Annotated in this window: 46 protein-coding genes (1 of these 46 only partly in view); 33 read left to right on the forward strand and 13 right to left on the reverse strand. The window is 55.2% G+C overall.

What is annotated here, in order from left to right; all coding sequences use genetic code 11:
• Positions 1-149: 149 nt before the first annotated feature.
• Complete coding sequence (aqpZ, locus tag ACOTXL_RS18120; protein WP_026080729.1) at positions 150-845, reverse strand: aquaporin Z; 696 nt, start codon at positions 843-845, stop codon at positions 150-152.
• 291 nt (positions 846-1,136) lie between these two features.
• Here aqpZ and ACOTXL_RS18125 point away from each other — a divergent pair, with 291 nt between their 5' ends.
• Entirely contained in the window at positions 1,137-2,795 is a 1,659-nt protein-coding gene (locus tag ACOTXL_RS18125) for an ATP-dependent endonuclease (RefSeq protein WP_023324396.1), read from the forward strand.
• Here ACOTXL_RS18125 and ACOTXL_RS18130 read toward each other — a convergent pair.
• On the reverse strand, positions 2,792-3,748 hold the full coding sequence (locus ACOTXL_RS18130) for a VirK/YbjX family protein (RefSeq protein ID WP_022650714.1): 957 nt from the start codon (positions 3,746-3,748) through the stop codon (positions 2,792-2,794). The two genes, ACOTXL_RS18125 and ACOTXL_RS18130, sit on opposite strands and share 4 nt — an antisense overlap.
• A gap of 159 nt (positions 3,749-3,907) precedes the next feature.
• Between ACOTXL_RS18130 and macA the strand changes: the two genes are divergently transcribed.
• Both macA and macB read left to right on the forward strand, forming a co-directional pair.
• A complete protein-coding gene (gene macA, locus ACOTXL_RS18135; RefSeq protein WP_017384842.1) occupies positions 3,908-5,023 on the forward strand; it encodes a macrolide transporter subunit MacA in 1,116 nt (371 codons plus the stop codon).
• The gene (macB, locus tag ACOTXL_RS18140; RefSeq protein WP_045350872.1) at positions 5,020-6,960 is read left to right on the forward strand and encodes a macrolide ABC transporter ATP-binding protein/permease MacB; all 1,941 of its coding nucleotides are present in this window, start codon (positions 5,020-5,022) and stop codon (positions 6,958-6,960) included. Before macA ends, macB begins: the two co-directional genes overlap by 4 nt.
• Positions 6,961-7,030: 70 nt before the next feature.
• Here macB and cspD read toward each other — a convergent pair whose 3' ends face one another.
• Positions 7,031-7,252: a cold shock-like protein CspD gene (gene cspD / locus ACOTXL_RS18145; protein ID WP_045350873.1), complete on the reverse strand. Its 222-nt coding sequence runs from the start codon at positions 7,250-7,252 to the stop codon at positions 7,031-7,033.
• 267 nt (positions 7,253-7,519) lie between these two features.
• On the opposite strand from cspD, the gene clpS reads away from it, so the two are divergent.
• The 3 genes from clpS to ACOTXL_RS18160 all read left to right on the forward strand — a co-directional run bounded on the left by clpS (position 7,520) and on the right by ACOTXL_RS18160 (position 11,075).
• Entirely contained in the window at positions 7,520-7,840 is a 321-nt protein-coding gene (clpS, locus tag ACOTXL_RS18150; protein WP_006174393.1) for an ATP-dependent Clp protease adapter ClpS, read from the forward strand.
• A gap of 27 nt (positions 7,841-7,867) precedes the next feature.
• Positions 7,868-10,147 carry an ATP-dependent Clp protease ATP-binding subunit ClpA gene (gene clpA / locus ACOTXL_RS18155; protein WP_006809407.1) on the forward strand — a complete coding sequence of 760 codons (2,280 nt, stop codon included), beginning with the start codon at positions 7,868-7,870 and terminating at the stop codon, positions 10,145-10,147.
• Positions 10,148-10,613: 466 nt separating this feature from the next.
• Positions 10,614-11,075, forward strand: a complete 462-nt coding sequence (locus ACOTXL_RS18160; protein WP_080338193.1) for a hypothetical protein — start codon at positions 10,614-10,616, stop codon at positions 11,073-11,075.
• A 71-nt stretch (positions 11,076-11,146) separates the two neighbouring features.
• Here ACOTXL_RS18160 and infA read toward each other — a convergent pair whose 3' ends face one another.
• The 5 genes from infA to trxB all read right to left on the reverse strand — a co-directional run bounded on the left by infA (position 11,147) and on the right by trxB (position 16,970).
• Entirely contained in the window at positions 11,147-11,365 is a 219-nt protein-coding gene (gene infA, locus ACOTXL_RS18165; protein WP_002211347.1) for a translation initiation factor IF-1, read from the reverse strand.
• A gap of 284 nt (positions 11,366-11,649) precedes the next feature.
• Entirely contained in the window at positions 11,650-12,354 is a 705-nt protein-coding gene (gene aat / locus ACOTXL_RS18170; protein WP_032608953.1) for a leucyl/phenylalanyl-tRNA--protein transferase, read from the reverse strand.
• A gap of 45 nt (positions 12,355-12,399) precedes the next feature.
• Complete coding sequence (cydC, locus tag ACOTXL_RS18175; protein ID WP_023315743.1) at positions 12,400-14,121, reverse strand: heme ABC transporter ATP-binding protein/permease CydC; 1,722 nt, start codon at positions 14,119-14,121, stop codon at positions 12,400-12,402.
• The gene (cydD, locus tag ACOTXL_RS18180) at positions 14,121-15,887 is read right to left on the reverse strand and encodes a heme ABC transporter permease/ATP-binding protein CydD (protein WP_045347134.1); all 1,767 of its coding nucleotides are present in this window, start codon (positions 15,885-15,887) and stop codon (positions 14,121-14,123) included. The genes cydC and cydD overlap by 1 nt, the downstream gene beginning before the upstream one ends.
• Before the next feature lie 114 nt (positions 15,888-16,001).
• Positions 16,002-16,970: a thioredoxin-disulfide reductase gene (gene trxB / locus ACOTXL_RS18185; protein ID WP_003858303.1), complete on the reverse strand. Its 969-nt coding sequence runs from the start codon at positions 16,968-16,970 to the stop codon at positions 16,002-16,004.
• A gap of 543 nt (positions 16,971-17,513) precedes the next feature.
• Here trxB and lrp point away from each other — a divergent pair.
• The 10 genes from lrp to ACOTXL_RS18235 all read left to right on the forward strand — a co-directional run bounded on the left by lrp (position 17,514) and on the right by ACOTXL_RS18235 (position 31,509).
• On the forward strand, positions 17,514-18,008 hold the full coding sequence (gene lrp, locus ACOTXL_RS18190; RefSeq protein ID WP_000228469.1) for a leucine-responsive transcriptional regulator Lrp: 495 nt from the start codon (positions 17,514-17,516) through the stop codon (positions 18,006-18,008).
• A gap of 135 nt (positions 18,009-18,143) precedes the next feature.
• The gene (locus ACOTXL_RS18195) at positions 18,144-21,812 is read left to right on the forward strand and encodes a DNA translocase FtsK 4TM domain-containing protein (RefSeq protein WP_045350874.1); all 3,669 of its coding nucleotides are present in this window, start codon (positions 18,144-18,146) and stop codon (positions 21,810-21,812) included.
• 127 nt (positions 21,813-21,939) lie between these two features.
• The gene (lolA, locus tag ACOTXL_RS18200; RefSeq protein WP_003858270.1) at positions 21,940-22,554 is read left to right on the forward strand and encodes an outer membrane lipoprotein chaperone LolA; all 615 of its coding nucleotides are present in this window, start codon (positions 21,940-21,942) and stop codon (positions 22,552-22,554) included.
• A gap of 9 nt (positions 22,555-22,563) precedes the next feature.
• Positions 22,564-23,907, forward strand: a complete 1,344-nt coding sequence (gene rarA / locus ACOTXL_RS18205) for a replication-associated recombination protein RarA (protein ID WP_045332347.1) — start codon at positions 22,564-22,566, stop codon at positions 23,905-23,907.
• A gap of 92 nt (positions 23,908-23,999) precedes the next feature.
• Positions 24,000-25,292 carry a serine--tRNA ligase gene (serS, locus tag ACOTXL_RS18210; protein ID WP_003858266.1) on the forward strand — a complete coding sequence of 431 codons (1,293 nt, stop codon included), beginning with the start codon at positions 24,000-24,002 and terminating at the stop codon, positions 25,290-25,292.
• A gap of 211 nt (positions 25,293-25,503) precedes the next feature.
• Positions 25,504-27,948: a dimethylsulfoxide reductase subunit A gene (gene dmsA / locus ACOTXL_RS18215; RefSeq protein ID WP_022650720.1), complete on the forward strand. Its 2,445-nt coding sequence runs from the start codon at positions 25,504-25,506 to the stop codon at positions 27,946-27,948.
• A gap of 10 nt (positions 27,949-27,958) precedes the next feature.
• Positions 27,959-28,576, forward strand: a complete 618-nt coding sequence (locus tag ACOTXL_RS18220) for a DMSO/selenate family reductase complex B subunit (protein WP_003858259.1) — start codon at positions 27,959-27,961, stop codon at positions 28,574-28,576.
• 1 nt (position 28,577) lies between these two features.
• Positions 28,578-29,441, forward strand: coding sequence for a dimethyl sulfoxide reductase anchor subunit family protein (locus ACOTXL_RS18225; protein WP_003858256.1), 864 nt, complete (start codon positions 28,578-28,580; stop codon positions 29,439-29,441).
• A 274-nt stretch (positions 29,442-29,715) separates the two neighbouring features.
• Positions 29,716-30,864: an MFS transporter gene (locus tag ACOTXL_RS18230; protein ID WP_003858254.1), complete on the forward strand. Its 1,149-nt coding sequence runs from the start codon at positions 29,716-29,718 to the stop codon at positions 30,862-30,864.
• Between the two features lie 123 nt (positions 30,865-30,987).
• The gene (locus tag ACOTXL_RS18235) at positions 30,988-31,509 is read left to right on the forward strand and encodes an anti-virulence regulator CigR family protein (RefSeq protein ID WP_022650721.1); all 522 of its coding nucleotides are present in this window, start codon (positions 30,988-30,990) and stop codon (positions 31,507-31,509) included.
• Between the two features lie 36 nt (positions 31,510-31,545).
• Here ACOTXL_RS18235 and pflA read toward each other — a convergent pair whose 3' ends face one another.
• The 4 genes from pflA to ycaO form a co-directional block, all read right to left on the reverse strand.
• Positions 31,546-32,286 carry a pyruvate formate lyase 1-activating protein gene (pflA, locus tag ACOTXL_RS18240; protein WP_003858250.1) on the reverse strand — a complete coding sequence of 247 codons (741 nt, stop codon included), beginning with the start codon at positions 32,284-32,286 and terminating at the stop codon, positions 31,546-31,548.
• A 203-nt stretch (positions 32,287-32,489) separates the two neighbouring features.
• The gene (pflB, locus tag ACOTXL_RS18245; protein WP_023315750.1) at positions 32,490-34,772 is read right to left on the reverse strand and encodes a formate C-acetyltransferase; all 2,283 of its coding nucleotides are present in this window, start codon (positions 34,770-34,772) and stop codon (positions 32,490-32,492) included.
• Positions 34,773-34,823: 51 nt separating this feature from the next.
• Positions 34,824-35,681: a formate transporter FocA gene (focA, locus tag ACOTXL_RS18250; protein WP_017384832.1), complete on the reverse strand. Its 858-nt coding sequence runs from the start codon at positions 35,679-35,681 to the stop codon at positions 34,824-34,826.
• A gap of 405 nt (positions 35,682-36,086) precedes the next feature.
• Positions 36,087-37,847 (reverse strand): 30S ribosomal protein S12 methylthiotransferase accessory factor YcaO, encoded by a 1,761-nt coding sequence (gene ycaO, locus ACOTXL_RS18255; RefSeq protein WP_045350195.1) that lies wholly within the window; start codon positions 37,845-37,847, stop codon positions 36,087-36,089.
• A 127-nt stretch (positions 37,848-37,974) separates the two neighbouring features.
• Between ycaO and ACOTXL_RS18260 the strand changes: the two genes are divergently transcribed.
• The 13 genes from ACOTXL_RS18260 to ACOTXL_RS18320 all read left to right on the forward strand — a co-directional run bounded on the left by ACOTXL_RS18260 (position 37,975) and on the right by ACOTXL_RS18320 (position 52,898).
• Positions 37,975-38,667 carry a DUF421 domain-containing protein gene (locus ACOTXL_RS18260; RefSeq protein WP_045350180.1) on the forward strand — a complete coding sequence of 231 codons (693 nt, stop codon included), beginning with the start codon at positions 37,975-37,977 and terminating at the stop codon, positions 38,665-38,667.
• Between the two features lie 162 nt (positions 38,668-38,829).
• Positions 38,830-39,918: a 3-phosphoserine/phosphohydroxythreonine transaminase gene (gene serC, locus ACOTXL_RS18265; protein WP_045350178.1), complete on the forward strand. Its 1,089-nt coding sequence runs from the start codon at positions 38,830-38,832 to the stop codon at positions 39,916-39,918.
• Between the two features lie 68 nt (positions 39,919-39,986).
• Positions 39,987-41,270, forward strand: coding sequence for a 3-phosphoshikimate 1-carboxyvinyltransferase (gene aroA / locus ACOTXL_RS18270; RefSeq protein WP_003858238.1), 1,284 nt, complete (start codon positions 39,987-39,989; stop codon positions 41,268-41,270).
• Positions 41,271-41,455: 185 nt separating this feature from the next.
• Positions 41,456-42,139: a (d)CMP kinase gene (cmk, locus tag ACOTXL_RS18275; protein WP_003858236.1), complete on the forward strand. Its 684-nt coding sequence runs from the start codon at positions 41,456-41,458 to the stop codon at positions 42,137-42,139.
• Positions 42,140-42,250: 111 nt separating this feature from the next.
• Positions 42,251-43,924 (forward strand): 30S ribosomal protein S1, encoded by a 1,674-nt coding sequence (gene rpsA, locus ACOTXL_RS18280; RefSeq protein WP_003858235.1) that lies wholly within the window; start codon positions 42,251-42,253, stop codon positions 43,922-43,924.
• Between the two features lie 170 nt (positions 43,925-44,094).
• The gene (gene ihfB / locus ACOTXL_RS18285) at positions 44,095-44,382 is read left to right on the forward strand and encodes an integration host factor subunit beta (protein WP_003858233.1); all 288 of its coding nucleotides are present in this window, start codon (positions 44,095-44,097) and stop codon (positions 44,380-44,382) included.
• A gap of 212 nt (positions 44,383-44,594) precedes the next feature.
• Positions 44,595-46,859, forward strand: coding sequence for a ComEC family protein (locus ACOTXL_RS18290; protein WP_045350176.1), 2,265 nt, complete (start codon positions 44,595-44,597; stop codon positions 46,857-46,859).
• A gap of 36 nt (positions 46,860-46,895) precedes the next feature.
• Entirely contained in the window at positions 46,896-48,644 is a 1,749-nt protein-coding gene (msbA, locus tag ACOTXL_RS18295; RefSeq protein ID WP_003858227.1) for a lipid A ABC transporter ATP-binding protein/permease MsbA, read from the forward strand.
• On the forward strand, positions 48,641-49,618 hold the full coding sequence (gene lpxK, locus ACOTXL_RS18300) for a tetraacyldisaccharide 4'-kinase (RefSeq protein WP_032657937.1): 978 nt from the start codon (positions 48,641-48,643) through the stop codon (positions 49,616-49,618). The genes msbA and lpxK overlap by 4 nt, the downstream gene beginning before the upstream one ends.
• A 43-nt stretch (positions 49,619-49,661) precedes the next feature.
• Positions 49,662-50,891 carry a winged helix-turn-helix domain-containing protein gene (locus ACOTXL_RS18305; RefSeq protein ID WP_045350174.1) on the forward strand — a complete coding sequence of 410 codons (1,230 nt, stop codon included), beginning with the start codon at positions 49,662-49,664 and terminating at the stop codon, positions 50,889-50,891.
• 45 nt (positions 50,892-50,936) lie between these two features.
• On the forward strand, positions 50,937-51,119 hold the full coding sequence (gene ycaR, locus ACOTXL_RS18310; protein ID WP_003858220.1) for a protein YcaR: 183 nt from the start codon (positions 50,937-50,939) through the stop codon (positions 51,117-51,119).
• Complete coding sequence (gene kdsB / locus ACOTXL_RS18315) at positions 51,116-51,862, forward strand: 3-deoxy-manno-octulosonate cytidylyltransferase (protein WP_003858218.1); 747 nt, start codon at positions 51,116-51,118, stop codon at positions 51,860-51,862. Before ycaR ends, kdsB begins: the two co-directional genes overlap by 4 nt.
• 142 nt (positions 51,863-52,004) lie before the next feature.
• Positions 52,005-52,898, forward strand: coding sequence for a YcbJ family phosphotransferase (locus tag ACOTXL_RS18320; RefSeq protein ID WP_045350173.1), 894 nt, complete (start codon positions 52,005-52,007; stop codon positions 52,896-52,898).
• Here ACOTXL_RS18320 and elyC read toward each other — a convergent pair.
• Positions 52,875-53,654, reverse strand: a complete 780-nt coding sequence (gene elyC, locus ACOTXL_RS18325; protein ID WP_032608961.1) for an envelope biogenesis factor ElyC — start codon at positions 53,652-53,654, stop codon at positions 52,875-52,877. The two genes, ACOTXL_RS18320 and elyC, sit on opposite strands and share 24 nt — an antisense overlap.
• 120 nt (positions 53,655-53,774) lie before the next feature.
• On the opposite strand from elyC, the gene cmoM reads away from it, so the two are divergent.
• The 4 genes in view from cmoM to mukB are tightly spaced (at most 3 nt apart) and all read left to right on the forward strand, a layout consistent with a single transcriptional unit that may run on beyond the window.
• Positions 53,775-54,554 carry a tRNA uridine 5-oxyacetic acid(34) methyltransferase CmoM gene (cmoM, locus tag ACOTXL_RS18330; RefSeq protein ID WP_003858212.1) on the forward strand — a complete coding sequence of 260 codons (780 nt, stop codon included), beginning with the start codon at positions 53,775-53,777 and terminating at the stop codon, positions 54,552-54,554.
• Positions 54,555-54,557: 3 nt separating this feature from the next.
• Positions 54,558-55,880: a chromosome partition protein MukF gene (gene mukF / locus ACOTXL_RS18335; RefSeq protein ID WP_015570962.1), complete on the forward strand. Its 1,323-nt coding sequence runs from the start codon at positions 54,558-54,560 to the stop codon at positions 55,878-55,880.
• Positions 55,861-56,565, forward strand: a complete 705-nt coding sequence (gene mukE / locus ACOTXL_RS18340; protein WP_003858208.1) for a chromosome partition protein MukE — start codon at positions 55,861-55,863, stop codon at positions 56,563-56,565. Before mukF ends, mukE begins: the two co-directional genes overlap by 20 nt.
• Positions 56,565-57,671, forward strand: the 5' end (the start) of a protein-coding gene (gene mukB / locus ACOTXL_RS18345; protein WP_032657945.1) for a chromosome partition protein MukB. 3,342 nt of this gene lie beyond the right edge of the window; the window shows 1,107 of its 4,449 coding nt (coding positions 1-1,107); the start codon lies at positions 56,565-56,567; its stop codon lies beyond the right edge, outside the window. Before mukE ends, mukB begins: the two co-directional genes overlap by 1 nt.

The following is a 57,671-nucleotide window of genomic DNA, read 5'->3' on the forward strand; positions in this document are numbered from 1 at the left end:
CGCCAGAGACACTACCCAATAAAGGCTGTGAGGTAAAGCTACAAAAAAAGCCGGGTGGCGGCTACGCCTTACCCGGCTTGTCTATTTGGGGTGGTGCGGCCTGATGCCCTCACCCCGGCCCTCTCCCACAGGGAGAGGGGGGAAAACCATTAATCGCGTTTTTCCAGCAGGGTGCGATACAGCACGCCGCCCAGAATACCGCCGATAATTGGCATCACCCAGAATAGCCACAGCTGTTCAAGCGCCCAGCCGCCCTGGAAAATAGCCACCGCGGTGCTGCGCGCCGGGTTAACGGAGGTGTTGGTCACCGGGATGGAGATGAGGTGGATCAGCGTCAGCGCCAGACCAATAGCGATGGGGGCAAAGCCCGCAGGCGCGTATTTGTCCGTTGCGCCGTGGATCACCAACAGGAAACCTGCGGTGAGCACAATTTCAATCACGATAGCAGACAGCATTGAGTAGCCGCCTGGCGAGTGTTCGCCGAAGCCGTTCGACGCAAATCCGCTGGCCGCGGCGTCAAACCCGGCTTTTCCGCTGGCAATTACGTACAGCACCGCCGCGGCAATAATACCGCCAATAACCTGGGCAATAATATAGCCAATAATATCTTTCGCCGGGAAACGTCCGCCCGCCCATAAACCTAATGTGACGGCCGGGTTGAAATGACCGCCGGAAATATGCCCCACGGCGAATGCCATGGTTAATACGGTTAAACCGAATGCCAGCGCGACGCCGACAAATCCAATACCTAATTCCGGAAATGCGGCTGCCAGTACTGCGCTACCGCAGCCACCAAACACCAGCCAGAATGTGCCAAAGCATTCTGCCGCTAATTTTCTGAACATAACCACCTCAATAATAAACGTCCGCGCCCATTCCTGCGCGCGGGTTATATCGCCATAAAGGGATGACGACTCAAAGAGCCAGTATTTTGAAACCATCAACATCCCTTCGCCACTCAAATAAATTCACTAAATTTGATTTAAGGCAATGTGATGTTAATCCTTGTTCAGAACGGAGGTAATTAGAGCATAGCCCAATAATTAAGGGGGCGTATATTCTGCTGTCGTGACCCACAGCCTGCCGCTATACTGCTGATAACTTGAAGGAAAAAGTGGCCGAATTGCGGGGGATGTATGCTACTCGAACGTGTGGAGATTGTCGGGTTTCGCGGGATTAACCGCCTGTCGCTGCAACTGGAACAGAACAACGTCCTGATAGGCGAAAACGCCTGGGGTAAATCCAGCCTGCTGGATGCCCTGACGCTGCTGCTTTCGCCCGAAGAGAACTTGTACCACTTCGTTCATGATGACTTCTGGTTTCCGCCGGGGGATGTCAACGGGCGCGAGAAACACCTGCATATCATTCTGACCTTCCGCGAATCCGAGCCCGGCCGCCATCGCGTGCGTCGTTTTCGCCCTATGTCGGCCTGCTGGGTTCCCTGTGAAGATGGGTTCCAGCGTATTTTCTATCGCCTTGAGGGCGAAATGGCGCAAAACGACGGGGTATTAACCCTGCGTGAATTTCTTGATGAGAAGGGGAATCCGATCCCGCTCGATAATATTGACGAGCTTGCCCGACATCTTATCCGCCTCTCCCCCGTATTGCGCTTACGCGACGCGCGTTTTATGCGGCGGATCCGTAACGGCACCGTGCCGAATATGCCCGAGGTGGAAGTAACCGCCCGCGAACTGGATTTCCTCGCCCGTGAACTGGTCTCACGGCCGCAGAACCTCACCGACGGCCAGATCCGTCAGGGACTGTCTGCCATGGTACAACTGCTGGAGCACTACTTCTCCGAGCAGGGAACGGGGCAGGCGCGCCACCGTCTGATGCGTCGCCGCTCGCACGATGAACAACGAAGCTGGCGCTATCTCGATATTATCAACCGCATGATCGACCGCCCCGGCGGGCGTACGCATCGGGTGATCCTGCTGGGTTTATTCTCCACGCTTTTACAGGCGAAAGGGACGGTGCGCCTGGATCGGGACGCGCGCCCGCTGCTGCTGGTGGAAGATCCGGAAACGCGGCTCCACCCGATTATGCTTTCCGTGGCGTGGCATCTTCTTAATCTGCTGCCGTTGCAGCGAGTCACCACCACGAATTCCGGAGAGCTGCTCTCTCTGACGCCGGTAGAGTATGTCTGCCGCCTGGTGCGTGAATCGTCGCGGGTCACCGCCTACCGGCTCGGGCCCGGCGGGTTAAATGCCGAAGATGGCCGACGGATTGCGTTTCATATCCGTTTTAACCGTGCCTCTTCCCTGTTTGCCCGCTGCTGGTTGCTGGTGGAAGGGGAAACGGAAACCTGGGTGATAAACGAGCTGGCTCGCCAGTGCGGGCACCACTTTGATGCCGAAGGGATCAAAGTGATCGAATTTGCTCAGTCTGGCTTAAAACCGCTGATCAAATTTGCGCGCCGGATGGGGATAGAGTGGCACGTGCTGGTGGATGGCGATGAGGCGGGTAAAAAATATGCGGCGACCGTGCGCAGCCTGCTCAATAACGATCGTGAAGAGGAGCGGGAACATCTGACCGCGCTGCCTGCGATGGACATGGAGCACTTTATGTACCGTCAGGGATTTGACGACGTCTTTCACCGCGTGGCGATGATCCCGGTGGATGTACCCATGAACATGCGTCGGGTGATTGCCAAAGCTATCCATCGGTCGTCAAAACCGGATTTGGCCATTGAAGTCGCGACGGAAGCCGGCAGGCGAGGCGTGGAGTCGGTGCCCACGCTGCTGCGTAAAATGTTCTCCCGCGTCCTCTGGCTGGCTCGCGGGAGGGCCGATTAGCGGTCAGTCGCCTGCGAAACCTGTTGGATCAGGCTATCAAGCAGGGTATAGCGGCGGCGGTATTCGGACCGTTTTTTACTCGCAATCTCTTCCATCGGTTTGCGTGGCATGGTCAGTGGCAGGGCAAAGTTGCCGTTATCCTGCTGCTGTCCGCCAAGGGAGCGCCAGAAGCTGTCATAGTCAGCCAGCAATTTTCCCTCTTTTTTCTTGCGATAGCGCCAGCTGCGGTAGATGTGGGTGGCGTTACTCACCGCGAGGATCTGCTCGACCGGGAAGGCGCCTGCCAGCGTCATGACCGCTTCAACCAGCAGACGTTTTGGGAACAGTCCGTGACAGGCTTTGGTCGCCAGCTGAATGTGCTCGTGCGGGACATGCGCTTTCGCCCCCTGCATTCCGCCGATGAAGAGCGTTGTCTTGCCCTGGTATTTGCACAGCGTAAAGGTCAGCTCGGCCAGCACCGTGTTCTGGTGGTCGCAAAAAGTGAGGGTCGCTTCCCCTTCTTTGTCCAGAAACGCATCCGCGCTCAGGCGAACGCTAAACTGCTGTTCCTCTTTACCCGTTAACGTCACCAGCGTGATGCCCTGGCTGGAGAGGTAGCCGTTCAGCAGCGACGCCGGAAGATGGCGGCTCATCATCTGATAGTGATCGTTCAATGCGTCCAGCGTATTCTGACGACCCATATTTACGGTCAGCCACGGCCGGTGCAGGCGGCACGGCAGGCCGGGCTGCACGCGCAGGATCTGCATCAGACGGGGCTGTTTTGCAAGGTTTCCGAGCAGGCGCGCAGTGGTGAACGGCGTTGCCAGCGAGCGCAACATAAACTTACGTCGATATGCCGGATTTTGCCACGCCAGCCCCGGCGTGAGGGAACCCGATGTCAGGCTTTTAAACAGTTGCCAGCCCGATTTAGGCTGGGGCAGCGTTGAATAAGGTGTATCGACGATGGAAGACATGTTAGATCCTGCTTCTGGTGGAATATCGCTATTTCAGCAGGCGCTTTATCAACATCGGGTAAACAATTCCCGACGATTACGGGGATCGGGGGTTTCGTTGAGGAGTGGTTTAGATAAAATCAACGGTGATGATAGCCAGAACAACTATTTGGAATATTTATGAACCTGAAGGGAAAACGCAGAAAGCTGTTTCTGCTGCTGGCGGTAGTGGTGTTAGCGGGCGGATTCTGGTTATGGAAGGTACTGAACGCGCCGGTACCACAGTATCAAACGCTGATTGTTCGTCCGGGCGAGCTGCAACAAAACGTGCTGGCGACGGGGAAACTGGATGCCCTGCGTAAGGTTGACGTGGGCGCGCAGGTCAGCGGTCAGCTTAAAACCCTGTCAGTTGAGATTGGCGATAAGGTTAAAAAAGGCCAGCTGCTGGGCGTGATCGATCCTGAGCAGGCGCAAAACCAGATCCGCGAAGTGGAAGCGACGCTGATGGAGCTGCGCGCGCAGCGCGCGCAGGCTCAGGCCGAGCGTAATCTCGCTCAGGTCACCCTGACGCGCCAGCAGGCGTTGGCGAAAACGCAGGCCATCTCGAAACAGGATCTGGACACAGCCGCCACGGAACTGGCGGTGAAGCAGGCGCAGATTGGCACCATCGATGCGCAAATCAAACGGAATCAGGCCTCGCTGGATACGGCGAAAACCAACCTCGATTACACGCAAATCGTTGCGCCAATGGCCGGGGAAGTGACGCAGATAACCACCCTGCAAGGCCAGACGGTCATCGCCGCGCAGCAGGCGCCAAACATCCTGACCCTGGCGGATATGAGCACCATGCTGGTGAAAGCCCAGGTATCCGAAGCGGACGTCATTCACCTTAAGCCGGGGCAGAAAGCCTGGTTTACGGTGCTGGGCGATCCGCAAACCCGCTATGAAGGGGTGCTGAAAGATATCCTGCCGACGCCGGAGAAAGTTAACGACGCCATCTTCTACTATGCGCGTTTTGAGGTGCCAAACCCGCAGGGCGTGCTGCGTCTGGACATGACCGCCCAGGTGCATATCCAGCTGACCGGCGTGAAAAACGTGCTGACGGTTCCGCTCTCCGCGCTGGGCGAATCCGCCGGGGACAATCGCTACAAGGTGAAAGTGCTGCGCAACGGCGAAACCCGCGAGCGGGAAGTAGTGATTGGCGCGCGTAACGACACCGACGTGGTGGTGGTAAAAGGGCTGGAAGAGGGTGAAGAAGTGGTCACCAGCGAAACCCTGCCTGGAGCCGCGCAATGACGGCGCTGCTTGAGCTGAATGACATTCGTCGCAGCTATCCGTCCGGCGACGGGCCGGTGGAGGTGCTGAAGGGCATCTCCCTGCGCGTTGAAGCCGGTGAAATGGTGGCGATTGTCGGGGCGTCGGGCTCGGGTAAATCAACGCTGATGAACATTCTTGGCTGTCTGGATAAGCCCAGCAGCGGCACCTATCGCGTGGCCGGGACGGATGTTTCCACCCTGGACGGCGACGCGCTGGCGAAGCTGCGTCGCGAGCATTTTGGCTTTATCTTTCAGCGTTACCATCTGCTTTCACACCTGAGCGCGGCGCAGAATGTGGAAGTGCCGGCGGTGTATGCGGGCGTCGAGCGCAAAAAACGCCTTGAACGCGCGAAGGCGCTGTTAACGCGTCTTGGGCTGGCGGAGCGTGTTGATTATCAGCCTTCGCAGCTTTCCGGCGGTCAGCAGCAGCGCGTGAGTATTGCCCGCGCGCTGATGAACGGCGGACAGGTGATCCTCGCCGATGAGCCAACCGGTGCGCTCGACAGCCATTCCGGTGAAGAGGTGATGGCGATCCTGCATCAGCTTCGCGATCAGGGGCATACGGTGATTATCGTCACCCACGATCCACAGGTCGCGGCGCAGGCGGAACGCATCATCGAGATCCACGACGGCGAGCTGGTCAGCAACCCGCCGCCGCGTCAGTCCAGAGCGGCGGCGGCGAAAGAAGCTTTGCCTGCGTCCACCGGCTGGGGCCAGTTTTCCAGCGGTTTCCGCGAGGCGCTGAACATGGCCTGGCTGGCGATGGCGGCCAACAAAATGCGCACTCTGCTGACCATGCTCGGCATCATTATCGGTATTGCCTCGGTGGTGTCGATTGTGGTGGTGGGCGATGCGGCGAAACAGCTGGTGCTGGCGGATATTCGGGCCATCGGGACTAACACCATCGACGTTTACCCCGGCAAAGATTTTGGCGACGACGAGCCGCAGTATCAGCAGGCGCTGAAATACGACGATCTGGCGGCTATTCAGAAGCAGCCGTGGGTGAACTCCGCCACGCCTGCCGTGTCGCAAAACCTGCGTCTGCGCTACGGCAACATCGACGTGGCGGCCAGTGCTAACGGCGTCAGCGGAGATTACTTCAACGTCTACGGCATGACCTTTAGCGAAGGGGCGACCTTCAACGCGGAGCAGCTGGCGGGCAGGGCGCAGGTGGTGGTGCTGGACGCGAACTCGCGCAGACAGCTTTTCCCCAATAAAACCCGTGTAGTGGGGGAAGTGATCCTGGTGGGTAACATGCCCGCCACGGTGATTGGTGTGGCGGAAGAGAAACAGTCCATGTTTGGCAGCAGCAAGATCCTGCGCGTCTGGCTGCCATACAGCACCATTTCCGGGCGCATTATGGGGCAGTCCTGGCTTAACTCCATTACCGTGCGAGTGAAGGAGGGCTACGACAGCGCGCTGGCGGAACAGCAGCTTGAGCGGCTGTTAACCCTGCGCCACGGGAAGAAAGATTTCTTCACCTGGAACATGGACGGCCTCTTGAAAACGGCGGAAAAGACCACACGTACTCTTCAGCTGTTCCTGACGCTGGTGGCGGTGATTTCGCTGGTCGTCGGCGGGATTGGGGTGATGAACATTATGCTGGTGTCGGTGACCGAACGTACGCGGGAGATAGGCATCCGCATGGCGGTCGGGGCCAGAGCCAGCGACGTGCTCCAGCAGTTTTTGATTGAAGCGGTGCTGGTGTGTCTGGTGGGAGGCGCGATGGGGATTGCGCTTTCGATGATGATCGCCTTCGCGCTCCAGCTCTTCTTACCGGGCTGGGAAATTGGCTTCTCGCCGATGGCGATCCTGACGGCGTTTTTATGTTCCACCTTCACCGGTATTCTTTTCGGCTGGCTGCCGGCGCGAAACGCGGCGCGGCTCGATCCGGTGGATGCGCTGGCGCGGGAATAGCCCGAAAATAAAAATGCCAGCCGATCGGGCTGGCATTTTGCCTGCGGGGTGTACACAATGAATCAGAGAGCTATGCAACCGTTTCTGCTTCAACGGGCACGATAAGACTGGCGTGATTGCCTTTTGGCCCCTGGTGTGCATCGAACCGGACGGACTGCCCGGCTTTGAGCGTCCTGTAACCATCCATCTGAATGGTGGAATAGTGAGCGAAGATATCCTCGCCGCCGCCTTCGGGGCAAATGAAGCCAAACCCCTTGGCGTTGTTGAACCACTTAACAGTACCCATTTCCATGCTTCGACATCCTTCGTAAATCTTATAAATTAAGATGGAATGAACCGGTGGTGGAGTGGGGGCTGTTCAAAACCTCGCCAACTCACGCTTGTACAATTTAGAGAAACGGAAGAAGCCGTCAAGCGTTTGGCGCTGGAGTTGGGACAATAATCAACCAAATTTTGAGGCAGTTAACGCTATTGCAACAGTTTGTGACAGACATCGCGGATGACAGTAATAGATGATTGTTATCTAACATCTGAGGTAGATTCAAAGTGGTTATGCATAATGGGTAAGACCAACGATTGGCTGGATTTCGACCAGCTGGCGGAAGATAAAGTGCGCGACGCGCTAAAACCGCCATCTATGTATAAAGTTATGTTAATGAACGATGATTACACGCCGATGGAATTTGTTATTGACGTGCTACAAAAGTTCTTTTCTTATGATGTTGAACGTGCAACGCAACTGATGCTTACCGTTCATTATCGTGGCAAAGCGATCTGCGGCATCTTTACTGCCGAAGTTGCGGAAACCAAAGTAGCGATGGTGAACGACTATGCAAGGGAGAACGAGCATCCGTTGCTGTGTACGCTGGAAAAGGCCTGATAAGGCATAAAATTGGGGGAGGTGCCTATGCTCAATCAAGAACTGGAACTCAGTTTAAACATGGCTTTCGCCAGAGCGCGTGAGCACCGACATGAGTTTATGACCGTCGAGCACCTGCTGCTCGCACTGCTTAGCAACCCATCTGCCCGCGAAGCGCTGGAAGCCTGCTCCGTGGATCTGGTGGCGCTACGTCAGGAACTCGAAGCCTTCATCGAACAAACCACACCGGTGCTGCCAGCCAGTGAAGAAGAGCGCGACACGCAGCCGACGCTCAGCTTCCAGCGCGTGTTGCAGCGCGCGGTTTTCCACGTCCAGTCTTCCGGACGTAGCGAAGTGACTGGCGCCAATGTCCTGGTCGCCATCTTCAGCGAGCAGGAGTCCCAGGCGGCCTACCTGCTGCGCAAACACGAAGTCAGCCGGCTCGACGTGGTCAACTTCATCTCTCACGGAACGCGAAAAGACGAGCCTAACCAGGCATCGGATCCCAGCGGACAGATCAACAGCAATGAAGAGCAAGCAGGCGGGGAGGATCGTATGGAAAACTTCACCACCAACCTTAACCAGCTTGCTCGCGTTGGCGGTATCGACCCGCTGATTGGTCGCGACAAAGAGCTGGAGCGTGCCATCCAGGTGCTGTGCCGTCGACGCAAGAACAACCCGCTGCTGGTGGGGGAATCTGGCGTGGGTAAAACCGCGATTGCCGAGGGCCTTGCCTGGCGCATTGTGCAGGGCGACGTGCCGGAAGTGATTGCCGACTGCACCATCTACTCGCTCGACATCGGATCGCTGCTGGCGGGCACCAAATACCGTGGTGATTTTGAAAAACGCTTCAAGGCGCTGTTAAAACAGCTGGAGCAGGACACCAACAGCATCCTGTTTATCGATGAGATCCACACCATTATCGGCGCAGGTGCGGCCTCCGGTGGCCAGGTGGATGCGGCTAACCTGATCAAACCGCTACTCTCCAGCGGCAAGATCCGCGTGATGGGCTCCACGACATACCAGGAGTTCAGCAACATCTTTGAGAAGGATCGTGCGCTGGCGCGTCGTTTCCAGAAAATCGACGTTACCGAGCCGTCGGTTGACGAAACGGTGCAGATCATCAACGGCCTGAAAACCAAGTATGAAGCGCACCACGACGTGCGTTACACCGCGAAAGCGGTCCGTGCGGCGGTGGAGCTGGCGGTGAAATACATTAACGACCGTCATCTGCCGGATAAGGCGATTGACGTGATTGATGAGGCGGGTGCGCGTGCGCGCCTGATGCCAGCCAGCAAGCGTAAGAAAACCGTGAACGTGGCGGATATCGAGTCCGTGGTGGCCCGCATCGCGCGTATTCCTGAGAAGAGCGTTTCTCAGAGCGACCGTGATACGCTGCGCACGCTCGGCAATCGCCTGAAAATGCTGGTCTTTGGTCAGGATAAAGCCATTGAGGCTTTAACCGAAGCGATCAAGATGGCTCGTGCTGGCCTGGGGCATGACCACAAGCCGGTTGGTTCCTTCCTGTTCGCCGGTCCGACCGGTGTGGGTAAAACCGAGGTAACGGTTCAGCTCTCCAAAGCGCTGGGCATTGAGCTGCTGCGCTTTGATATGTCCGAGTATATGGAGCGTCATACCGTCAGCCGTTTGATTGGTGCGCCTCCGGGATACGTGGGCTTTGACCAGGGCGGCCTGCTCACTGACGCGGTGATCAAGCATCCGCACGCGGTCCTGCTGCTCGATGAAATCGAGAAAGCGCACCCGGACGTGTTCAACATCCTGTTGCAGGTGATGGACAACGGGACGCTGACCGATAACAACGGGCGCAAGGCCGATTTCCGCAACGTGGTGTTGGTGATGACCACCAACGCGGGCGTGCGGGAAACCGAGCGTAAATCCATCGGCCTGATCCACCAGGATAACAGCACCGATGCGATGGAAGAGATCAAGAAGATCTTCACGCCGGAGTTCCGTAACCGTCTGGACAACATTATCTGGTTCGATCACCTGTCTACCGAGGTGATCCATCAGGTGGTGGACAAGTTCATCGTCGAGTTGCAGGTTCAGCTGGATCAGAAAGGCGTGTCGCTGGAAGTGAGCCAGGAGGCCCGCAACTGGCTGGCTGAGAAAGGCTACGACCGTGCGATGGGTGCCCGTCCGATGGCGCGCGTGATTCAGGACAACCTGAAGAAGCCGCTGGCGAACGAGCTGCTGTTTGGCTCGCTGGTGGACGGCGGCCAGGTCACGGTAGGGCTGGATCAGGCGAAGAACGAACTGACGTACGATTTCCAGAGTGCGGCGAAGCACAAGCCGGAAGCGGCTCACTGATTTCTTACGTAGGTCTAAAAACCGGGCAAAAGCCCGGTTTTTTTATGCGTGCCAGGGTAAAAGCAAAACGACAACAGTGTTGTCGTTTTTAGTGTTTTCTCCCTTTCCCCGTGGGAGAGGGTTGGGGTGAGGGCAACAGACCGCAGAGGAATTTTGCGAGGCGCTTTCCAGATTCTTTCGAAGTCAGTTGCTGGATAAATTCACAGTAATAAAATGGCGGCGCACCTGCAAAATCAGGTGTCGGGATTGGCGTCCTGATTACACACATATGGAAAGATGTTGCTAACGCAACATCATTGGTTTCGTTCACTCTTTTTTTAGCTGCGGTATAATCCGTATCTTCTATTATGGTGGACTGAACCGGGGCTTCTTTTGAAGCGCCGATTTTCCATATGGTCGGTACGCCAAACCGGTTCAGTCTGCCACCCGAAGTTGGCGTTTCTGGTGGTAGTTTTCAGCTTTTAATATGGAAATTATGAATATGGAAAACCAGTCTATCTCCCAGCTCTATAGCGAACTCTCCCTCAACCCCGATCTCCCAACCCTTGCCGAGCGCTGCAAACTGCTCACCGAAATCCTCCTCGACTGCAAATCACTTCCGCAAACGCAGCCCGTTTGCCGTTGCCTCGGAGCCTACCTGGAAGAGGTGAAATCCGGCCTCACAGAGTCAATGCGTGATTTTCAGGTGGTTGAATTTGAGGACGACGCGGAGCAACCGCGACAAAAAGAGTGGTTGCTGGAAGATACCGAAACGAAATGCGACTACTGCCGGGCGTTAAACCATGTGCTGCTGGTATCGCATGTTGACCGCGATATGCTGCCGCACCTGACGGGACTGCTGCATGACATCACCCACGCGATGGCTGAAGATTTAATCGTACCCATGAACCCGTGCATGACTATACATCTGCCGACACAGCCACACTAAGACCATAAATAAAAAAGGCCGGGAATATCCCGACCTTTTAAATATTCATCTGCCATTACAGGCGAAAACAATTAGCGACTACGGAAGACAATGCGGCCTTTGCTCAGGTCGTACGGGGTCAGTTCAACAGTCACTTTGTCGCCCGTCAAAATGCGGATATAGTTTTTGCGCATTTTACCGGAGATGTGCGCAGTTACCACGTGACCGTTTTCCAGTTCTACGCGAAACATGGTATTAGGCAACGTATCAAGTACGGTACCCTGCATTTCAATATTGTCTTCTTTGGCCATCTAATCCTCTGGGGTATCACTACCAAGTTTTGAACCGGCAAGATAATGCCGAAATTCCTCAATTAAGTAAAGAATTGCGCGTTTAAAACGCAGCAAAACAGTCTCAGCGTATTGCCCAAGCGTCACGGTACAACCGAACGGAAAGCGCATTCGTAAAGGGGAGACGACAGGATAAACGTCAGGACGTTATCTGAAGCGAGGGTCCCAAACGGCGGCGGGGCAACAGGCAGAAGCTACTCTGCGGCATAATTATAACACCCTCATAAAAAATATGCGGAAAACATTTAGGCATTGGGCATAAAGAGCGCTCTGGGAACCCAAAAATCGCGTGGAAGGGTCTCTTTTCGGCATTGTTCAAGGTGTTCGATATAGTGTCGGCGGGAGATTTCAACGGCGCCGAGCGAGGCGGTGTGCTCATTCAGCACCTGACAATCCATCAGCCGTCCGCCACGTCGGGCAAATTCCTCGCTAAACACCAGCAGCGCGGTTTTTGACGCATTCGTGGCACGGGAGAACATCGACTCGCCGCAGAACAGCGTGCCCTGCGCCACGCCGTACATTCCGCCGACGAGGTTATCCTCTTTCCATACTTCAATAGAGTGCGCGTAGCCCAGCTCATGAAGCTGGTGGTAGGCGATAATGATATCGCGGGTTATCCAGGTGCCTTCATGACGATCTTCAGCGCAGCCTTCGATAACCTGGCCGAAGGCGTGATTGAGCGTGACGCGAAAGGGTGATTTTGCATGAAACCGCTTCATGCTGCGGCTCAGGTGAAACTGCCCAGGCCACAGCACGGCTCGCGGGTCGGGAGACCACCATAAGATCGGGTCGCCAGGCGAAAACCAAGGGAAGATGCCGCGCTGGTAAGCCATTAAGAGCCGTGCCGGGCTGAGATCGCCGCCCAGAGCCAGCAAGCCGTTAGGTTCACGCAGCGCCCCCTCCGGTGAAGGGAACGCAATATTATGGCGAGAAAGCTGCACCAGGCGCATGACAACAGAACTCCAGTACGCGAGAGAGGACGCTACAAATATAGTCTACAGGCGCTGTTTAAACTGGTAGTAGCGACCTTGTTTTGCCAGCAGCTCTGCGTGACTACCTTGCTCAATTATGTGTCCGTTGTCCATCACAATTATCTGATCGAAATTCACCAGCCCGCGCAGACGGTGCGTGACCATCAGTACGGTTTTACCTTTCATCACATTCGCCAGTAAATCAAGGATTTGACTCTCAGTCGTGGCATCCAGTCCTTCTGTCGGTTCATCCAGCAACATCAGCGGCGCATCGTGCAGCAGCGCACGCGCAATGGCCAGACGACGCAGTTCGCCGCCGGAAAGCTGTCGACCCCCTTCACCCAGCCAGCTGTTCAAGCCATCGTCTTCAAGCAGTTTGTGCAGCCCAACCTGCTCCAGCATTGCCCGCAGCGTATCGTCGGAGGCGTCTGGTGCCGCCAGAAGAAGATTATCGCGCAGCGTAGCGCTGAACAGATGCACCCGCTGGGGCACGACGCTGACCGTTTTACGCAAGGCCGCTTCGCTAAAACCAGACAGCGGAACGTCGTTAAACCGAATCTCGCCCTGCTGTGGGTCCCACGCGCGCGTGAGAAGTTGCAGAAGTGTCGATTTTCCACATCCCGTACGGCCAAGGATCGCAATGCGCTGCCCGGCATCAACAGAAAGGGTGATGTCTTCCAGCGCGTTTTGCGCCGGCTTGTCGTAGGCGAAAGTGACATTGCTGAGCGTCAGCGCGACCTGCTCCGGCACAGCGGTTTGACCCGCGCTGAACTTCACTTCCGGCTCCTGCTCGGCAATATCCGTAATGCGCAGCGCAGAGGCAATCACCTGGCCGAGATGCTGAAAGGCGCCCGTAACCGGGGCTAAGGCTTCAAAGGCTGCCAGGGCACAGAAAACAAACAGCGCAATTAGCGGGCCAGGCTGCGCGTTATCGCCCACGCCACCGGAGGCCATCCAGAGCATGGCGATTACGGCAATCCCACCAATTAACATCATCAGCGCCTGGGAGAAAGCGGTCAGTTCAGACTGGCGACGCTGGGCTTCATGCCAGTTCAGCTCCGTATTTTCCATGCGGGCGCGGTAGCGCTTGCTGGCGCCAAAAAGGGTGAGCTCGGCCTGTCCCTGCAACCAGGCGGTGAGCTGCTGGCGGTATTCCCCGCGCAGGCGCGTCAGGTTTTCCCCGGTGGTTTTACCTGCACGATAAAACAGGGGTGGCAGAATAATCAGCGTCATCAGCATGATGCCGCCGAGCGTCAGTGCGATGGGAACATCCAGGAAACTCAACCCCAGCGTGACCACGACAATCACCACAAACGCGCCCACCATGGGTGAAATGACGCGCAAATAGAGGTGATCCAGCGTATCCACATCCGCGACCACGCGGTTGAGTAATTCGCCCTGTCGAAAACGTGCCAGCCCGGCAGGGGAGAGGGGCAGCAGTTTGCTGAACGTATAAATACGCAGGTGTTGCAGCACGCGGAAGGTCGCGTCGTGGCTGACCAGACGCTCGAAGTAGCGCCCGGCAGTTCGCGTAATCGCCGTGCCGCGCACCCCGGCGGCAGGCAGCATGTAGTTAAAGCTGTACAGTCCGGCAAAGCCTGCGGCCGCAGACGCGGAGAGGAACCAGCCGGAAAGCGTAAGCAGGCCGATGCTGGCGAGCAGCGTGACGATCGCCAGCACGATCCCGAGCGTCAGCATCCATTTGTGGCGTTTATACAGTGCAAGATACGGAAGCAGGGCGCGCATCAGATATCCTCCTGACGGTTCGCCAGCAGGGTCGCAAACGGCCCCTGCGCGGCAACAAGCGCGGCGTAGTCGCCTTGCTCAACAATGTGTCCGTTTTCCATCACCCAGATCTGATCCCAGTCGGCAATACCTTCCAGCTGGTGAGTCACCATCAGGGTGGTTTGCTGGCGTGAGGCTGCGTTAAGCGCATCCATCACGCGCTGCTCGCTATGAGCGTCCAGGCTGGCGGCGGGTTCGTCCAGCAGCATTAGCGAAGAGGGGTTCAGCAGCGCACGGGCAACCGCGACGCGCTGTGCCTGGCCTACTGACAGCCCGGCAGACTGATCGCCAATGACGGTATCGATACCCTGCGCAAGCAGCGGCAGAAACTCGCTGACCCAGGCGCGGTCGAGGACCGATTGCAGCTCATCGTCACGCGCATCCGGGCGTGCCAGCAGCACATTCTCGCGAAGCGTCGGAGCTGGCAGCTGCGGGTTTTGCCCCACCCAGCTTAGCTGTTTACGCCAGGCATCAGGATCGAGCTCGCGCAGCTCCGTTTTGTTGATACGCAGCGATCCGGTGTACGCCATAAAACCTGAAAGCGCATTCAACAATGAGCTTTTACCTGAGCCGCTGGTACCCACCAGCACCACACGTTGCCCGGCAGGCAGGGTAAAGTTCAGCGGACCGGCCAGTACTTTGCCTTCAGGCGACAGAACAGAAAAATTCTGTGCTTCAATGGTCACCGGATCGTTCGTATTCAGCGTTACCTCACCACGCTCCGGATGCGCCAGCGGCGTTTCCATGAAGGTTTTCAGGCTGTCGGCAGCACCCACCGCCTGCGCTTTGGCATGGTAAAAGGTGCCGAGATCGCGAAGCGGCTGGAAAAATTCCGGGGCCAGGATCAGCGCCAGGAACCCAGCGGAAAGCGTAACCGCCGTACCGTAGTGACCAAAGTCCAGCGCGCCGAGGTAGGAGAAACCAAAGTAAACCGCCACCAGCGCAATCGACAGGGAGGTGAAAAATTCAAGTACGCCAGAAGAGAGAAAGGCCATGCGCAACACTTCCATGGTGCGCTGACGAAAATCCTGCGACGCCAGGCGAATGTTTTCGGTTTCCGCTTCACCACGACCAAAGATCCGCAGGGTTTCCATACCGCGCAGACGGTCCAGGAAATGACCGCTCAACCGACCCAGCGCCAGGAAGTTGCGGCGGTTAGCATCAGCCGCGCCCATGCCGACCATCGCCATAAACAGCGGGATCAGCGGGGCGGTCCCCAGCAGGATCAGCGCCGCCACCCAGTTAACCGGGAAGATGGCGATAACAATCATCAGAGGCACAAACACCGCCAGCGCCATCTGCGGAAGATAACGCGCGTAGTAATCGTGCATATCGTCGATTTGCTCAAGGATCAGCGTCGCCCAGCTACCGGCCGGCTTGCCCTGGATCCACGCAGGCCCGGCTTCTGAAAGCCGATCGAGCACCTTGCGGCGGATCTCATAGCGGATGTGCTGCCCGGCATGGAACCCAACCCGCTCGCGCAGCCAGACCACCCACGCACGCAGAACGAAAACCAGCGCCAGAACGATAAACGGCAACAGCAGCGCTTCGCGCGGGATGTTCTCCATGATCATATGGTTGAGAATGCGGGCCAGAAGCCATGCCTGGGCAACAATCAACAGACCGCTGATAAATCCCAGAACGCGGGAAATCATAAGCCAGCGGCGGGACAGAACGCTTTGCTGTTTCAGCCAGCGGGTTAACTCTTGTTGACGGGTTTTTTCCATTGCGTACTTTGCAGGTGACGTTATAAGAAATTAGACATCTGCATGTTACACGTGAGCAAAAATAAAGGCGACCAGTGGCCGCCTTTATTTACGTTTGTTACTGACTTGTAAAGATTATTTACCTTGTTCAGCCAGCCCGTCCAGGTAGCGTTCTGCGTCCAGCGCGGCCATACAACCGGTGCCCGCAGAGGTGATCGCCTGACGATAAATATGGTCCATCACGTCACCAGCTGCGAAGACACCCGGAACGCTGGTCTGGGTGGCGTTGCCGTGAATGCCAGACTGCACTTTAATGTAGCCGTTCTCCAGCTCCAGCTGGCCTTCAAAGATAGCCGTGTTCGGGCTGTGACCGATTGCCACAAACAGGCCTGCCACTTCCAGCGTTTCGACGTTATCGGTGTTCTGGGTATCACGGATACGCAGTCCCGCGACGCCCATCTGATCGCCAGTTACTTCTTCCAGCGTACGGTTGGTATGCAGCACAATGTTACCGCTCGCCACTTTGTCCATCAGGCGTTTGATCAGGATCTTCTCCGCCCGGAAGGTGTCGCGACGGTGGATCAGGTGTACTTCTGAGGCAATATTTGCCAGATACAGCGCTTCTTCCACAGCGGTGTTGCCGCCGCCGATCACCGCAACTTTCTGGTTGCGATAGAAGAAACCGTCGCAGGTCGCGCAGGCTGACACGCCGCGGCCTTTGAACGCTTCTTCAGACGGCAGACCGAGATAGCGGGCAGAGGCGCCGGTGGCGATGATCAGCGCATCGCAGGTGTATTCGCCGCTGTCACCCGTCAGGCGGAACGGACGGTTCTGCAAATCCACTTTATTGATGTGGTCGAACAGGATTTCGGTTTCGAATTTGGCGGCATGCTCGTGCATGCGCTCCATCAGCAGCGGCCCGGTCAGGTCGTTCGGGTCGCCCGGCCAGTTTTCCACTTCCGTGGTGGTGGTCAACTGACCGCCTTTTTCCATCCCGGTGATCAGTACCGGTTGCAGGTTAGCGCGTGCAGCATAGACCGCTGCGGTATAACCCGCAGGTCCAGATCCAAGGATTAGCAGCTTACTGTGTTTGGTCGTGCCCATGAGATCCCCATTGTTGTTGGCAGGCAATGGGCTGGATTGTAGGGAATTTGTTGCCGTAAAAAAAGAGCAGGGCAGTTTTGCTTCCGATATATGCAATAGACGCGCCCTATGGGTCAGAGGCGGTCACATCACGTCTGCTACTGAAAACAGCGCGTTTATAAGGCAATAAAATGAGGATTAATACCCCTCCGTAATGAATATCCGGCATCTTGTACTAAAAATCGATGTTTTGCTTTGACAATCCCCTGCGCTTTTGCGAAAACATTCAAGGAAGAAAAAAAGACGCACGAACTGCATGCCGCATAGACATGCACGGAAATGCCATTTTTACCGGGTCAGTGAAATCTACGCATGGTGTGGACAGACGCCATACGTGATGTCTGTGACTGCTTTCGGGCAACGGTCTTCTTACCGCAGAACCCGAATCCACATCGCGTCTAATACATAACCAGGCGATGTGATGAATAACGGGTACAGGCTCTGAACAGTGATGTGCACAGGGTCCAGGCAGGAGTAGGGAAGGAATACAGAGAGACAATAATAATGGTAGATAGCAAGAAGCGCCCTGGCAAAGATCTCGACCGTATCGATCGTAACATTCTTAATGAATTGCAAAAGGATGGGCGTATTTCCAACGTCGAGCTTTCAAAACGTGTGGGACTTTCCCCGACGCCGTGCCTTGAGCGTGTGCGTCGACTGGAAAGACAGGGTTTTATCCAGGGCTATACGGCTCTGCTGAACCCGCATTATCTGGATGCCTCACTTCTGGTATTTGTTGAGATTACTCTGAATCGTGGTGCACCGGATGTGTTTGAGCAATTTAACGCCGCTGTACAAAAACTTGAAGAAATTCAAGAGTGTCATCTGGTCTCCGGTGATTTCGACTACCTGTTGAAAACCCGTGTGCCCGATATGTCCGCCTACCGTAAGCTGCTGGGTGAAACCCTGCTGCGTCTGCCAGGCGTGAACGACACCCGTACTTATGTGGTGATGGAAGAGGTCAAACAGAGCAATCGTCTGGTTATTAAGACGCGCTAACACGGAACAGGTGCAAAATCAGTGTAGTTTGATTACACTCCTGTTAATCCATACAGCAACAGTGCCGGGGAGTCCCGGCGCTGTTGTCCGTTTTAGCACACAGGCAGGACATGCCTGATACCTGGAGAGCCTTTCTTGAGCCAGGAATACACTGAAGACAAAGAAGTCACATTATCTAAGCTAAGCAGCGGACGTCGTCTCCTTGAGGCGTTACTGATTGTTATTGCCCTTTTTGCCGTCTGGCTGATGGCTGCCTTACTCAGTTTCAACCCCTCAGATCCCAGCTGGTCGCAAACCGCATGGCATGAGCCTATCCATAATTTGGGTGGCGTTCCCGGTGCCTGGCTTGCGGACACGCTCTTCTTCATTTTCGGTGTGATGGCCTATACCCTTCCTGTCATCATTATTGGCGGATGCTGGTTTGCCTGGCGTCATCGACAGAACGACGACTACATCGATTATTTTGCCGTTTCGCTGCGCCTGATTGGCGCCCTGGCGCTGATCCTCACCTCCTGCGGACTGGCGGCGATCAATGCCGATGACATCTGGTATTTCGCCTCCGGCGGTGTGATTGGCAGCCTGTTGAGCTCCGCGCTGCAACCGATGCTTCACAGCAGCGGCGGCACGCTGGCGCTGCTCTGCATCTGGGCGGCGGGCCTGACGCTGTTTACCGGCTGGTCCTGGGTGAGCATTGCCGAAAAAATCGGCAGCTTTATTCTGACTCTGCTGACGTTTGCCAGCAATCGTACCCGTCGTGATGATACGTGGGTCGATGAAGACGAATATGAAGATGAATACGAAGAGGAAGACGAGGCACCTGTGCAGCGTCGTGAATCCCGCCGTGCCCGTATTCTGCGCGGTGCTCTGGCACGCCGCCAGCGCGTTGCTGAAAAATTCGCTAACCCGTTAGGCCGTAAAACGGATGCCGCGCTTTTCTCCGGCAAACGTATGGATGAAGACGAGCAGATTGAGTATCGCGGTGCGGCCGTCGATCCTGATGATGTGTTGTTCTCTGGTCATCGAGCTACGCCGGGTGAGTATGACGAATACGATCCGCTGTTGCATGGTCATTCCGTGACTGAACCGGTAGCCGCTGCTGCCGCCGCAACGACGGCTGCGCAGGCCCATGTTGCGCCTGTTGAAGCCGTGATGCCGTCCTCGCCTGTTCCGGCACCGGAGTCCGCGATCCAGCAACCGCAGGTGGACTGGCAGACTGCGCCAGGCGTCCATACGCCTGAACCGACCATTGCGCCGGAGCCTGAAAGCTATATTCCTGTGCAGCAGGAACAGTGTCAGCAATCGTATCAGCCGTCTGAGCCTGCCAGCGAGCCGCAACAGCCGTATCAGGCTTATACGCCCGAACCCGCTGTGCCTGAACAGCCATATGTTGCGCCGGTGTCTGAACCCGAAGTGGTGGAGGAAGCGAAGCCATCACGTCCGCCATTGTACTATTTTGAAGAAGTGGAAGAGCGCCGTGCCCGTGAGCGCGAGCAGCTTGCCGCCTGGTATCAGCCCGTGCCTGAGCCGGTGCAGGAGCCTGTTGTAAAAGCGCCTTCTGCGAGCGTTGCACCTGTAGACCCAGCGCCAGCCGTTGCGTCAGGAGCAGAAACCGTGAAGCAGGCAACGGCAGCCGCTGCCGCGTCCGCTCCGCTATTCAGCCCGGCAACCGACGGTGCGCCGCGTCCTCAGGTGAAAGAGGGCATTGGTCCACAATTGCCGCGCCCTAATCGCGTGCGCGTACCTACGCGCCGGGAGCTGGCCTCTTATGGCATTAAACTGCCTTCTCAGCGTATGGCCGAAGAGAAAGCCCGTGAATCCGACTACGAAGATGATGCCGACGAACTGCATCAGGATGAGCTGGCGCGTCAGTTTGCTGCCCAACAGACTCAACGCTACGGGAATGAGTACCAACACGATGTTCATTCTCAGCAGGATGAAGATGATGCTGCCGAAGCGGAATTAGCGCGTCAGTTTGCCGCCACGCAACAGCAACGTTATTCCGGTGAGCAGCCTTCGGGGGCAAATCCGTTCTCGCTCTCGGACTTTGAATTTTCACCGATGAAAGATCTGGTGGATGACGGTCCGAGCGAACCGCTGTTCACGCCGAGCGTGATGCCGGAAGCGGAACCGGTGCGTCAGGCGCCAGCGCCGCAGGTTAATGCGCAGCCACCACAGCCAGCGTCGCAGGCTTATGCGCAGCCGCATACACCACCGGCCCAACCGCCGCAGCCGCAGTTCCAGCAGCCAGCACCACAGCCGCAGGAAAGCCTGATTCACCCGCTGCTGATGCGTAACGGAGACAGCCGTCCGCTGCAACGACCAAGTACGCCGCTGCCGTCGCTGGATCTGTTAACGCCGCCGCCAGCGGAAGTCGAGCCGGTGGATACCTTTGCCCTTGAACAGATGGCCCGTCTGGTGGAAGCGCGTCTGGCTGACTTCCGTATTAAAGCGGACGTGGTGAACTACTCACCTGGCCCGGTGATCACCCGTTTCGAACTGAATCTGGCGCCAGGCGTAAAAGCGGCACGTATTTCTAACCTGTCCCGTGACCTGGCGCGTTCTCTGTCGACCGTGGCGGTACGCGTGGTGGAGGTGATCCCAGGTAAGCCTTACGTTGGCCTTGAGCTGCCAAACAAGAAACGCCAGACCGTTTATCTGCGTGAAGTTCTGGATAACACCAAATTCCGCGACAACCCGTCCCCGCTGACCGTGGTGCTGGGTAAAGATATCGCCGGCGATCCGGTGGTTGCCGATCTCGCGAAGATGCCGCATCTGCTGGTTGCGGGTACCACCGGCTCCGGTAAATCAGTCGGGGTGAACGCCATGATCCTCAGTATGCTCTACAAAGCGCAGCCTGAAGATGTGCGTTTCATCATGATCGACCCGAAAATGCTTGAACTGTCCGTCTACGAAGGCATTCCGCACCTGTTAACGGAAGTGGTGACCGACATGAAGGACGCCGCCAACGCATTGCGCTGGAGCGTCAATGAAATGGAGCGTCGCTACAAGCTGATGTCGGCGCTGGGCGTGCGTAACCTGGCCGGTTATAACGAGAAAATCGCCGAGGCGGCGCGTATGGGCCGTCCGATTCCGGACCCATACTGGAAGCCGGGTGACAGCATGGATGCCCAGCATCCGGTGCTGGAAAAACTGCCTTACATCGTGGTGCTGGTGGATGAATTTGCCGACCTGATGATGACCGTTGGTAAGAAAGTGGAAGAGCTGATTGCGCGTCTGGCACAGAAAGCGCGTGCGGCGGGCATCCACCTGGTACTGGCAACGCAGCGTCCGTCCGTAGACGTTATCACCGGGCTTATTAAGGCAAACATCCCGACCCGTATCGCGTTTACCGTGTCGAGTAAAATTGACTCGCGTACTATCCTTGACCAGGGCGGTGCAGAGTCGCTGCTGGGAATGGGTGATATGCTCTATTCCGGCCCGAACTCCACCTCGCCGGTGCGTGTCCACGGTGCGTTTGTTCGCGACCAGGAAGTGCATGCGGTGGTACAGGACTGGAAAGCGCGCGGGCGGCCGCAATACGTTGACGGCATCACCTCCGACAGTGAAAGCGAAGGTGGCGGCGGTGGTTTTGACGGCGGCGAAGAACTGGATCCGTTATTTGACCAGGCGGTTAATTTCGTCACCGAAAAACGTAAGGCGTCCATCTCCGGCGTCCAGCGCCAGTTCCGTATCGGCTACAACCGCGCGGCGCGTATTATCGAGCAGATGGAAGCCCAGGGTATTGTGAGCGAACAGGGGCATAACGGTAACCGAGAGGTGCTGGCACCACCGCCTTTTGATTAACCTTCAGCGATTGCAAAGAAGGGTAAATCAGCAAAAATTAAGCATATTCTTCTGTCGCCTGCCTTCAGGCAGGTCCAGAATAGAAACGGAACCCCCATATCGGGAAGACGTATTTTAAGGAATAACAATGAAAAAAATCGCCATCGCCTGTGCATTACTCTCCAGTTTTGTTGCCAGCAGCGTCTGGGCTGATGCAGCAAGCGACCTTAAAAGCCGACTGGATAAAGTGAGCAGCTTCCACGCCAGCTTCACGCAAAAAGTGACTGACGGCAGCGGCAACGCGGTGCAGGAAGGTCAGGGGGATTTGTGGGTGAAACGCCCGAATCTCTTCAACTGGCACATGACCCAGCCTGATGAAAGCGTGCTGGTGTCCGACGGGAAAACCTTGTGGTTCTACAACCCGTTTGTTGAGCAGGCGACCGCCACCTGGCTGAAAGACGCGACCAGCAATACGCCGTTTATGCTCATTGCCCGTAACCAGTCCAGCGACTGGCAGCAGTACAACATCAAACAAAACGGTGATGAGTTCGTCCTGACGCCAAAAGGCAGCAACGGTAATCTGAAGCAGTTCACGATTAACGTGAGCAGCAACGGTACCATCAATCAGTTCGGCGCGGTTGAGCAGGACGATCAGCGCAGTAGCTATCAGCTTAAGTCTCAGCAAAACGGCGCTGTAGATGCTTCGAAATTCACCTTTACCCCGCCGCAGGGCGTAACGGTGGATGACCAACGTAATAAGTAAGAGGCATGAGTGAGCAACCTGTCGCTCGATTTTTCAGATAATGCGTTTCAACCTCTGGCCGCCCGTATGCGGCCAGAAAATTTAGCGCAGTACATCGGCCAGCAACACCTGCTGGCTGCGGGGAAACCCTTGCCGCGCGCTATTGAGGCGGGGCATCTGCACTCCATGATCCTCTGGGGGCCACCCGGCACCGGCAAAACCACCCTCGCTGAAGTGATCGCCCGCTATGCTAACGCGGACGTTGAGCGCATCTCGGCGGTTACCTCCGGCGTGAAGGAGATCCGCGAGGCGATCGAGCGCGCACGGCAAAACCGTAATGCCGGGCGCCGCACCATTCTGTTTGTTGATGAAGTCCACCGTTTCAACAAGAGCCAGCAAGATGCGTTTCTGCCGCACATTGAAGACGGCACGATTTTCTTCATCGGCGCAACCACGGAAAACCCGTCGTTTGAACTCAACTCCGCGCTGCTTTCCCGCGCCCGCGTTTACCTGCTTAAATCCCTGACCACAGAGGATATCGAAAAGGTTCTGACCCAGGCGATGGAGGACAAAGCGCGGGGTTACGGCGGACAGGATATCGTTCTGCCGGACGAGACGCGTCGTGCGATCGCTGAACTGGTCAACGGCGATGCGCGTCGGGCACTGAATACGCTGGAAATGATGGCCGATATGGCCGAAGTGGACGATGCGGGCAAGCGCGTATTGAAGCCTGAACTGCTCACCGAAATTGCCGGTGAACGCAGTGCGCGCTTCGATAATAAAGGCGACCGTTTCTACGACCTTATCTCTGCGTTACATAAATCCGTGCGCGGCAGCGCGCCGGATGCGGCACTCTACTGGTATGCGCGTATCATTACCGCCGGTGGCGATCCGTTATATGTCGCGCGTCGCTGCCTGGCCATTGCGTCAGAAGATGTCGGTAATGCCGATCCACGCGCCATGCAGGTCGCTATTTCCGCCTGGGACTGCTTTACCCGCGTCGGACCCGCGGAAGGTGAGCGTGCCATTGCGCAGGCAATTGTCTATCTGGCCTGCGCGCCGAAAAGCAATGCAGTGTATACCGCCTTTAAAGCGGCGATGTCGGATGCACGTGAACGTCCGGATTACGACGTTCCGGTACACCTTCGCAATGCCCCTACAAAGCTGATGAAAGAAATGGGTTACGGGCAGGAGTATCGCTACGCCCATGATGAACCCAATGCCTACGCCGCCGGGGAGGAGTATTTCCCGCTGGAGATGGCACAAACCCGCTATTATCACCCTACAAACAGAGGTCTTGAGGGTAAGATTGGCGAAAAGCTCGCCTGGCTTGCCGGACAGGATCAAAATAGCCCTATAAAACGCTACCGTTAGTTCAATCGTTGCGGTAATGTTGGCAATATATCTCTGTGGCCGCAGGCTGTGGTCACTTTTTCCTTTTTTAATTCGATAAGCACAGGATAAGCATGCTCGATCCCAATCTGCTGCGTAATGAGCCAGACGCAGTCGCTGAAAAACTGGCACGCCGGGGCTTTAAGCTGGATGTAGATAAGCTGCGCGCTCTTGAAGAGCGTCGTAAAGTTTTGCAGGTACAAACTGAAAATCTGCAAGCAGAGCGTAATTCTCGATCGAAATCCATTGGCCAGGCGAAAGCGCGCGGGGAAGATATTGAGCCATTACGCCTGGAAGTGAACAAACTGGGTGAAGAGCTGGATCAGGCGAAAGCTGAACTGGACGTTCTTCAGGCTGAAATTCGCGATATTGCTCTGGCGATCCCGAACATTCCTGACGACAGCGTGCCTGTCGGCAAAGACGAAAACGACAACGTTGAAGTGAAACGCTGGGGTACGCCTCGCGAGTTTGACTTCGAAGTGCGCGATCACGTGACGCTGGGCGAAATGCACGCGGGCCTGGACTTTGCGGCAGCGGTTAAGCTGACCGGTTCTCGCTTCGTGGTAATGAAAGGGCAAATTGCTCACCTGCACCGCGCGCTGGCGCAGTTCATGCTGGATCTGCACACCGAGCAGCACGGCTACAGCGAAACCTACGTTCCGTATCTGGTTAACCACGATACGCTGTACGGTACAGGCCAGCTGCCGAAATTTGCCGGCGATCTGTTCCATACCCGTCCGCTGGACGAGGAAGCTGACAGCAGCAACTACGCGCTGATCCCAACTGCGGAAGTGCCGCTGACCAACCTCGTGCGTGATGAGATCATCGACGAAGACGATCTGCCAATCAAACTGACTGCGCACTCTCCATGTTTCCGTTCTGAAGCCGGTTCTTACGGTCGCGATACGCGCGGTCTGATCCGTATGCACCAGTTCGATAAAGTTGAGATGGTGCAGATCGTTCGTCCGGAAGAGTCTATGGACGCGCTGGAAGAGATGACCGGCCACGCGGAAAAAGTGCTGGAGCTGCTGGGTCTACCATACCGTCGTATGGCGCTGTGCACCGGCGACATGGGCTTCGGTGCCTGCAAAACCTTCGACCTTGAAGTCTGGGTGCCTGCGCAGAACACCTACCGTGAAATCTCCTCCTGCTCTAACGTCTGGGATTTCCAGGCGCGTCGTATGCAGGCGCGTTGCCGCAGCAAATCTGACAAGAAAACCCGTCTGGTTCATACCCTGAACGGTTCTGGTCTGGCAGTAGGCCGTACGCTGGTTGCTGTGCTGGAAAACTACCAGCAGGCTGACGGGCGCATTGAGATCCCTGAAGTGCTGCGCCCTTACATGAAAGGCCAGCAGTTCATCGGATAATTATTTGCTCTAAGACAAAAAAGCGCCTCAGGGCGCTTTTTTTATGCCTCTGATTTGATACGAAGCAATAACCCCTCCCTCTAAAGTAGTAATACTCCTCCGAACGAAAGTCAGCATAAAACACCAATAACGTTGTAATTCGTTATAAATAAAACTACATAGCGGTTTGCGCCGCCTCTCTTTTCTTTGTGAGCAACCAAAGTGAGTCTTTATGAAAATCAAAGCGCCTGAAGCGTTAATGGCTGCCGAGGTCACTCGCCGTGGGTTGATGAAAACCACGGCAATAGGTGGTCTGGCGGTTGCCAGCAGCGCCTTTACGCTCCCCTTTACCCGACTGGCGTCGGCGGCGGAGGCTCTGTCTCCCGCTTCAGCCCCGGAAAAAGTGGTGTGGAGTGCCTGTACCGTTAACTGCGGTAGCCGCTGCCCACTGCGTATGCACGTGGTGGACGGTGAAATCAAATATGTCGAAACCGACAATACCGGCGATGATAACTACGAAGGGTTACATCAGGTTCGTGCCTGTCTGCGTGGTCGCTCAATGCGCCGTCGCGTATATAACCCGGATCGTCTGAAATACCCAATGAAGCGCGTCGGTAAGCGTGGGGAAGGGAAGTTCGAGCGCATTAGCTGGGACGAAGCCTACGATATTATCGCGACCAACATGCAGCGCCTGATCAAAGAGTACGGCAACGAATCTATCTACCTCAACTACGGCACCGGGACGCTTGGCGGCACCATGACCCGTTCCTGGCCGCCGGGTAAAACGCTGGTAGCGCGCCTGATGAACTGCTGCGGCGGCTATCTCAACCATTACGGCGACTACTCTTCCGCACAGATTGCCGCGGGCCTGAACTACACCTACGGCGGCTGGGCAGACGGCAACAGCCCGTCGGATATCGAGAACAGTAAACTGGTGGTGTTGTTCGGCAACAACCCGGGCGAAACGCGCATGAGCGGCGGTGGGGTAACCTATTACCTTGAGCAGGCGCGCGCCAAATCCAACGCACGAATGATCATCGTCGATCCGCGCTACACCGATACCGGCGCAGGGCGTGAAGACGAGTGGATCCCCATCCGCCCTGGTACCGACGCGGCGCTGGTCAATGCGCTGGCGTATGTAATGATTACTGAAAACCTCGTCGACCAGCCGTTCCTGGATAAATACTGCGTCGGTTACGACGAGAAGACGCTGCCAGCCAGCGCACCGGCTAACGGGCACTATAAAGCCTATATTCTTGGCCAGGGCAGCGACGGCGTGGCGAAAACCCCGGAGTGGGCATCCACTATCACCGGCATTCCTGTCGAACGTATTGTTCAGCTGGCACGTGAAATTGGTTCAACCAAACCGGCTTATATCAGCCAGGGCTGGGGACCTCAGCGCCACGCGAATGGCGAAATTGCCACCCGCGCTATTTCTATGCTCTCGATTCTGACTGGCAACGTCGGTATTCACGGCGGTAATAGCGGGGCGCGTGAAGGCTCGTATGAAGTACCGTTTGAACGTATGCCAACGCTGGATAACCCGGTTCAGACCAGCATCTCCATGTTTATGTGGACAGACGCGATCGAGCGCGGCCCGGAAATGACTGCGCTGCGCGACGGTGTTCGGGGCAAAGATAAGCTGGACGTGCCGATCAAAATGATCTGGAACTATGCCGGTAACTGCCTGATCAACCAGCACTCTGAGATCAACCGCACCCATGAAATTTTGCAGGACGACAAGAAGTGCGAAATGATTGTGGTGATCGACTGCCACATGACCTCATCGGCAAAGTATGCCGATATTCTGCTCCCAGACTGCACCGCGTCTGAGCAGATGGATTTCGCGCTGGATGCCTCCTGCGGCAACATGTCCTATGTGATCTTCACTGACCAGGCCATCAAACCGCGCTTCGAGTGCAAAACCATCTATGAGATGACTTCCGAGCTGGCGAAACGTCTTGGCGTTGAGCAGCAGTTCACTGAAGGACGTACTCAGGAAGGGTGGATGCGCCATCTGCACGAGCTTTCCCGCAAAGCCATTCCTGACCTGCCGGACTTCGATACCTTCCGCAAGCAGGGCATGTACAAGCAGCGCGATCCGGAAGGGCATCACGTGGCGTATAAAGCCTTCCGCGACGATCCGCAGGCCAATCCGCTGACCACGCCGTCGGGCAAAATCGAGATCTACTCCGAAGAGCTGGCAAAAATTGCCGCAACGTGGGAATTGCCGGAAGGGGACGTTATCGATCCGCTGCCGATTTATACGCCAGGCTTCGAAAACTACAACGATCCGCTGACGGAGAAATTCCCGCTTCAGTTGACCGGTTTCCACTACAAAGCGCGTGTTCACTCCACCTACGGCAACGTTGACGTACTGAAAGCGGCCTGCCGACAGGAGATGTGGATCAACCCGATGGATGCGAAAGCCCGCGGCATCAGTAATGGCGATCGCGTACGTATCTTCAACGGACGTGGCGAAGTGCATATCGAAGCTAAAGTGACTCCGCGTATGATGCCTGGCGTTGTCGCGCTGGGGGAAGGGGCCTGGTATAACCCGGATGCGAACCGTATCGATCAGGCGGGCTGCATCAACGTTCTCACTACGCAGCGTCCATCGCCGCTGGCGAAGGGCAACCCATCCCACACAAACCTCGTTCAGGTTGAAAAGGCGTAAGGAGTAACCGATGACAACCCAGTATGGATTTTTTATTGATTCCAGCCGCTGCACCGGGTGCAAAACCTGCGAGCTGGCCTGCAAGGATTACAAAGACCTGACCCCGGAGGTCAGCTTCCGGCGTATTTATGAATACGCGGGCGGCGACTGGCAGGAGGATAACGGCGTCTGGCATCAGAATGTCTTCGCCTATTACCTGTCGATTGCCTGCAACCACTGCGAAGATCCGGCCTGCACCAAGGTCTGCCCGAGCGGGGCAATGCACAAGCGCGACGACGGTTTTGTGGTGGTGGACGAGGATGTCTGCATCGGCTGTCGCTACTGCCACATGGCCTGCCCGTACGGCGCGCCGCAGTACAATGCCGCCAAAGGCCACATGACCAAGTGCGACGGCTGCCACAGCCGGGTGGCGGATGGCAAAAAGCCCATCTGCGTCGAATCCTGCCCGCTGCGCGCGCTGGACTTTGGCCCGATTGAGGAGCTGCGCAAAAAACACGGCCAGCTTGCTGCCGTCGCGCCGCTGCCGTCTGCGCATTTCACAAAGCCGAGTATTGTGATTAAACCTAACGCCAACAGCCGTCCGACGGGGGACACCACCGGCTACCTGGCAAACCCGAAGGAGGTGTGAGATGGGAAGTGGATGGCATGAATGGCCGCTGATGATCTTCACGGTCTTTGGGCAGTGCGTGGCGGGCGGGTTTATCGTTCTTGCGCTGGCGCTGTTAAAAGGGAACCTCAATACTGAACAGCAGCAGCGTTTAGTGTTAAGCATGTTTGGCCTGTGGGTGTTGATGGGCATTGGGTTTATCGCCTCTACGCTGCACCTGGGCTCACCGATGCGCGCGTTTAACTCCCTGAACCGCGTAGGTGCCTCTTCGCTGAGTAACGAGATTGCCAGCGGTGCAATCTTCTTTGCCGTTGGCGGGCTGGGGTGGTTACTGGCAGCGGTGAAAAAGCTGCCGTCAGGGTTACGCGCGTTGTGGCTCATCGTCACCATGGTACTGGGCGTTGTCTTCGTCTGGATGATGGTCAGGGTGTACAACACCATTGATACGGTTCCAACCTGGTACAGCGTCTGGACGCCGATGAGCTTCTTCCTGACCATGTTTATTGGCGGGCCGCTGCTGGGTTATCTGCTGCTGCGCGTGGCTGGCATTAATGGTTGGGCGATGCGCCTGCTGCCCGCGGTCTCGCTGTTGGCGCTGGTCATCAGTACCGTTGTCGCGCTCATGCAGGGAGCGGAGCTGGCGACCATTCACAGCTCTATCCAGCAGGCTTCGGCGCTGGTGCCGGATTACGGTTCGCTGATGGCCTGGCGTGTGGTGCTGCTGACGGCTGCGCTGGTGTGCTGGATTGCCCCTCAGCTTAAAGGTTACTCGCCTGCGCTGCCGTTACTGTCCCTGGCCTTTGTGCTGGTGCTGGCAGGGGAGTTAATTGGTCGCGGCGTATTTTACGGTCTGCATATGACGGTCGGTCTGGCTATCGCCAGCTAATTTTAGATTTTGTTATAAAAAGCCGGGACATAGCGCCCGGCTTTTCTTTTTTCATTCATGAAATTTTTCGACTGATGTTTCGTTGTAAAAATTCCCGGAAATAAATAAAAACAAATAGATAATTAATATCAGTAGCAGGCTTTGCATTAGCAGGATGAGTTTTTTAAATCGACAAGGCGCATAACGTGCGTGACGCCTGAATCGGTGGATTGACTTTGTTTTTGCCAGTGGCATGATGCGCACGAAATCTGAACTTCCTCACGGTTTTTAATCCATGACCACCTATACCCGCCCGGTGCTTTTGTTGCTCTGTGGCCTGCTTTTGCTGACCCTGGCGATCGCGGTGTTAAACACACTCGTCCCGCTATGGCTCGCCCATGAAAACTTACCGACCTGGCAGGTGGGTATGGTTAGCTCGTCCTTTTTTACGGGCAATCTGCTGGGCACCTTATTAACGGGCAGCCTTATTAAGCGCTTTGGTTTTAACCGCAGTTATTATCTGGCGTCGCTGATCTTTGCCGTCGGCTGCGCCGGTTTAGGCCTTATGGTCGGCTTCTGGAGCTGGATGGTCTGGCGCTTTATTGCGGGCGTCGGCTGCGCCATGATCTGGGTGGTGGTTGAAAGCGCGCTGATGTGCAGCGGCACGTCCCGTAATCGCGGGCGTCTGCTGGCGGCCTATATGATGGTTTACTATGTCGGTACCGTTCTGGGACAGCTGATGGTCAGCAAACTGCCAACTGACCTGATGAGCGTGCTGCCGTGGGTGACGGGCATGGTGCTGGCGGCGATCCTGCCGCTGCTCTTTACCCGTATTGTGAATCAAAACAGCGAACATCAGGAAGCCACCCACGTCTGGCCGATGCTGAGACTGCGCCAGGCGCGTCTGGGGGTTAACGGCTGCATTATTTCCGGCATTGTGCTGGGCTCGCTCTATGGCCTGATGCCGCTCTATCTTAACCATCAGGGCGTCAGTGATTCCGGGATCGGTTTCTGGATGGCGGTGATGGTCAGCGCGGGGATTGTCGGCCAGTGGCCGATTGGCCGCCTGGCGGACCGCTTTGGTCGTCTGCTGGTGCTGCGCGTTCAGGTCTTCGTGGTCATCATGGGCTGTCTCGCCATGCTCAGCAACGCCGCGATGGCGCCCGCGCTGTTCATTCTGGGGGCTGCGGGCTTTACGCTCTATCCAGTCGCGATGGCGTGGGCCTGTGAGAAAGTTGAGCATCACCAGTTGGTGGCGATGAACCAGGCTTTGTTGCTGAGTTACACCATCGGCAGTTTACTGGGGCCGACTTTTACCGCTATGCTCATGCAAAATTATTCTGATAATCTGCTGTTTATCATGATCGCCAGCGTGTCGTTTATTTATCTGCTAATGCTGCTGCGCAAAGTGGGCGAACATCCAACGCCAGTGGCCCATGCCTGATTTATTAAAAGCCTGTCGATGACAGGCTTTTTTGTCCCTGTCACATATAAGACTTTTACTGATTGTGAGTTTTTACTGCCTGGCGATAATTCCAATGAGTTCTCCCACTAAAAGGCAGCCATCATGTCTACTCGTCGTTTTTCCACTACCGCACTTGCCGTAGTGTTGGCTTTAACGTTTGCAACGGCTCCGGCCATGGCTAATCCTGGTAACGGGAATGGCGGTGGTCACGGAAACGGTGGCGGACAAGGTAATAGCGGCAATCATGGTAACGGGAACTCTGGTAACCATGGTAATAAGCACAATAACGGTCAGGATAACCCTGGGAAATCGGATAAGAGCTTTAAAAACAGCAAAGATGTCGGTAATGATGTGGATGCTCGCGTAAGCTTCGATCATGCCCGCCATCTGGCCCTGAATTACGGCTTAACGGGCTACGACTCTCTGCCTCCGGGTATTGCGAAAAACCTGGCGCGCGGTAAGCCACTGCCTCCGGGCATTGCGAAGAAAACCGTGCCAGCCGATATGCTGGGTCAGCTTCCTTCCTATCCGGGCTATGAATGGCGCGTGGTAGGTGACGACCTGGTCTTAATTGCGCTGAGTACAGCGATTGTGACTTCCGTTATTAACGGCGTCTTTAAATAGAATATAAAAAGGCCCGGTTTTCACCGGGCCTTTTCGTTAATACATGACCTTGTGGCCATACTGCTCAAGAATACCTTTGACGCGCTCCATCGTCTCTTTTTTCGGCGGCTTCACGCCATCGAGCTTGTACTCTTCACCCATCGCCACCCATTTATGTTTACCCAGCTCGTGATAGGGCAGGAGTTCGATTTTCTCCACGTTACCCATATCCCGGGTAAATTCACCCAGACGATGTGCAGAGTCATCATCATCTGACCAGCCCGGCACCACCACGTAGCGGATCCAGGTCTTGACGCCTTTGTTGGCAATGTATTTGGCAAATTCCAGGGTACGGTGGTTCGAGACGCCAACCAGATTCTGGTGGATCTCATCGTTCATCTGCTTGAGATCGAGCATGACCAGATCGGTCACTTCAAGCAGTTCATCAATAACTGGATCGTAACGGCGCACAAAGCCGTTGGTGTCGAGGCAGGTATGAATGCCTTCTTTGTGGCAGGCGCGGAACCAGTCGCGCACAAATTCAGCCTGAAGAATGGCTTCACCGCCGGATGCCGTCACGCCACCGCCGGACGCGTTCATAAAGTGGCGATAGGTCACCACCTCTTTCATCAGATCTTCTACGGTGACTTCTTTACCGCCATGGGTGTCCCAGGTGTCACGGTTATGGCAGTACAGGCAGCGCATCAGGCAGCCCTGGAAGAAAGTGATAAAGCGGATCCCCGGGCCATCGACGGTGCCACAGGATTCAAAGGAGTGAATGCGACCAATAATTGACATTGCGGTGATATCTCCGAATTTGGCCCATCCGGGGGCCTATGTAGATGCACAGCTCAAAGGCTATGTCGAGTCTGTTTTGGCTGTTATCCATTAAGTATAGATAGCGGACAAAAGAGACTGATGAAGCGAGGGTGTTAAAAAGGCCCCACTTGCGTGGAGCCTTTATTGTACGCTTTTTAACGCGTGATTTCAGTCAATTCCACTTACATGGACTGAGTGAAAGTACGGGTAATAACGTCCTGCTGCTGTTCTTTCGTCAGGGAGTTAAAACGTACTGCGTAGCCAGATACGCGGATGGTCAGCTGAGGATATTTCTCAGGGTGTTCCATCGCATCGAGCAGCATTTCACGGTTCATCACGTTCACGTTCAGGTGCTGACCACCTTCGATGGACGCTTCGTGGTGGAAGTAACCATCCATCAGACCCGCGAGGTTAGTTTTACGCACTTCGTCGTCTTTACCCAGCGCGTTTGGCACGATAGAGAAGGTGTAAGAGATACCATCTTTCGCGTAAGCAAACGGCAGTTTAGCAACGGAGGTCAGAGAGGCAACCGCACCTTTCTGGTCACGACCGTGCATTGGGTTAGCACCTGGGCCGAATGGCGCGCCAGCACGACGACCGTCTGGGGTGTTACCGGTTTTCTTACCATACACAACGTTAGAGGTGATGGTCAGAACAGACTGAGTCGGGATAGCGTTACGATAGGTAGTGAGTTTCTGAATTTTCTTCATGAAACGTTCTACCAGGTCAACCGCCATGTCATCAACGCGAGCGTCGTTGTTACCAAACTGCGGATATTCGCCTTCGATTTCGAAGTCGATAGCCAGACCATCTTCGTCACGAATTGGTTTAACTTTCGCATATTTGATTGCAGACAGGGAGTCAGCCGCAACGGACAGACCTGCGATACCACATGCCATGGTGCGAATGACGTCACGGTCATGCAGCGCCATCAGAGAGGCTTCGTAGCTGTACTTGTCGTGCATGTAGTGGATAACATTCAGCGCGGTCACGTACTGTTTAGCCAGCCAGTCCATGAAGTGATCCATGCGATCCATGACTTCGTCATAGTTCAGCACGTCGCCTTTGATCGGTTCAGACTTAGGACCAACCTGCATTTTCAGTTTTTCATCAACGCCGCCGTTGATTGCGTACAGCATGGTTTTCGCCAGGTTTGCACGCGCACCGAAGAACTGCATTTGCTTACCAACAACCATTGGACTTACGCAGCAAGCGATAGCGTAGTCATCGTTGTTGAAGTCAGGACGCATCAGGTCATCGTTCTCATATTGCAGAGAAGAGGTGTCGATGGACACTTTAGCGGCGAATTTCTTGAAGTTCAGAGGCAGTTTTTCAGACCACAGAACGGTGATGTTCGGCTCCGGAGAAGGACCCATGGTGTACAGGGTGTTCAGGAAACGGAAGCTGTTTTTGGTTACCAGAGTACGGCCATCTACGCCCATACCGCCGATAGATTCGGTTGCCCAGATTGGGTCACCAGAGAACAGCTCATCATATTCTGGGGTACGCAGGAAGCGAACCATACGCAGTTTCATGACCAGGTGGTCAATCATTTCCTGAGCGTCTTGTTCGGTGATTTTGCCTGCTTTCAGGTCACGTTCGATGTACGCATCCAGGAAGGTGGATACGCGGCCGAAGGACATTGCTGCACCGTTCTGAGACTTAACTGCGGCCAGGTAGCCGAAGTAGGTCCACTGGATAGCTTCCTGAGCGTTGGTAGCAGGACCAGAGATATCGCAGCCGTATTTAGCCGCCATCTCTTTGATCTGACCCAGCGCACGGTGCTGTTCAGCGATCTCTTCACGCAGACGGATAGTCGCTTCCAGGTTTACGCCGTTTTCCAGGTCAGACTGGAGAGAGACGAACTGCGCGTATTTGTCTTTCATCAGGAAGTCGATACCGTACAGCGCAACGCGACGGTAGTCACCGATGATACGGCCACGGCCATAGGCATCTGGCAGACCGGTCAGAACGCCAGATTTACGGCAGTTCAGAATGTCTTTGGTGTAAACATCGAATACGCCCTGGTTATGGGTTTTGCGGTATTCGGTGAAGATTTTTTTCAGCATTGGGTCCAGCTCGCGATTATACGCTTTGCAGGAACCTTCAACCATTTTGATACCACCGAACGGGATGATTGCGCGTTTCAGTGGTGCTTCAGTTTGCAGACCAACAATTTTCTCAAGGGCTTTATTGATGTAGCCAGCATCGTGAGAAGTGATGGTAGAAGCAACGGAGGTGTCAAAATCAACTGGCGCGTGAGTGCGGTTTTCCAGTTTAACGCCTTCCATTACGCTGTCCCACAGCTTGGTGGTTGCGTCAGTCGCACCAGCCAGGAAGGATTCGTCACCTTCATACGGGGTATAGTTTTTCTGAATAAAGTCACGGACGTTGACTTCATTCTGCCAGTCACCTTTCGTAAAACCTTCCCAGGCTGTGGCTAACTTTTCATTAAGCTCGGACATGTAACACCTACCTTCTTAAGTGGATTTTTTATTTACTGCCTGAGACAACCATTAATGATGATCGCCGCCACGCAGGTAAATGACCCAGTATGTCAACCCAACTAACAGACCCCCACCGATAATGTTCCCGATAGTGACGGGGATCAGGTTATCAGTAATGAAGTTCATAATCGTCAGGTGTGAAAAACTTTCCGGGGTTGAACCTACAGCAGTCCAGAACTCCGGGCTTGCAAAGTTGCGGATAACAATCCCCATCGGGATCATGAACATATTCGCAATACTGTGCTCAAAGCCGCTGGCAACAAACATCGCAACCGGCAGAACCATAATCATGGCTTTATCCATCAGGCTACGACCAGAGTAGCTCATCCAGACCGCCAGGCAGACCATCAGGTTTGCAAGGATGCCGAGAGCAACGGCTTCGATAAATGTATGGTGCATTTTGTGGTCAGCGGTTTGCAGGACGTTAAGCCCCCAGCCGCCGTTGGCGGTCATATACTCGCCAGAGAGCCACATCAACAGAACAAAGAGCAGACAGCCAATCAGGTTGCCAACGTAAACGTTGAGCCAGTTGCGCCCCAGTTGACCCCAGGTAATTCTTCCGCTGGCTTTTGCCACAACAATCAGCACCGTTGAGGTGAAGAGGTCGGCGCCGCAGATGACGCAGAGAATCAGGCCCAGTGAGAAGCAAATACCACCAATCAGTTTCGCTATGCCGAAAGGCATCCCGGCCGTGCCGGTGGTGGCTGTGATATAGAAGACGAAAGCGATGGAGATGAACACCCCAGCCGTAATGGCCAGAAAGAACGTCGTCATCGGATGTTTCGTGGCTTTGTAGACACCCGCTTCTTCGGCAACTTTCGCCATCGCAGCGGGGAGTAATAGATCAAAAGGGTTGTCAGCTTTCACACTAACTCTCTCTTTATTAAGTCGGCGACGAGATACTAACAAAGCATTATAGAAGAGAAATTGATATAGATCATATCTCGCCTGGCTTATAGGCCCGCAGTGTGTATGGTTTTACAGCAAAAGCGGAGTAAGTATTTGATTATCCGTATAAAAATAAATTTTAAAAGTTATGAAAAGAGTTGAATTTTTTCCTTCAGCCTCCCATGGAACAGTTAATTAAAATGGAGTATTTATTATAATTAGTAACAGTAAAGCTCAGGTAAGCGTTTTTATATTTACCCGTGGTTAACTTAATTATTACAATTAAAAGTCATTGCGGAAAAATAAAAAAAAGGGGCAATGAAATTGCCCCGTAATATAGCTCAGGCGATTGAATACGCCTACAGCCATTAATGTTATATGCGCTTATTTTGACCAGTAAGCGGCTTTTGCCTTCTGCAATTTTTCATACGCATTCAGCAGTGACTGATGCGCCGGGAAGGCTTGCAGATCGCTGTCAACCGCTTGCAGGCCGTAGAATGGTTCTTCACCGCTCAGCGCCGCGCTGGCAGCTTCAACGGCATCCGCACCGTACATACGCACAAAGGCGTTCAGATACTGCAATGGCTCGCGGTCGTCTTCCTGAGAAAGCAGGAGCAGCGTTTGCAGGCAACGGTAATAATTAGTGCGCTCGGCGGAGAAGACGGACTGGTTAAACTCCATCGTCCACTCGGTCCAGGCCAAAGCCTGATCCAGATCGCCGCCCGCCAGCGCCAGCATCGCTTTCAGCTCGCCGATGCGCAGGGTGTACCAGCCGTTATCTTTTCCGGTCGCCAGACCCAGCAGTTCGCGTACGCGGGTGAAATCATCGTGTCCTTCTTCGTCCAGCTGGGCGATCAGGTTCAGATAATCTTCTTTATCCCACTCGCTGCCTGGCAGGGCCAGCAGGGTTTCACGCAGATGCGCGCCCATGCTGTTGTTTGCCAGCCACAGATCTTCTGCCGGATAAATGTCCGACATACCTGGCACAATAATACGGCACGCGTAAACGCCGAGATGTTCATAGTCGGCAATGTAGACTTCCTGATCTTCCGCGTGGAAGATCGCCATCAGGGTGGCGAACTCTTCTTCCGTCGTACCGGCAAAGCTCCAGTCCACGAACGGATAGTCCGCGTCCTGTTTGAACATATCCCAGGAGATCAAACCGCTGGAGTCGATGAAGTGCGTTTCGAGGTTGGTGTGCTCGGCGACCTCTTCGTCATCAAAGGTCGGCGGCGTAAACACGTCGAGATCTTTCAGGCTACGACCTTGCAGCAGTTCGGTCACGGTACGCTCCAGCGCCACGCCGAAGTCAGGGTGCGCGCCGAAGGAGGCGAAGCAGGTGCCGTTGGCCGGGTTGAACAGCACGACGCAGATCACTGGATACTTGCCGCCCAGCGAGCCGTCATACGCAAAGATTGGGAAACCTTCTGCTTCCAGCTTGGCGATGGATTCCACCACGCCCGGGTAGCGCGCCAGCACCTCTGCCGGAATTTCAGGCAGGCTGATGGATTCGGCAATAATGCGGTTTTTGATATGACGCTCGAAGACTTCAGACAGCCCCTGTACGCGCGCTTCATTGCGGGTGTTACCGGCGGACATGCCGTTAGACACATACAGGTTGCCGACGATGTTCATCGGGATATAGACGGTCTGCTCGTCAGACTGACGGGTAAACGGCAGGGCGCAAATACCGCGATCGTCGTTACCGGACTGCAGATCGATCAGCATGCTGGCGGTCAGTTCGTTTTCCGGATCGTAGAAGGCACGCAGGCGCGCGTCGAGAATTCCTTCCGGCAGTTCATCGTCTTCGGTCAGCGGGAACCATTTTTCGTTCGGATAGTGAACGAACGGGCCGTTGGCGATGGTTTCGCCCAGCCAGAAGTCAGCAAAGAAATAGTTGGTGGACAGACGCTCAAAATACTCACCCAGCGCGGAGGCCAGTGCCGCTTTTTTTGTCGCGCCTTTACCGTTGGTAAAGCACAGGGCACAGTCTTTATCGCGAATATGCACAGACCAGACATGCGGCACCGGATTGAGCCAGGAGGCTTCTTCGATGTTAAAACCCAGGTCGGTCAGTTTCTGCTGGAAGCGAGCGATGGAATCTTCCAGAGCGGCGTCTTTGCCGGGGATAAACGTTTGAGTCATGGCGTTCACTTTTATCGTACGTAAAGCGCGCAATGATACGGGTTTTGCGTGACGGGTGCTATCTCCGGCGAAAATAAAAGACTGGGCTATGCTTATTGTCAGTAACTCACTGTTAAGGCATAGAAAAATGAAAGCATTCGATCTCCAGCGGATGGCGTTTGATAAAGTCCCCCCTGAATTTTTAGGCGAAGTGGCGCTGCGTAGTCTGTATACCTTCGTTCTGGTCTTCCTGTTTCTTAAAATCACCGGTCGTCGCGGCGTGCGGCAGATGTCGCTTTTTGAAGTATTGATCATCCTGACGCTGGGTTCCGCGGCGGGGGATGTCGCCTTCTATGATGATATGCCGATGGTGCCGGTATTTATCGTTTTTGTCACACTGGCGCTGCTTTACCGCCTTGTCATGTGGCTGATGTCGAAAAGTGAAAAGCTGGAAGATCTGCTTGAAGGGAAGCCGGTCGTTATCGTCGAGGACGGTCAGCTGGCCTGGGAAAATGTGCAAAGCGCCAATATGACGGAGTTTGAGTTCTTTATGGAACTCCGTCTGAGCAGTGTTGAGCAACTGGGGCAGGTGCGTCTGGCGATTATGGAAACGAATGGTCAAATCAGCGTTTATTACTATCCCGACGATGAGGTGAAGCCCGGTCTGTGCATCCTGCCGGATATGCTTATCGAACGATACAAAACTGTACCTGAAGCGGGGGAGTATGCCTGCATAAAATGTAGTCATGTGGTGGTCATGCAGGCGGGCGATCATCAATTATGCCCCCGCTGTACGAATCCAGAATGGACGAAGGTTAGCCGGGCTAAACGCATCACCTGACAGCGATTTTGTCGGTTTTGTGACAACGGTACGGCAGATTGTATTGTGTGACGAGTAACACATTTCTTCGGCCATCAGTTTTAGACATTGCGGCGCGTGTCACTGAATGATAAAACCGATATCCACAGTTATAACTTATGGCTTTTAGCGTGGTGAGGGGAAATGGCTCAAGTCTTTAATTTCAGTTCAGGTCCGGCAATGTTACCGACAGATGTGCTCAAACAGGCTCAACAGGAGCTGTGTGACTGGAACGGTCTGGGTACGTCGGTGATGGAAATCAGCCACCGGGGTAAAGCCTTTATTCAGGTGGCGGAAGAGGCAGAAAAGGATTTTCGCGATCTGCTGAACATTCCCTCGAACTACAAAGTTTTGTTCTGTCACGGCGGTGGACGCGGCCAGTTTGCGGGTATCCCGCTCAATCTGCTGGGCGACAAAACCACCGCTGATTACGTTGATGCGGGCTACTGGGCGGCCAGTGCGGTAAAAGAAGCGCATAAATATTGCACGCCGAATGTCATCGATGCCAAAGTGACCGTTGACGGTCTGCGCGCCGTGAAGCCGATGAGTGAGTGGCAGCTTTCTGACAACGCCGCGTATCTTCACTACTGCCCGAACGAAACCATCGACGGTATTGCCATTCACGAAGAGCCAGACTTTGGCGAAAATGTCATTGTGACGGCGGACCTCTCTTCAACCATTCTGTCCACCCCGCTGGATGTCAGCCGCTACGGCGTCATCTACGCGGGTGCCCAGAAAAACATCGGTCCTGCGGGCCTGACAATCGTTATCGTGCGTGAAGACCTGCTGGGGAAAGCCCATAAGTCTTGCCCGTCAATTCTGGATTACACCGTCCTGAACGACAACGATTCCATGTTCAACACCCCACCAACGTTTGCCTGGTATCTCTCCGGCCTGGTCTTCAAATGGCTGAAGCAAAAAGGCGGTGTGGCGCAGATGGATAAGATCAATCAGCAAAAGGCTGAACTGCTGTACGGCGTGATCGACAAGAGCGATTTCTACCGTAACGATGTCGCCAAAACCAACCGTTCGCGCATGAACGTGCCGTTCCAGCTGGCGGACAGCAACCTGGATAACGTGTTCCTGGAAGAGTCCTTCGCGGCGGGTCTGCATGCGCTGAAAGGCCACCGTGTGGTAGGCGGGATGCGCGCCTCTATCTATAACGCCATGCCGCTGGAAGGCGTTAAAGCCCTGACTGATTTCATGATCGACTTCGAACGTCGTCACGGTTAATTGGCTGTTTTTCACCCCCGCAGCGTTCCTGCGGGGTTTTTATTATGTTGAGTTGAGAGTTGAGTTTCATGGAATCCCTGACGTTACAACCTATCGCGCGGGTAGATGGCACCATTAATCTGCCTGGTTCAAAAAGTGTCTCGAACCGCGCTCTGCTGCTGGCAGCTCTGGCAAACGGCACCACCGTCCTCACTAATCTGCTGGACAGCGATGACGTGCGCCATATGCTCAATGCACTGAAAGCGTTGGGCGTTCAGTACGCGCTGTCTGACGATCGTACCCGTTGTGAAGTCACCGGTAACGGCGGCGCGTTACATTCTGCTGAAGCGCTGGAGCTTTTCCTGGGTAACGCCGGTACCGCGATGCGTCCTCTGGCCGCTGCGCTGTGTCTGGGGAGTAACGATATTGTGCTGACCGGTGAGCCGCGAATGAAAGAGCGTCCGATCGGCCATCTGGTGGATGCCCTGCGCCAGGGCGGCGCGCAGATTGATTATCTTGAGCAGGAAAATTACCCGCCCCTGCGTCTGCGCGGGGGATTCACTGGCGGCAATGTAGAGGTTGACGGTAGCGTTTCCAGCCAGTTCCTGACCGCGCTGCTGATGACCGCACCGCTGGCACCACAGGACACCGTCATCAGCATTAAAGGCGACCTGGTTTCTAAGCCGTACATTGATATTACCTTGCACCTGATGAACACCTTTGGTGTTGAGGTGGAAAACCAGTCTTATCAGCGCTTCGTGGTGCGCGGAGCGCAGCAGTATCAGTCCCCGGGCCACTACCTGGTTGAAGGCGATGCTTCCTCCGCCTCCTATTTCCTTGCCGCAGGTGCGATTAAAGGCGGTACGGTAAAAGTGACGGGCATTGGCCGCAACAGCGTGCAGGGCGATATCCGTTTTGCTGACGTGCTGGAAAAAATGGGCGCGGTGGTGACCTGGGGCGATGACTTCATCTCCTGTACCCACGGTGAGCTGAACGCCATTGATATGGATATGAACCATATTCCGGATGCGGCGATGACCATTGCTACCGCTGCGCTGTTTGCAAAAGGCACCACCACGCTGCGAAACATTTACAACTGGCGTGTGAAAGAGACGGACCGCCTGTTCGCGATGGCAACCGAGCTGCGTAAAGTGGGGGCCGAGGTAGAAGAGGGCGAAGACTACATTCGCGTCACGCCGCCGGCAAAACTGCAATTTGCAGAAATTGGCACCTACAACGATCACCGCATGGCGATGTGTTTCTCGCTGGTGGCGTTGTCAGATACGCCAGTCACTATCCTTGATCCGAAGTGTACGGCAAAAACGTTCCCGGACTACTTCGAACAGCTGACGCGCATTAGCACCCTGGCCTGATGATCGTATGCCGCATCACCTGATGCGGCATTTCCTTACGCTTTCTGACACTCATCCTCTTTCATTTCTTCTACACTCTGCTTCAATCATTCCGTAATTTGCACGCAAAGGTAACAGTTGCGCACGTTGGCGCGTATAATGCGCGGCGTTCATGTAAACGGTATGCCTTAATTAAGGAGAAAAAGATGACGGCAATTGCCCCGGTAATCACCATTGATGGGCCAAGTGGCGCAGGGAAAGGTACTCTGTGCAAAGCGATGGCGGAAGCATTGCAATGGCATCTTTTAGATTCGGGAGCAATCTATCGCGTGCTGGCGCTGGCTGCGCTGCATCATCATGTGGATGTTGCGTCTGAAGAAGCGCTGGTACCGCTGGCTGCGCATCTGGATGTGCGCTTTGTCTCGACCGATGGCAACCTTGAAGTGATCCTGGAAGGGGAAGATGTCAGCGGTGAAATCCGTACCCAGGAAGTGGCCAATGCGGCCTCTCAGGTGGCGGCTTTCCCACGCGTTCGTGAAGCGCTGTTACGTCGCCAGCGCGGTTTCCGTGAAGCGCCGGGGCTGATCGCCGACGGCCGCGACATGGGAACCGTGGTATTCCCTGATGCGCCAGTGAAAATTTTCCTTGACGCCTCTTCAGAAGAACGTGCCCATCGCCGCATGCTTCAGTTGCAGGAAAAGGGGTTTAGTGTTAACTTTGATCGCCTTTTATCCGAGATAAAAGAGCGCGATGACCGCGATCGTAACCGCGCCGTCGCACCACTTGTTCCCGCGCAAGACGCATTAGTGCTGGATTCAACCAGTTTAACTATTGAGCAAGTGATTGAAAAAGCGCTACAATATGCGCGCCAAAAACTGGCACTCGCGTAATCGCGACCGATTTAGCAGTACCCCCGCTGCAATGGATTGACGGCGGGTATGTGAAACAACCCCATCCGGCACGGAGCCAGGTGGACGTTAATATTAACCTGAAGATTAAACATGACTGAATCTTTTGCTCAACTGTTTGAAGAATCCTTAAAAGAAATCGAAACCCGTCCGGGTTCCATCGTTCGTGGCGTTGTTGTTGCTATCGACAAAGACGTTGTACTGGTTGACGCCGGTCTGAAATCTGAGTCTGCCATCCCGGCTGAGCAGTTCAAAAACGCCCAGGGCGAGCTGGAAATCCAGGTAGGTGACGAAGTTGACGTTGCTCTGGACGCAGTAGAAGACGGCTTCGGCGAAACCCTGCTGTCTCGTGAGAAAGCTAAACGTCACGAAGCATGGATCACGCTGGAAAAAGCTTACGAAGAAGCTGAAACTGTGGTCGGTGTTATCAACGGCAAAGTTAAAGGTGGCTTCACTGTTGAGCTGAATGGTATTCGTGCGTTCCTGCCAGGTTCTCTGGTAGACGTTCGTCCAGTCCGTGACACCCTGCACCTCGAAGGCAAAGAGCTTGAGTTCAAAGTAATCAAGCTGGACCAGAAGCGTAACAACGTTGTTGTTTCCCGTCGTGCCGTTATCGAATCCGAAAACAGCGCAGAACGCGATCAGCTGCTGGAAAACCTGCAGGAAGGCATGGAAGTCAAAGGTATCGTTAAGAACCTCACTGACTACGGCGCATTCGTTGACCTGGGCGGCGTTGATGGCCTGCTGCATATCACCGACATGGCGTGGAAACGCGTTAAGCACCCAAGCGAAATCGTGAACGTGGGCGACGAAATCACTGTTAAAGTGCTGAAGTTCGACCGCGAGCGTACTCGTGTATCCCTCGGCCTGAAACAGCTGGGCGAAGATCCATGGGTAGCTATCGCTAAGCGTTACCCAGAAGGTACTAAACTGACTGGTCGCGTAACCAACCTGACTGACTACGGCTGCTTCGTTGAAATCGAAGAAGGCGTTGAAGGTCTGGTGCACGTTTCCGAAATGGACTGGACCAACAAAAACATCCACCCATCCAAAGTTGTTAACGTTGGTGATGTAGTGGAAGTGATGGTTCTGGATATCGACGAAGAACGTCGTCGTATCTCCCTGGGCCTGAAGCAGTGCAAAAACAACCCATGGCAGCAGTTCGCGGAAACCCACAACAAGGGTGACCGTGTTGAAGGTAAAATCAAGTCTATCACTGACTTCGGTATCTTCATCGGCCTGGACGGCGGCATCGATGGCCTGGTTCACCTGTCTGACATCTCCTGGAACGTTGCAGGCGAAGAAGCAGTTCGTGAATACAAAAAAGGCGACGAAATCGCAGCAGTTGTTCTGCAAGTTGACGCAGAGCGTGAGCGTATCTCCCTGGGCGTTAAACAGCTTGCAGAAGATCCGTTCAACAACTGGGTTGCACTGAACAAGAAAGGCGCAATCGTAAACGGTAAAGTGACTGCTGTTGACGCTAAAGGCGCAACCGTAGAACTGGCTGACGGCGTTGAAGGTTACCTGCGCGCTTCCGAAGCTTCACGTGACCGCGTTGAAGATGCAACTCTGGTTCTGAGCGTTGGTGACGACGTTGAAGCTAAGTTCACCGGTGTTGACCGTAAGAACCGTGCAATCAGCCTGTCTGTTCGTGCTAAAGATGAAGCTGATGAGAAAGATGCAATCGCAACTGTGAACAAACAGGAAGATGCAAACTTCTCTAACAACGCAATGGCTGAAGCTTTCAAAGCAGCTAAAGGCGAGTAAGTTCAGGTTCGCACCATCATTTGAGCTGTAACGCATTTACAGCGCGAAGGATGGAGAGCAGACTTGACAGATTGCAGGATTCGTCCTGTAATCAATAACAAAGGGCGGCTACGGCCGCCCTTGTTTAATAAGCTGTTCAGCTAATGGGTTTGAAAGGAACCGGAGGAATCATGACCAAGTCAGAATTGATTGAAAGACTTGCCAGTCAGCAACCGCATATCCCTGCCAAGGCTGTGGAAGATGCCGTTAAAGAGATGCTGGAGCATATGGCTACCACTCTTGCCCAGGGCGAGCGCATTGAAATCCGCGGTTTCGGTAGTTTTTCCCTGCACTATCGTGCACCACGTACCGGGCGTAACCCGAAGACTGGCGATAAAGTGGAGCTGGAAGGAAAGTATGTTCCGCACTTTAAGCCGGGTAAAGAACTGCGCGATCGCGCCAATATTTACGGTAACTGAGTTTAATCATCAGGGTTAAACTGAGTTTAAAGAAAGCACCTTAGGGTGCTTTTTTTGTATCCCGCCCCTGCATTTCTGAATACGCGCCGCATTTAAATTTTCTCTTTACTGTAAACGCTAAAAAACGTTGCAGCGTCCGCTGTAAATCACGCCTTTTCTGTCTGACGACGCATCAGTCCCGCCGCATAATCGCCTGAAACATGGAGGTGAAGATGGGGATCCACGTTATCAGTATGTGCGCCATTCTGGCCATAATCCCGCTCTATTGGTTACCCGTTTTGCCAGATTTGCATATTGTCTGGTTGCTGATTGCCGCAGGAATTGCGTTATCAGTACAGCAGAGAAAATGGCTCAGGTTTTCAGGCCTCGCATTGCTTTTTATGTGCTGGGGGATCCTGGCCGCTCAGGAAAGCGTGTGGCCGATGAACCATTTAACGAAAGTTCCGCAGCAGGCCGAGGTGGTCATTACCGCAACGGACGGCGCAACGATGCATCAGGGAAGGATTGTCAGCCTCAATGGAGAACGTGTGTGGGCTGCCATGGGCGTGGCGCTGTATGGCAACTATCTGCCGCAAAACGTCTGCGTGGGTCAACGCTGGGCAATGACCCTGCGGCTCAGGGCGGTACACGGAGAACTCAACGATGGCGGCTATGATTCACAGAAAAATGCCTTTGCCCGACATCAGACGCTGAGTGGACGGTTTACCCATGCGGCGCTCGTTGACGAAGGCTGTAGCCTGCGTGCGCAGTACCTGACATCACTACAGAGTACGCTTTCAGCATATCAGTGGGGACCCGTGATACTGGGGCTGGGAATGGGGGAGCGGCTGTCGGTCTCGCGGGAGATAAAAAACCTGATGCGTGAGACCGGAACGATGCATCTGATGGCAATCTCGGGATTGCATATTGCGCTGGCCGCTTCTGTCATCTGGTTTCTGGCGCGAGGCATCCAGTTCTTCCTGCCGGGCCGCTGGATTATCTGGCAAATCCCCTTGCTGGCAGGGCTGATTTTTGCCGCGTTTTACGCATGGCTAACAGGCTTACAGCCGCCTGCGCTGCGCACGGCTATCGCGCTTGTGGTACTGGCGGCATTAAAAATGAGTAGTCGCCAGTGGTCGCCCTGGCAGGTATGGCTTACCTGCGTGGCGGCGATCTTGGTTTTCGATCCACTGGCGGTCCTGTCACAAAGCCTGGCGCTATCAGCGTTTGCGGTCGCCGCGCTTATTTTTTGGTATCAGTGGTTGCCTCTCCCGCTCTGGCAACGTGGCCGGTGCCTGCGGCCGCTGGTTACGCTGTTGTATTTGCAGGTCGGTATGCTGCTGCTTCTGTTGCCGCTTCAGGTGCTGATTTTCCATGGTTTCAGTCTCTCCTCGCTGGCGGCGAATCTGTTTGCCGTTCCTCTGGTCACGTTTATCTCAGTTCCGCTGATCCTGCTCGGCATGTTTCTGCATCTGTTTCCGGTGGCGACGCTGGAAAGTATCGTCTGGCTGGCTGCCGATAAATCTCTGGCAGGGCTTTTCTGGCTATTGATGCGTTTACCGAATGGCTGGCAGGACGTTGATGAACGCTGGCAATACCTGACGTTACTGCCATGGCTGCTGATCATTGGCTGGCGATTCAGGGCCTTCAGCGCAGTACCCGCAGTCTGTCTGGCAGGCAGCGTGGTGCTGGCATTTCCCCTCTGGCACAGGGCCAAAACAGACAGCTGGTCCCTGCATATGCTGGATGTAGGGCAGGGGCTGGCGATGGTCATTGAGCGTCACGGGAAGGCCATTCTGTATGACACTGGGTTGGCATGGCCCGGTGGGGACAGCGGGCAGCAGCTGATTATCCCCTGGCTACGCTGGCATCATCTGAGGCCGGAAGGGGTGATCCTGAGCCATGAACATCTCGACCACGCGGGGGGACTGGCATCGCTAAAAGCTGCCTGGCCCGCAATGTGGATCAGAAGCCCCTTATCCTGGGCCGGGCATCTTCCTTGCTTTCGTGGAGAGCGATGGCAGTGGCAGGGTTTAACGTTCTCCGTGCACTGGCCACCCGAAAATACCTCGGCAAAAGGTAACAACCGCTCCTGCGTGGTAAAAATCGATGACGGCGAACAAAGCGTTTTACTGACCGGAGATATTGAAGGGCAGGCAGAACTGGCAATGCTGAGCCACCGCTGGCGTCAACTAGCGTCTACACTGATTCAGGTGCCGCATCATGGAAGTAACACGTCATCTTCAACACCGCTGCTACAGCGCGTGGAGGGACAGGTTTCGCTGGCCTCGATGGCCCGCTATAACGCGTGGCGTTTCCCTTCCATCAAAGTAGTCAGGCGCTATCGAACTGAGGGATATCTCTGGCTTGATACTCCGCAGTCCGGACAGATATCTGTGACGTTTTCGCACCAAAGTCGGCAAATTCGCCGCTTACGTGAACACTATTTACCGCGTTGGTATCATCAGTGGTTTGGCGCGCCCGTAGATAACGGGTAGAATATGCGGCTATTTCAACAAATGCTGGTTTTTTGAATGCATAACGACAAAGATCTCTCCACGTGGCAAACGTTCCGCCGGCTCTGGCCGATGATTGCTCCTTTCAAAGCAGGCTTGATCGTGGCGGGCGTAGCGTTAATCCTCAACGCAGCCAGCGATACGTTTATGTTATCGCTTCTCAAACCGTTACTGGATGACGGTTTCGGTAAAACGGATCGTTCAGTGCTGCTATGGATGCCGCTGGTGGTTATTGGGCTGATGATCTTACGCGGAATCTCCAGCTATGTATCCAGCTACTGCATCTCCTGGGTATCCGGTAAAGTGGTGATGACCATGCGCCGTCGGTTATTCAGCCATATGATGGGGATGCCGGTCTCATTCTTTGACAAGCAGTCAACCGGTACCCTGCTGTCGCGTATTACCTACGATTCAGAGCAGGTTGCGTCGTCCTCTTCCAGCGCACTGATTACCGTTGTGCGTGAAGGCGCATCCATCATCGGCCTGTTCGCGATGATGTTCTATTACAGCTGGCAACTGTCGCTGATCCTTATTGTGCTGGCGCCGATTGTCTCCATCGCGATCCGCGTGGTATCAAAGCGTTTTCGCAACATCAGTAAAAATATGCAGAATACGATGGGGCAGGTGACTACCAGCGCCGAGCAGATGCTGAAAGGCCATAAGGAAGTGTTGATCTTCGGCGGTCAGGAAGTCGAAACCAAACGCTTTGACAAGGTCAGCAACAGAATGCGTCTGCAAGGGATGAAAATGGTATCGGCCTCGTCGATTTCCGATCCGATCATTCAGCTGATTGCCTCTCTGGCCCTGGCCTTCGTCCTGTATGCCGCAAGCTTCCCGAGCGTCATGGAAACCCTGACTGCGGGTACCATTACCGTGGTGTTCTCATCCATGATCGCGCTGATGCGTCCGCTGAAATCGCTGACTAACGTCAACGCCCAGTTCCAGCGCGGGATGGCAGCCTGTCAGACGCTGTTCAGCATCCTCGATTCCGAACAGGAAAAAGATGAAGGTACACGCGTGATCGAGCGCGCTAAAGGCGACCTGGAATTCCGTAACGTGACCTTTACCTATCCAGGCCGTGAAGTGCCGGCGCTGCGTGATATCAGCCTGTCCATCCCGGCGGGTAAAACCGTCGCGCTGGTCGGTCGTTCCGGTTCGGGCAAGTCGACCATTGCCAGCCTGATTACCCGTTTCTACGATATCGACCAGGGCGAGATCCTGCTTGATGGTCACGACCTGCGGGAATATACCCTCCAGTCGCTGCGTAACCAGGTCGCGCTGGTCTCGCAGAACGTGCATCTGTTCAACGATACGGTGGCGAACAACATTGCGTATGCCCGTACCGAAGAGTACAGCCGTGAAGAGATCGAGAATGCGGCGCGTATGGCCTATGCGATGGACTTCATTAACAAAATGGATAACGGTCTGGATACGATCATTGGCGAAAACGGGGTGCTGCTCTCCGGTGGTCAGCGTCAGCGTATCGCGATTGCCCGTGCGCTGCTGCGCAACAGTCCGATTCTGATCCTCGATGAAGCAACGTCCGCACTGGATACGGAATCTGAACGCGCTATCCAGTCTGCTCTGGATGAATTACAGAAAAACCGTACCTCGCTGGTTATCGCGCACCGTCTGTCGACCATCGAACAGGCTGACGAAATCGTGGTGGTGGAAGATGGCGTGATCGTTGAACGCGGCAGCCATGCGGACCTGCTGGAACAGCGTGGTGTTTACGCGCAGCTTCATAAAATGCAGTTCGGTCAATGATTGCACGCATCTGGTCGGGTGAATCCCCTCTGTGGGTGCTGCTTCTCCCGCTCTCCTGGCTGTATGGCCTGGTGAGCGGTGCTATTCGTCTGCTTTACCGCCTTGGGATCAAGCGCGCCTGGCGCGCACCGGTACCGGTAGTGGTGGTCGGCAACCTGACGGCGGGTGGAAACGGCAAAACCCCGGTGGTGATCTGGCTGGTAGAGCAGCTCCAGAGGCGCGGTATCCGCCCGGGAGTTGTCTCACGCGGTTACGGTGGTAAAGCGGCGCAGTATCCACTGGTGCTGAGCCCAGCTACGACAACCGCTGAAGCCGGTGATGAGCCGGTACTGATTTACCAGCGTACCGGCGCGCCGGTTGCGGTATCGCCGGTGCGCAGTGATGCCGTGAAGGCACTGCTTGCGGAGCATGATGTACAAATCATCATTACCGATGATGGTTTGCAGCATTACGCGCTGGCGCGTGACAAAGAGATCGTGGTCATTGACGGTGTGCGGCGTTTTGGCAACGGCTGGTGGCTTCCAGCCGGTCCAATGCGCGAGCGTGCGTCGCGCCTGAAAACCGTCGATGCCGTGATTGTGAACGGTGGTGAAGCCAGAGCGGGCGAAATCCCGATGCTTCTTCGTCCCGGACAGGCCGTAAATATGCTGACTGGCGAGCGTAAAGACGTCGCGCAGCTGGATCGTCTGGTTGCGATGGCCGGTATAGGTCATCCGCCGCGTTTCTTCGCAACGCTGGAGCAGTGCGGCGCGCGGCTGGAAAAACGGGTGCCGCTGGCCGATCACCAGGCGTTAGTTGCCGAAGAGGTTGAAAGGCTGGCAGCGCCGGGCCAGACGCTGATCATGACGGAAAAAGACGCGGTAAAATGCCGGGCCTTTGCGAAAGAAAACTGGTGGTATCTGCCGGTTGACGCTGAACTCAGCGGCGAACAGCCGGAACATTTGCTCAAGGAACTGCTCGCGTTAGTGCAGTAACTTCTACGCGGTTCCGGTGGCGCTTTGACTGACAGGAAAACGCATGTCTCTACCGCAACTCTCACTTGCAGCCGCACGAAACCTGCATCTTGCCGCCCAAGGGCTTCTGAAAAAGCCCCGCCGCCGCGCGCAGCCAGCTGATATCCTCTCTACCGTGCAACGCATGTCGTTGCTGCAAATCGACACCATTAACATCGTGGCGCGTAGCCCGTATCTGGTCCTGTTTAGCCGCCTGGGAAACTATCCTCCGCAGTGGCTGGATAATGCGCTGAGTCAGGGCGAACTGATGGAATACTGGGCGCATGAAGCCTGTTTTCTCCCGCGCAGCGATTTTGCACTGGTGCGTCACCGCATGCTCGCCCCGGACAAAATGGGCTGGAAATACCGCCAGGAGTGGATGGTGGAACACGCGGATGAAATAGAACAACTGATTGCCCATATTCAGAAAAACGGTCCGGTACGCTCCGCGGATTTTGAACACCCGCGAAAAGGCGCCAGCGGATGGTGGGAGTGGAAACCGCACAAACGCCATCTTGAAGGGCTGTTTACGTCGGGCAAAGTGATGGTGGTCGAGCGCCGCAACTTTCAGCGCGTCTATGACCTCACGCACCGCGTTATGCCTCACTGGGACGATACGCGTGACCTGCTGTCTCAGGAGGTAGCCGAAGCCATCATGCTCGGGAACAGCGCCCGCAGCCTTGGCATCTTCCTCCCGCAGTGGCTGGCGGATTATTATCGTCTGCGTCAGCCGCAGCTAAAACCACTGCTCGAAACGTGGCAGCGCGAACAGCGCGTCATGCCGGTCTCGGTAGAGTCGTTAGGTGAAATGTGGCTGCATGCGGATTTGTTCCCTCTGCTGGCGCAGGCGCAGGAGGGCAAACTCCAGGCGAACCACAGTGCCGTGCTGTCGCCGTTCGACCCCGTTGTCTGGGACAGAAAGCGGGCCGAACAGCTGTTTGATTTCAGCTACCGTCTGGAATGCTACACCCCGGCGCCCAGGCGTCAGTATGGTTATTTTGTTTTGCCGCTGCTGCACAAAGGACAGCTTGTCGGGCGCATGGACGCTAAAATGCACCGTAAAACCGGCATGCTTGAAATTATCGCGCTCTGGCTGGAAGAGGGCATAAAGGTGACGGCTGGCCTGGAAAAAGGGTTAACGACTGCGCTCAGTGAATTTGCGCGCTGGCAGGGGGCGCATGAAATTGTACTCGGTCGCGTGCCTGCGGGGCTGTTTACGACCTGTCGAGATGGCTGGGAAACAGACACTCCCTGAAAAGGGAATGTGATAAGCTTTAGCGATTACCCATACGGAGGAACTATGGATCACCGTTTACTTGAAATTATTGCCTGCCCGGTGTGCAACGGCAAACTGTATTACAGCCAGGATAAACAAGAGCTGATTTGCAAACTGGACAGCCTGGCGTTCCCGCTGCGTGACGGTATTCCGGTCCTGCTGGAAAATGAAGCCCGTTCACTGGTGGCAGAAGAGATCAAACCATGAGTTTTGTTGTCATTATCCCTGCGCGTTATGCTTCAACGCGCCTGCCAGGTAAACCGCTGGTGGATATCAATGGCAAACCGATGATTGTGCATGTCCTTGAACGGGCACGCGAATCGGGCGCCGGACGCGTCATCGTCGCCACCGATCACCCGGATGTCGCGCGCGCGGTTGAGGCCGCGGGTGGGGAAGTGTGCATGACCCGTGCCGATCATCAGTCAGGCACCGAGCGCCTGGCGGAAGTCGTCGAAAAATGCGGTTTCAGCGACGAGACGGTGATTGTGAACGTGCAGGGCGATGAGCCGATGATCCCGGCGGCGATTATCCGTCAGGTGGCCGACAACCTGGCTCGGCGTCAGGTCGGGATGGCAACCCTCGCGGTGCCGATTCACCACGCTGAAGAGGCGTTCAATCCGAATGCGGTGAAAGTGGTCATGGACGCAGAGGGCTACGCGCTCTATTTCTCCCGCGCCACCATTCCGTGGGATCGCGATCGTTTCGCGCAATCGAAAGAGACAATCGGCGAAACCTTCCTGCGCCACATCGGTATTTACGGCTACCGCGCCGGCTTTATTCGTCGCTACGTCGCCTGGGCACCAAGCCCGCTGGAGCATATTGAAATGCTCGAACAGCTTCGCGTGCTGTGGTACGGCGAGAAAATTCACGTTGCGGTTGCCCAGGAAATCCCAGGCACCGGCGTGGATACCCCTGAAGATCTCGAGCGCGTACGCGTCGAAATGCGTTAATTCGCTGGCATCCTCTCGTCTGGGGGGATGCTCTCCCGCCAGGCGATTTTCCTTTTCTTTTTCATTATTGATCTCTACCGGGTGACATCCGGGTTTCGCGCGCTCATTATAAAAGCAGTAGTCTTAATGGGGGTAATCTCATATGGAACAGCTGCGTGCTGAACTCAGCCATCTCCTTGGCGAAAAGCTAAGCCGGGTGGAATGCGTGAATGAAAAGGCCGATACCGCACTCTGGTCGTTGTATGACAGTCAGGGAAACCCCATGCCGCTGATGGCCAGAAGTTTTACCTCGCCGGGCGTCGCCAGACAGCTGGCCTGGAAAATGTCGATGCTGGCGCGGGAAGGGACTGTCCGTATGCCGACGGTCTACGGCGTGATGACCCATGAGGAGCATCCCGGCCCGGATGTTCTGCTTATCGAGCGTTTACGCGGGGTTTCTGTTGAAGCCCCGACGCGTACACCGGAGCGCTGGGAACAGCTGAAAGATCAGATTGTCGAGGCTCTGCTTGCCTGGCATCGGCAGGACAGCCGGGGTCTTGTTGGCGCGGTAGACAGCACCCAGGAAAACCTGTGGCCGCTGTGGTATCGCCAGCGTGTCGAAGTGCTGTGGGGCACGCTGAACCAGTTCAACAACACCGGCTTAACGATGCAGGACAAACGTATTCTGTTCCGCACCCGGGAATGTCTGCCGACGCTGTTTGAGGGTTTTAACGACAACTGCGTGCTGGTTCACGGCAACTTCACGCTACGCAGTATGCTTAAAGACTCGCGCAGCGACCAACTGCTGGCGATGGTCGGGCCGGGGATCATGCTCTGGGCGCCGCGCGAGTACGAACTGTTCAGGCTGAGCGAGGGCGGGGCGGCGGAAGATTTGCTCTGGCACTATCTTCAGCGCGCCCCCGTTGCGGAGGCCTTTCTCTGGCGACGCTGGCTCTATCTTCTCTGGGATGAGGTGGCGCAACTGGTCAACACCGGGCGCTTTAATCGCGCCAATTTCGATCTGGCCGCAAAATCACTCCTGCCCTGGCTTGCCTGACGAACCCTTAAGCCACTGCCACAAGCGGCCAAGCGTCTCGTAGCCGACGCGGTCGCTGTGCATCAGCCATACCGGGGACGGGATTATCCGTTCCCACGGATTGAGCGGGGCGTCAATGGCCAGCTGGTTTGCCGGAGCAGGAAGCGGATGCAGGCCCTGCTTCTCAAAGAAAATCATTGCGCGCGGCAGGTGTGAAGCAGAAGTCACCAGCAGGAACGGCACATCACCGATGGCCTGTTTCACCGCCGCCGCCTCTTCTTCGGTATCTTTTGGGCTATCCAGCGTGATGATGGCGGAACGCGGTACGCCAAGTGATTCAGCCACTCTTGCTCCTGCTTCAGCGGTACTGACCGGGTTGGTTTTTGCCGCTGCGCCCGTGAAGATCATCTTCGATCCAGGATTGGCCAGCCACAGGCGGATCCCCTCGTTCAGGCGCGGCAGGCTGTTGTTGATCAGGTTCGAGCTGGGCGCCCAGTTCGGATCCCAGGTATACCCGCCGCCCAGCACCACGATATAGCCCACCTTCTGATTTCCCTGCCACGTCGGGTAGGTGTTTTCAATCGGACGTAATAAACCGTCAGCGATCGGTTGCAGGCTGAGTAACAGCAGCGCCAGCCAGCCCACGGTAACAAGGGATTTACCGCTTTTCTGAAAGCGGCTAAACCATATCATTGCTAGCCCCAGCGCGATGAGAAGCAACAGCAGGGGAAGGGGAAGCATCATGCCTCCGATATATTTTTTTAGGGTAAAAAGCATCCTTTTTGGTTCCTTTTTTAACCATACAGCAGGCGATTGTCGGTGATATTACACCAGAGTGGTTCATTCTCCGCGCGGGTGTGACAAAATAGCGGTTTTGCAGTGAGTGGAACCCTCCCAATGCGGGATCGCAATTTTGATGACATCGCGGAAAAGTTTTCGCGCAACATTTATGGCACCACCAAAGGTCAGCTTCGTCAGACGATCCTCTGGCAGGATCTGGACAAGCTGCTGGCTGAATTCGGTGACCGACCGTTGCGCGTGCTGGATGCCGGCGGTGGGGAAGGTCAGACTGCAATTCTGATGGCGCAGCGGGGACATCACGTCACGCTTTGCGATCTTTCTGCCGAGATGGTTGCGCGCGCCGGGCGAGCGGCAGAAGAGAAAGGTGTGAGCGACAACATGCATTTTATACATTGCGCCGCTCAGGACATTCCGCAGCATTTGGAAACGCAGGTTGATCTGATATTGTTTCATGCTGTGCTCGAATGGATCGCCGAACCCCAGGCGATGTTAAAAACGCTGTGGTCGATGTTGCGCCCGGGCGGTGCGTTATCGCTGATGTTTTACAATGCCAACGGCCTGCTAATGCGAAACGTGCTGGTCGGCAATTTTGGCTACGTACAGCAGGGCATGTATAAAAAGAAACGACGCACGCTTTCACCGGATTTCCCCCGTGAACCGCAGCAGGTCTATGGCTGGCTGGAGGAGATCGGTTGGGAAATTACCGGCAAAACCGGCGTGAGGGTGTTTCATGATTATCTGCGTGATAAACAAAAACAGGATGACTGTTTAGACGCCTTAACAGAAATAGAGACGCGGTACTGCCGCCAGGAGCCTTATCTGAGCCTTGGCCGCTATATACACGTCACCGCGCGCAAGCCGCAGATGCAAGGATAATCTATGAGTGAATTTTCCCAGACAGTCCCCGAACTGGTTGCCTGGGCCAGGAAAAACGATTTCTCCATCTCGCTGCCGGTAGACAGACTCTCATTCCTGCTGGCGGTTGCGACGCTAAACGGCGAACGCCTGGATGGCGAAATGAGTGAAGGCGAACTGGTGGATGCGTTCCGCCACGTCAGTGATGCGTTTGAGCAAACCAGCGAAACCATTAGCGTGCGTGCCAACAACGCAATCAATGATATGGTGCGTCAACGTCTGCTGAACCGCTTTACCAGCGAGCAGGCGGAAGGAAACGCCATCTATCGTCTTACGCCACTGGGCATTGGCATTACCGACTATTACATCCGCCAGCGCGAATTTTCCACGCTGCGTCTCTCCATGCAGCTCTCTATTGTTGCAGGTGAGCTGAAGCGTGCCGCCGACGCGGCTGATGAAAACGGTGACGAATTCCACTGGCATCGCAACGTTTACGCGCCGCTGAAATACTCGGTCGCCGAGATTTTCGACAGTATCGATCTGACTCAACGTCTGATGGACGAACAGCAGCAGCAGGTGAAAGACGATATCGCTCAACTGCTTAATAAAGACTGGCGTGCGGCTATCTCCAGCTGTGAACTCTTGCTGTCAGAAACGTCCGGTACGCTGCGTGAGTTGCAGGATACGCTGGAGGCGGCGGGGGATAAGCTACAGGCCAATCTGCTGCGCATCCAGGACGCGACAATGGCGCACGACGATCTGCATTTTATCGACCGTCTGGTGTTTGATTTGCAGAGCAAGCTTGACCGCATTATCAGCTGGGGCCAGCAGTCAATCGACCTGTGGATCGGTTACGACCGCCACGTGCATAAATTTATCCGTACCGCCATCGATATGGATAAGAATCGCGTCTTTGCTCAGCGTCTGCGCCAGTCGGTACAGACCTATTTCGATGCGCCGTGGGCGCTGACCTACGCCAACGCCGATCGTCTGCTGGATATGCGCGACGAAGAGATGGCGCTGCGCGATGAAGAGGTCACCGGTGAACTGCCGCCGGATCTGGAATACGAAGAATTTAACGAAATTCGCGAGCAGCTTGCGGCGATGATCGAAGAACAGCTCGCTGTCTACAAAACCAGACAAGCACCGCTGGATCTTGGCCTCGTGGTACGCGACTATCTGGCGCAGTATCCGCGCGCGCGCCACTTCGATGTTGCCCGCATTGTTGTAGACCAGGCGGTGCGCCTGGGCATCGCACAAGCCGATTTCACCGGACTGCCGCCGAAGTGGCAGCCGATTAACGATTACGGAGCCAAGGTACAGGCGCATGTCATTGACAAATATTGAACAAGTGATGCCAGTTAAGCTGGCACAGGCGCTGGCGAATCCGTTGTTTCCGGCGCTGGACAGCCAGCTGCGTGCCGGTCGTCACATTGGCCTTGACGAGCTGGATAATCACGCCTTTTTGATGGACTTTCAGGAGTACCTGGAAGAGTTTTACGCTCGCTATAACGTTGAGCTGATCCGCGCGCCGGAAGGGTTTTTCTACCTGCGTCCGCGCTCTACCACGCTTATTCCGCGCTCGGTGCTTTCCGAACTGGATATGATGGTCGGCAAAATTCTCTGCTACCTCTATCTCAGCCCGGAACGTCTGGCGAATGAAGGGATCTTCACCCAACAGGAGCTTTACGATGAGCTGCTGTCGCTGGCGGATGAAAGCAAGCTGCTCAAGCTGGTGAATAACCGCTCAACGGGGTCCGATCTGGACCGTCAGAAATTACAGGAAAAAGTTCGCTCATCCCTTAACCGTCTACGCCGTCTGGGAATGGTCTGGTTCATGGGTCACGACAGCAGCAAGTTCCGCATCACCGAATCGGTCTTCCGTTTTGGCGCCGACGTGCGTGCGGGTGATGATGCGCGTGAAGCGCAGCTGCGCATGATACGTGACGGTGAAGCGATGCCGGTGGAAAACCATTTGCAGCTCAATGACGAGCACGAAGAGAATCAGCCGGATAGCGGGGAGGAAGAGTAATGATTGAACGCGGTAAATTTCGCTCACTGACGCTGATTAACTGGAACGGCTTCTTTGCCCGAACCTTCGATCTGGATGAGCTGGTGACAACGCTCTCCGGCGGTAACGGGGCGGGTAAATCCACCACCATGGCGGCCTTCGTGACGGCGCTGATACCTGACCTGACCCTGCTGCACTTCCGTAACACCACTGAAGCGGGCGCCACGAGCGGCTCTCGTGATAAAGGTCTGCACGGTAAGCTGAAAGCGGGCGTTTGTTATTCAGTGCTGGACGTGATCAACTCCCGCCATCAGCGCGTGGTTGTAGGCGTGCGTCTGCAACAGGTTGCCGGCCGCGATCGTAAAGTAGATATCAAACCGTTTGCGATCCAGGGGCTGCCTACCTCCGTACAGCCAACCGCGCTGCTGACGGAAACCCTGAATGAACGTCAGGCACGCGTCCTGACGCTCCAGGAGCTGAAAGACAAGCTGGAAGCTATCGAAGGCGTGCAGTTTAAGCAGTTTAATTCCATTACCGACTACCACTCTCTGATGTTCGATCTCGGCGTGGTAGCCCGTCGTCTGCGCAGCGCGTCAGATCGTAGTAAATACTACCGTCTGATTGAAGCCTCCCTGTACGGCGGTATCTCCAGCGCCATTACCCGCTCCCTGCGCGACTACCTGTTGCCGGAAAACAGCGGCGTGCGTAAGGCCTTCCAGGATATGGAAGCCGCGCTGCGTGAAAACCGCATGACGCTGGAAGCGATTCGCGTTACGCAGTCTGACCGGGACCTGTTTAAGCACCTGATCAGCGAAGCCACCAACTACGTGGCGGCGGACTATATGCGCCACGCCAACGAGCGCCGTATTCATCTCGATCAGGCGCTGGAGTATCGCCGCGAGCTGTTTACCTCCCGCAAACAGCTGGTGGCCGAGCAGTATAAGCATGTCGAAATGGCGCGCGAACTGGGCGAGCACAATGGTGCGGAAGGGGATCTGGAAGCCGATTACCAGGCGGCCAGCGATCATCTGAATCTGGTGCAGACCGCGCTGCGTCAGCAGGAAAAAATCGAGCGCTACGAAGCCGATCTTGATGAGCTGCAAATTCGTCTTGAAGAGCAAAATGAA

Origin of the sequence: Enterobacter cloacae complex sp. IR5402 (assembly GCF_049238125.1) — a bacterium.
Lineage (GTDB): Bacteria > Pseudomonadota > Gammaproteobacteria > Enterobacterales > Enterobacteriaceae > Enterobacter > Enterobacter hormaechei_C.

Excerpts from the sequence above, each read along its gene's own strand:
- aqpZ (WP_026080729.1), bottom strand. The coding sequence starts at position 845 with ATGTTCAGAAAATTAGCGGCAGAATGCTTTGGCACATTCTGGCTGGTG.
- ACOTXL_RS18125 (WP_023324396.1), top strand. The coding sequence starts at position 1,137 with ATGCTACTCGAACGTGTGGAGATTGTCGGGTTTCGCGGGATTAACCGC.
- ACOTXL_RS18130 (WP_022650714.1), bottom strand. The coding sequence starts at position 3,748 with ATGTCTTCCATCGTCGATACACCTTATTCAACGCTGCCCCAGCCTAAA.
- macA (WP_017384842.1), top strand. The coding sequence starts at position 3,908 with ATGAACCTGAAGGGAAAACGCAGAAAGCTGTTTCTGCTGCTGGCGGTA.
- macB (WP_045350872.1), top strand. The coding sequence starts at position 5,020 with ATGACGGCGCTGCTTGAGCTGAATGACATTCGTCGCAGCTATCCGTCC.
- cspD (WP_045350873.1), bottom strand. The coding sequence starts at position 7,252 with ATGGAAATGGGTACTGTTAAGTGGTTCAACAACGCCAAGGGGTTTGGC.
- clpS (WP_006174393.1), top strand. The coding sequence starts at position 7,520 with ATGGGTAAGACCAACGATTGGCTGGATTTCGACCAGCTGGCGGAAGAT.
- clpA (WP_006809407.1), top strand. The coding sequence starts at position 7,868 with ATGCTCAATCAAGAACTGGAACTCAGTTTAAACATGGCTTTCGCCAGA.
- ACOTXL_RS18160 (WP_080338193.1), top strand. The coding sequence starts at position 10,614 with ATGGAAATTATGAATATGGAAAACCAGTCTATCTCCCAGCTCTATAGC.
- infA (WP_002211347.1), bottom strand. The coding sequence starts at position 11,365 with ATGGCCAAAGAAGACAATATTGAAATGCAGGGTACCGTACTTGATACG.
- aat (WP_032608953.1), bottom strand. The coding sequence starts at position 12,354 with ATGCGCCTGGTGCAGCTTTCTCGCCATAATATTGCGTTCCCTTCACCG.
- cydC (WP_023315743.1), bottom strand. The coding sequence starts at position 14,121 with ATGCGCGCCCTGCTTCCGTATCTTGCACTGTATAAACGCCACAAATGG.
- cydD (WP_045347134.1), bottom strand. The coding sequence starts at position 15,887 with ATGGAAAAAACCCGTCAACAAGAGTTAACCCGCTGGCTGAAACAGCAA.
- trxB (WP_003858303.1), bottom strand. The coding sequence starts at position 16,970 with ATGGGCACGACCAAACACAGTAAGCTGCTAATCCTTGGATCTGGACCT.
- lrp (WP_000228469.1), top strand. The coding sequence starts at position 17,514 with ATGGTAGATAGCAAGAAGCGCCCTGGCAAAGATCTCGACCGTATCGAT.
- lolA (WP_003858270.1), top strand. The coding sequence starts at position 21,940 with ATGAAAAAAATCGCCATCGCCTGTGCATTACTCTCCAGTTTTGTTGCC.
- serS (WP_003858266.1), top strand. The coding sequence starts at position 24,000 with ATGCTCGATCCCAATCTGCTGCGTAATGAGCCAGACGCAGTCGCTGAA.
- dmsA (WP_022650720.1), top strand. The coding sequence starts at position 25,504 with ATGAAAATCAAAGCGCCTGAAGCGTTAATGGCTGCCGAGGTCACTCGC.
- ACOTXL_RS18220 (WP_003858259.1), top strand. The coding sequence starts at position 27,959 with ATGACAACCCAGTATGGATTTTTTATTGATTCCAGCCGCTGCACCGGG.
- ACOTXL_RS18225 (WP_003858256.1), top strand. The coding sequence starts at position 28,578 with ATGGGAAGTGGATGGCATGAATGGCCGCTGATGATCTTCACGGTCTTT.
- ACOTXL_RS18230 (WP_003858254.1), top strand. The coding sequence starts at position 29,716 with ATGACCACCTATACCCGCCCGGTGCTTTTGTTGCTCTGTGGCCTGCTT.
- ACOTXL_RS18235 (WP_022650721.1), top strand. The coding sequence starts at position 30,988 with ATGTCTACTCGTCGTTTTTCCACTACCGCACTTGCCGTAGTGTTGGCT.
- pflA (WP_003858250.1), bottom strand. The coding sequence starts at position 32,286 with ATGTCAATTATTGGTCGCATTCACTCCTTTGAATCCTGTGGCACCGTC.
- pflB (WP_023315750.1), bottom strand. The coding sequence starts at position 34,772 with ATGTCCGAGCTTAATGAAAAGTTAGCCACAGCCTGGGAAGGTTTTACG.
- ycaO (WP_045350195.1), bottom strand. The coding sequence starts at position 37,847 with ATGACTCAAACGTTTATCCCCGGCAAAGACGCCGCTCTGGAAGATTCC.
- ACOTXL_RS18260 (WP_045350180.1), top strand. The coding sequence starts at position 37,975 with ATGAAAGCATTCGATCTCCAGCGGATGGCGTTTGATAAAGTCCCCCCT.
- serC (WP_045350178.1), top strand. The coding sequence starts at position 38,830 with ATGGCTCAAGTCTTTAATTTCAGTTCAGGTCCGGCAATGTTACCGACA.
- aroA (WP_003858238.1), top strand. The coding sequence starts at position 39,987 with ATGGAATCCCTGACGTTACAACCTATCGCGCGGGTAGATGGCACCATT.
- cmk (WP_003858236.1), top strand. The coding sequence starts at position 41,456 with ATGACGGCAATTGCCCCGGTAATCACCATTGATGGGCCAAGTGGCGCA.
- rpsA (WP_003858235.1), top strand. The coding sequence starts at position 42,251 with ATGACTGAATCTTTTGCTCAACTGTTTGAAGAATCCTTAAAAGAAATC.
- ihfB (WP_003858233.1), top strand. The coding sequence starts at position 44,095 with ATGACCAAGTCAGAATTGATTGAAAGACTTGCCAGTCAGCAACCGCAT.
- ACOTXL_RS18290 (WP_045350176.1), top strand. The coding sequence starts at position 44,595 with ATGGGGATCCACGTTATCAGTATGTGCGCCATTCTGGCCATAATCCCG.
- msbA (WP_003858227.1), top strand. The coding sequence starts at position 46,896 with ATGCATAACGACAAAGATCTCTCCACGTGGCAAACGTTCCGCCGGCTC.
- lpxK (WP_032657937.1), top strand. The coding sequence starts at position 48,641 with ATGATTGCACGCATCTGGTCGGGTGAATCCCCTCTGTGGGTGCTGCTT.
- ACOTXL_RS18305 (WP_045350174.1), top strand. The coding sequence starts at position 49,662 with ATGTCTCTACCGCAACTCTCACTTGCAGCCGCACGAAACCTGCATCTT.
- ycaR (WP_003858220.1), top strand. The coding sequence starts at position 50,937 with ATGGATCACCGTTTACTTGAAATTATTGCCTGCCCGGTGTGCAACGGC.
- kdsB (WP_003858218.1), top strand. The coding sequence starts at position 51,116 with ATGAGTTTTGTTGTCATTATCCCTGCGCGTTATGCTTCAACGCGCCTG.
- ACOTXL_RS18320 (WP_045350173.1), top strand. The coding sequence starts at position 52,005 with ATGGAACAGCTGCGTGCTGAACTCAGCCATCTCCTTGGCGAAAAGCTA.
- elyC (WP_032608961.1), bottom strand. The coding sequence starts at position 53,654 with ATGCTTTTTACCCTAAAAAAATATATCGGAGGCATGATGCTTCCCCTT.
- cmoM (WP_003858212.1), top strand. The coding sequence starts at position 53,775 with ATGCGGGATCGCAATTTTGATGACATCGCGGAAAAGTTTTCGCGCAAC.
- mukF (WP_015570962.1), top strand. The coding sequence starts at position 54,558 with ATGAGTGAATTTTCCCAGACAGTCCCCGAACTGGTTGCCTGGGCCAGG.
- mukE (WP_003858208.1), top strand. The coding sequence starts at position 55,861 with ATGTCATTGACAAATATTGAACAAGTGATGCCAGTTAAGCTGGCACAG.